The organism is Magnetospirillum sp. (assembly GCA_027532905.1).
In the GTDB taxonomy this organism is placed as follows: Bacteria; Pseudomonadota; Alphaproteobacteria; order CACIAM-22H2; family CACIAM-22H2; genus Tagaea.
Window position 1 is genome coordinate 1,078,690 of record JAPZUA010000002.1, and the last position, 55,067, is coordinate 1,133,756.

Below are 55,067 nucleotides of genomic sequence, written 5' to 3' on the forward strand. Positions count from 1 at the left end.
TCGCAGACCCGGCGACGCTTTGGACGACCGAGCCGACCTCGTCCTGAAAGTCGACTGCCAGTTTGCGATTGGCCGCGAGTTTTTCGCGCATCGAATCGTTCGCTTCGTTGACGATACGAGCGGCGCGCTTGAACGATCCCAGCATGCCCGTCTCGAGAACCTTGCGGTAGAACTTGCCCTGCCGCGCATGGTCCATCGACGCCGTTGCCTCCCGCACGAACGCATCGGTCGCGTCGATCAGCGTGTTGATCGAGTTCGAAAGCTCGCGCAGTTCGCCGGAATCGCGAATGCCGACGAGACGCGGCTCGAGATTCCCTTTGGCCGCCGCGCGCGCGACAGCACTGACGTCGATCACGCAACGCCGCGCGCGAAGCGAAAAATAGACGGCGATCAGCGTCGAAAAGACACTCGCAGGCGCCAAGATCGGTGCCAGCGGGAGACCGAGCAGACCTGCGACGATGCCTGCGAGCCCCACGAACGCGCCGAATGCGGCCGCAAAACATGCCTTAGACAGAGAAGATAAATTCGTCATAGCTGACCCCCTTCGACGCAAGCATAGAGCCGAGATACTCGAAGGATTGCTCCATCCCGATCTTCCTGTCGGACGCGCGCTGTTCGATTTCCGAGAGGGTTCTGTACAGGCCGGTGGCCGCTTGCGACTGGTTTGCTTTCGGTTTGCGGCGATTGGAGTGGTAGCCGACGACACTGCCGTCGGACGCGAAGGTGGGCGTGATGTGCGCGAAGACCCAATAGTGGTCGCCGCCTTTCGCCATGTTGACGACATAGGCGAAAACCTCGTCGCCCGATTCGATTCTGTCCCACAGCAGTTTGAACACGCAACGCGGCATCCAGGGATGCCGCAAGATGCTGTGCGGCGCGCCAACAATCTCCGACTCCGGATAGCCCGCGATACGAAGGAAGACTTCGTTGCCGTAGGTGATCCGACCCTTGAGGTCGGTCTTGCTGACGATAACCTCGTCCTCGCCGAAGGTTCGTTCGATGCCGGTTGGCTTGAAGGCGTATTTTGCCATGTTTCGACCCCCTATTACTGCGCGATCAGGCGATTGTGGCCTTCTTGACCTGAAGCGAAGTGCGCTCGCCGCGTCCGAAACGTTCGAATCGAGCGCGCCTCGGCATGTCTGCAGATGCAAGGCTTTGCGTTGCGGGCGATCAGATGAGCCCGTTGCGTCGAGGCATCAACGATATCGTGCGGCCCATCGTGCGGCTCCTTCCCTTTTTGTTGTTTGAAGCCAGAATTGAATGGAAGTGCTTAAAAATTGGTGAATGTACGGACAGCGCGGTGCGGCGGCGCAGCCGCGCTCGGCGTTTCGCATGGTTGCCGTCGCTTAAGTCTTCCTTAAGTACGCCGACGATACGTTTCGGGTATCGCGTTTGGATTTCTGCGCGCCGAGTCGGTTTCCGACCCGAAGCCTTGCTAAAGAAGGAAGCGCGTCGTGGCAGCTGTCGATCTCTCGAAACGTCTGAAGCTTCTGAATATCACCGACATTACGATCGGGAACATGCGCACGTTCCATCCGATCGTGCAAAACAACATCGACAACCTGATCGCCGAATTCTATCGGTTCATCCACCACATGCCGGCGACGGCCGCGATTTTTTACGGCTACGACATCGAACGGCATTTGAAGCCGGCGCAAAAAAAGCATTGGGATTCGCTCTTTTCCGGCCGGTTCGACGACGACTACATCGATCAAGCGATCCGGATCGGCACGATTCACTACCGGCGGAAAGTCGCGCCGTATCTCTACATCGCCGGATACAACTACTTCCATTGCGAGATGATCCGCCTCGCGGCCCTCCACTACAGCGGCATGGATCTCGCCGAACTGTTGCAGGCCATTGCCAAGGCGGTCGCGCTCGACATGGACCTCGCGCTGACTTCATATACGCGTGCCGCATGGCTGCACGACGCTTGACCCATCTCAACGCATCGGGAATCGCACGGATGCAGACTGGCGGCGTTTCTGGATCCGATCGGAGACAATCCGCGTGACCGACAAACGACTGCCCCTCGACGCCGACCAAGCTCTTGCGGCTTGGAACAAAGCACGCGGGAGCGAACTTCTGCCGCCGGTCGCGTTCGCGGCCTCGGAAATTCCGCCGCATTTGTTGCCAATGAGCATGTGCTACCGGCGGATGCCGGACGGCAGCTATCTCTACAGCCTGGTCGGCGACGATATCGCCGCACTGCTTCTCGAAGATCCGCGCGGCACGACCGTGCTGCATTCGGCACCTGAGGCCGAGCGGCAGCAACGCTACGCGCAGATCGACAGGGCCATCGACGAAGGGCATCCGTTCTGGTTCGAAACGAAGTCGCAGCTTACCGACGGAACGGCGATCGACGTGGGGCGTTTGGCACTTCCCGCAACAAACGGCCCGCGCAAGGTTCTTTTGATGATCTATTTCGTCGCTGCCGGAGATTTGCGCCCGGACGTTCGCTTCGCCAGTTTCGCGCATTGGGACGAATCGTCGATACGCTGGCTAGCCTAGTGTCCCCGAAGCAGCGCTTTGGCTGCGCAGCACCTGCACCGCCGACAGAAGCGGGTGCTGCAGCCGGCAGGTCGCACCTCGATCAAACGCGCGAAATGCGCACGCCGATCCGCCACCGCATATCGGAGCCAGTTGGCGCTGCTGCGACAAGTTGACGCGCGTTTGGATTGGGGTGGTCGACTTCGTTCGCGGGGTCAGTTCGGCGCGAACATGCGCTGCGGCAGTTCGGTCGCGATCCACGGGAAATGGATCAGGATCGCCGTCATCAGCACCATTGCCGCCACGAACGGGATCGTGCCGGCGAACACGTCGCGGATATTGCCTTCGCGCCGAACGGCCTGGATGACGTAGAGCGTCATGCCGACCGGCGGCGACAGCAGCGACAATTCGCACATCAGCACCATGAACACGCCGAACCAGATCGGGTCGATGCCGGCCGCCACGATGATCGGGAACACGATCGGCACGGTGCCGACCATCATCGGCAGCGTCTCGAAAAAGACGCCGAGCACGACGTAGAAGACCGCAAGGATCCACATAAGCTCGGTCGGCGAGCGGCCGAGGCCGGCGATGAAAGCACTCAACGTCTGCGTCACGTTGAGACTGCCGAGCGCGAAGTTGAGGAAAAATGCGACTGCCAAAATGAGCATCGTGATTGCGGTGAGGTTCGCGGTGGCAACGAAGCTTTCGTGCAGCATGCGGATCGTGAGCGTACGATTGACGGCCGCGATCACAAGGGCCACCAGCACCGACAAAGCCGCCGATTCCGTGACGGTCGCCCAGCCCGTATAGATCGACCCCATGATGACGACGAACACGACGATCGGGCCGGTGAGGTCGGCGAGGCCGCGGATGCGCTCGGCGAGGCTCCGTTTGGGCTCCTTGGGCCCCATCAGGTTCGGACGCAGCAGTGCGATTGCCACGATCGTCGCCATGAAAAGAAATGTCATCAGCACACTCGGAATGATCGCACCCGCGTAGAGCTGGCCGACCGAGCTGTTCGTCAATGCGGCATAGACGATGAAGGCAATGCCCGGCGGAATGAGATTGCCGAGCGACGCGCCCGCGGCGATCGAGCCCAGCACAAACCGGTCGTCGTAGCCGCGCTGGCGGAACGACGGCAATGCCACGGTCGCGATGGTTGCGGCCGTCGAAACGGACGAGCCGGAAACGGCCGAGAACAGCGCCGATGCGCCGACATTCGTGTGCAGGAGCCCGCCCGGCAGGCGGCCGAGCCAAAGTGCCAAGGCACCGTACATCTTGTCGGTCGCCCCGCAGCGCACGAGAATTTCACCGAGCAGAATATAGAGCGGGATCGACAGGAGGATGTAGTCCTCCATGGCGCTCCAAAGCTGCGTGCCGTAGATCGCCATCAACGCGCCGCCGAAATAGATCTCGATCGCGACGGCAGCCGTCAAGAACAGCACGGTTGCGACGTGCAGCCCGAGGAACAGGAGCAGCAGCATGCCGAGGAAGCCGATCGCGACGGCGGCGATCCCGATCGTCACGATGCTTTTCCTTCGGCGGTCGGCGGCAACGTCCCTTGCGTTTCGACCTCGATCTGGCCTTCGACCGTGAGCGGACCGTAGAGCGCATCGAGGCGTTTGCGGTCGCGCACGAACAGGAGTGCGGCATGCACGGCACACGCCCCCGAAACGCCCGCAAACAGGGCAAGCCCGGCGAGCCACAGGCCCTGCGGGATCCACATCGGCGTCTGCAGCGGCGTGGCCGCACGGCTGTCGAACAGGAGGCTCTCGTCGAGCACGTGCCAGCCTTGCCAAACCGAAATCGCCGCAAGTGCGGCGAGCGACACGGCCGTCGCGAGGTTCAGGATCGAGACCGCCAGCGGCGACATATAGGGATAGAGGAAATCGACGCGCGAATGCGCCTTTTGCAGCAATGCGGAGGAAAACCCGAAGGCCGAGACGATGGCGAGCAGATAGGCGCCGAGCTCGTTCACGCCCTGCACGGAGTGGCCAAACAAGCGCCGCGCCACGATGTCGTAGAGGGTGGCAAAGCAAATCGCCATCAACGCCCAGCCGCACGCGATCTGAAACCAGCGAACGGCCGGCCCCAGAACGCGCGCGACGGGATTGTTGCTGTCGTAAGGGCCGGCGCCGGGCATTTAGGGGATCGTGATCCCGCGCGCCTTGCCGATGCTGCCGTTCCAGGCCTGCTTGCAGTTCGGATACGCGCGCGCGCAGCGCTCGGCCCATTCGGGCAGGACCTGCTCGGCCGAGATCTTGCGCACGCGCGCGAGATCGGCGGGTGCGACGTCGACGAGCGTCATCTTGTAGCTCACATGCGGCGGCGTGCACGGCTCCTTGCCGATGCTGCAGTTGGTCGCAATCTCGTTGGTGTTGCGCGCGAGGTTCCAAAGTTCGGCTTCCATGCGCCGCAGCTCGAGCGACAGCACGTCCTTCTGGGGTGCCGAGAGCTTGGCGTACCACGCCGCGTTGACGAGATGCGCCTGTACCGAGCCCGAAACGGAGAGCGGCAGCAGATGCGACGTCACCTCAGGCCAACGGCCGGTGTTGGCCGACGTGGGCGACGTGACGCCGCAATTGGCGACACCGCGCTGCAGAGAGGGATAGACTTCCGGGAACGCGATCGAGACGGGCGTCGAGCCCAGCTGCTCGAGCAGCTTCGACATCGACGGCGTGAACGAGCGCACGCGCTGGCCCTTGAGATCGTCGAGCGTCTTGATGGCCTGGTTGCAGAAAAAGACCTGCGGGCCGAACGGCCAGATCGCCAATGCGCGCGCGCCGAAGCGCTGCTCCAAGCGCTTGTCGAACAGCGGACGATAGGCCTTCACGGCCGATTCGAGATCGTCCATGTCGGTCGACACGCCAATGAGGTCGATGCCTTCAAGGAACGGATCGTCGCGCGAGGCGAGACCGATTTGCGTGGAGACGATGTCGTAAGTACCCCCGCGCACGAGGCGCAGCGCATCGGCAAGATTGAGGCCGAGCGCCATGAACTCTTGACGATCGACGCGCAGGCCAACGCCCGCCGAAGTGATGCGCGCCATCGCCGCCGATTCGATCGGAAACTGGGTTTGCACGCTCGGCGTTTGGCTCAGCCAACGAACTGGGGTCTGGGCAGACGCACCCGAGGCAACGACCCCGGAGCCGACAACAAGGGCCGCAACGACCCCGAAAACAAACGACCGCATGCGCAAAACTCCTGGTTCGATCGATACAACAAATCGCCCCAGGATGATGCAATTCATATGCCATTGAAGGCCTTAGGCCGAACGCGTTGCGCCTCGCCGCGTCGCACGGGGGCGGCCTCAAGGCGTCGATCGCGAGGCCGTGTATCTTGCCCAACGCCTCTTTGGCCGCGAGCATCGACGCGTGGAACGCGCGGCATGAATCTTCGCCGCAATCTAGTCCGTGCGTGCCTTGCACGCCTCGAGGGCGGCGACGCTTGCGGGCGGCAGCGGGCGCGATTTGCGGTCGCCCGTGTCGACATGCACGATCACGCTTTCGGCGGAAGCGACGTGGCGGCCGTCCTGGAACAAAGCTTGTTCGAGCCGTATCGACGAACGCCCGATCGCCGCGACGCGGCTGCCGATATCGACCCTGCCCGGCCAGCGGATTTCGTCGACGAAATCGATGGCCACGCGCGCGATCACAAATGCGCCGTCGGGCGCATGGAGCGGTGCGGCCGGGTCGTACAAAAATTCGACACGGCCGGTTTCGAAAAACGTCGCGAACACGGCGTTGTTAACGTGCCCTTGCCGGTCGGTGTCGGCATAGCGCAGCTTGTCGTAAGATTGGCGCGGATAGTCGGCGAGTTCCGGTTTTTCGCTCATGGGCAGTTGGTTCCCCGATCAGCTTGAGGGCGTACGAAGCTCAGCATAGTCGCCTGCACCGCGTCGAGAGCGGACTGGCATCCGAATTGCTTGCCGATACCCCCATGAAACTCTCGGAAATTCCGGCGCTGAAGCGCTTCTGGTATCCGCTCGTGCGCGTCGAAGATCTCGCGGCAGGGCCGGTCGCACAGCGCCTACTCGGCGTCGATCTCGTGCTGTGGCTGGACGAAAGCGGCGCACCCGCCGCCGCCATCGACCGCTGCTGCCATCGCACGGCCAAACTTTCGATCGGATACGTCGAAAACGGCGCCATCGTGTGCGGCTATCACGGCTGGACGTTCGATCGGTCGGGCAAATGCGTGCGCATCCCGCAGCGCGTCGATCCGGCCGCGACCGGCAACATCAAAATCGCCGCGTACCATGCCCAAGCGCGCTACGGCCATGTCTGGGTCGCGCTCGACACGCCGCAAGCCGACATTCCCGATTTTGCCGAAGACGGCGATCCAGCTTGGCGGCGCATCCCGGAATTTGCCGAGACATGGGGCTGCGGCGCCTTGCGCCTCATGGAAAACGAGTTCGACAATGCGCATATCGAGTTCGTACACCAGGCGACGTTCGGCAACACGCGCGATCCGATCCCGGCCGAAAACAGCATCGAGGAATTTGCCGACGGGTTCGTGACGCACACGGTCATTCGCGCCGCCAACCGCGCCATCGGTGCCGCCTATTCCGGCCTTGCAGGCGAGACCACGACGCGCACGACCGTGCATCGCTACTGGGTCCCGTTCCTGCGCAAGCTCGACCTTACCTATCCCAACGGCGTTGCCCACCGTATCGTGACCGCGACCGTACCCGTCGACGAGGGCCATACGCGGCTCGTGCAATGGGCCTATCGCAACGACAGCGAAGCGGAGGTTCCGGCCGCAAAGGCCGTGGCGTTCGATCGCGCGGTCACGCTCGAAGACAAAGCCGTGCTCGAGGCAACCGACCCTTACGTACCGTTGCGCGATTTTGCGACCGCCGAACGGCACATGCCGTCGGACAAGCCCGGCCTCATCATGCGCCGGATGCTGCTGGCCCTGGCCGATTCCGGCTGAGATTTGCGGCGAGTGCCCGTGCCGCCGCCATGCCGACCAGCATTGCGGCGGCAAACAGCAATGCCGGTGCAGCGCCCGTCCCGACCGCAACGAAGGCAGGGCCGGGGCAGAACCCGACAAGCCCCCAACCGACGCCGAAAATCGCCGCCCCGAATACGAGACGCGCATCGATAGACGTCGCCGTCGGCAGATGGAACGCGTCGGCGAAGACCGGCTGCCGGCGCTGCAGCACCAAGCGATAGCCGAGTGCGGCAACCCCGACGGCGCCGAACAGCACAAACGCCAAGCGCGGATCCCAAGCCCCTGCGCCGATCGCCGCAAAATCGAGAAATCCAAGCACCGTCGCCGGGTTCGACATGCCCGAGACGACAAGCCCGAGCCCGAACAGCAAACCGATCGCAAATTGAACGAAGATCGCCACCGCAAACCTCACAGATATTGCCGCCATAGAATGGCCGTCGCGATCGCCGTCGCCATGAAGATCGCGACGGCCGCAAAAGAGCGTTTGGACAGGCGCGACAATCCGCACACGCCGTGGCCCGACGTACAGCCGCTGCCCCACACCGCCCCGAAGCCGACCAGTAGGCCCGCCACGACGAGCGTGGCAGGCCCCGCTTCGACGACGAGTTCTGGCATGGCGCCCGTGCCGAGCCGCCACGCAAGCGGTGCGGCCACGAGCCCGACCACAAAAGCGGCCCGCCCAAGAAATTCGCGCCCCGTGAAGTCGCCAGCGGCGTAAGGCGGCAGCAGGCGCGACGCAATGCCGCTCACGCCCGCGATGCGCCCCTCGAACAGCATCAGAAGCATGGCCGCCGCACCGATCAGCGCACCGCCCGCCAATGCGGCAGCAAACGAAAAGTCGGTCATCGCGGCGTCACGGCGACGGGATGCGGCATGTCGAAATGCCGATGAGCCGATAGGCCGGGCAGAAGCGGAAGGCTGCCGTCGCCATCAAGATCGCACCCACCGCGACGAATACAAATTTCCAGAGGCCGAGGGCCGCGAAGAATTCGGCGAAGGGCGGCAAGAACGGAGCCGCGAGCAGCACCGCGCCGCCGGCAAAACGCAGCAGGCGATCGGTCGATCCAACATTGGCCATGGAAAGCTCCTTCGTTTTTCCGAGCGTGAAACTATTTGTTAAGTATATTCGAAAATACTAAAATAATGAAGATGGAAACGAAACGACGGAAAATCGCGGCCAACGCGTTGGAATCGAAAGCCGAACAGGCGGCCGCTCTGCTCGGCGCGATGGCCAACGGCAAACGGCTGATGGTGCTGTGCAGCCTCTTGGAGGGCGAAAAATCGGCCGGCACGCTCGCCGAGATCGTCGCGTTGAGCCCGGCAGCGCTTTCGCAGCATCTTGCGAAACTGCGCGCACTCGGCCTCGTCGCCGCCCGCCGCGACGGCCAGACGATCCGCTACAGCCTTGCCGACGCCGCCGTCACGCGCGTGCTCGAAACGCTTTACCGGATATATTGCGCGCCGAAGCCCAAAGCGCTGCGGCGTGTATCCAAACCCGCTGCACGCGGTCGCGCCGCTCAGACGTCCGAGCCGTCGAAGCGGTAATAGACCGAGACGCCGAGCAGGATGTCGGGATGTTCGCCGTCGTCGGCAAACGGCACCATCAGGCTCTCGACCTCCGACCAAATGTCGCCATGGTGCAGGATCGGCGGCGTACGGGCCCAAGTCGCCAAGCCGTCGATCGCGGTCAGGCGCAGGCGCACCGCGTCGAGCGGGCGCTGCGGATCGGACAAAGGGCGGTCCTGGAGATACTGGCCGGTAATGTCGACGCCGACCGACGCGGCGATCCGGGTGCCGAACAGGCGGCAGCGCAACCGAAATGGCTCGCGCTCGATGTCGTGCATCCAGATCCAGCCAAGGGCGGCGGGTACGGCAAACGCATCGAAGGCGGCGCGGACCGGAAGGCGTCCATGCGGGCGCGGTAGGCCCTGCCAATGCGCATAGACGCTGCGCGTGCGCGGATGCCAGAGTTCGGTATCGAAGGGCTCGACGGTGAAGTCACGCATTGGTGCAATCGTGCCGATCTCGTTTGCGATCGATCGGCGAAGCGACAGACCCTGCGTGCCGTCGCCGTGTCAAAAGGCGATGCGGCGACGTCTCGGTGCTGCAGCTTGCCCGATCAGCTATCGAGCCAATTGAACAGGATGAAGATAATGGCAAGGAGCGCCATCACGGGCGCGACCGGTCCCGAACTCGGAAAAAGAACCAGCAGCACGAAAACCGGCAGCAGGTACATCAACGAGCGGTAGGTGCGCATGATCTTCTTCGACATGTGGGGCTCCGATGGGTCGCGGGCGTTCATTTGAGGATAAAGGCGGGGAATTCAGGCGGCAAGCTGGATGTCGATGCCTTTGTCGGAAGGATGGCCGTCACGATACCGCGGCCCCGGTCGGCGGATTGACATGTGCGAGCCCCGTCGTGCGCCGCAGCAGCGGCAGCATCGCCAGCAGGGCCGCAAACAAGAGCCCGATCTCGATCGCATATACGACATTGTAGCCGGTCGCGGGATCGAGCCCGCGCGCGGCGGCAAACCAGGCGACGGCCTCGTAAACGATGCCGCCCGTCGCCACCGCAAGGCCGGCTGCCGAAGCCTGCACGGCCCCCCAAGCGCCAAGGGCGAGACCCGTCTGGTTTTTGGGCGCCAAGTTCATCGTCGCGGTCAAGGTGCCGTGGCCGAACAGCCCAGCCCCGAACCCGACTGCCGCGGTACCAAGGCCGAACAGCACGGGGGCTTCGAACGGGGCCGATGCGATCAGCGCCAAGTAAGCGGGAATGCCGACCAAAGCGCCGTAGCTTGCCATGCGGAACGGGTCGGCACCGCGGCCCAGCACGCGCGAGGCCAGGCCAAAGCCGAACAGCCCGCCGAGCGCGAGCGTGGCCGTGAGCGCCGTCGTGGTGCCGACCTCCATATGCAGTATCTGCCCGCCATAGGGCTCGAGCAGCACGTCGGACATGCTGAACGCCATCGTGCCGAAACCGGTCGCAATCAAGCGGCGAATGGCACGGTCGCCGGCGACAAAATGGGCCCAGGCTTCCGCAAACGAGTGCTGCTTTTTTGCGGGCGCGGCGGCGGCCGCACCGTAGAGCGGCTTGCGCGGCTCCTGTTTCCACAACGCCACCACATTGAGCACGATCGTCGCGAGGGCCGCACCTTGGATGACCTGCACGAGGCGCAGCGGCGAGAAATCCGCGAGCAGCCAGCCGAACAACAGGGCCGAGAAGATCATGCCCGCAAGCAGCATCACATACATGAGCCCGACGACTTTGGGCTGGGATTCGACGGGTGCGAGATCCGTCGCCAACGCGAGGCCCACGGTCTGCGTCATGTGGAGCCCCGCCCCCACCAGCAGAAACGCGAGGCCCGCACCAAGCTGGCCAATCCAGGCCGGCGCATCGGCGGACTCGCCGCCACCGGCGAGAACAAGCAACGCGAACGGCATCAGCGCAAGGCCGCCGAACTGGATCATCGTGCCGCGCCAGATGAAGGGCACGCGCCGCCAGCCCAGGGCCGAGCTGTGCGTGTCCGAACGGAAACCGATCAGCGCGCGGAAGGGCGCGAATATCAGCGGCAGCGAAATCATCACGCCGACCAAGGCGGCCGAGACGCCGAGTTCGACGATCATCACGCGGTTCAGCGTGCCGACCAGCAGCACCAGCGCCATTCCGACCGAAACCTGAAACAGCGACAGCCGCAGCAGACGGCCGAGCGGCAGATCCGGCGTCGCCGCATCCGCAAACGGCAAAAAGCGCGGGCCTGCCTGCAGCAGGAACAGCACGGCTTTCTGGCGCATTCCACTCATCGCACGATCCTCTTTGCGGCCCTCTGTGCGGCCTTGCAAACGAAACGAGGCAAAAGCATCAGATCAAACGAAACAGGCCGGGATCCCGACTAGGACCCCGGCCCGTTGACGTCGTCTGCCGTGCAGCCCCGTTACTTCGGGAGTTCCAGGGACGCAAACGCTTGCGCGCCCGGCGGTTGTCCTGTGGGAACGACCAGTTCCGAAACGATGCGCGGCTTGGCGCTGCCGTTCAGAAAGGCCGGGAACCACGTCGTGTTCGTGAGGATGCACGCGTGAATGAACAGCGAGACCCCAAAGATGCCGACGGCGCCCATGGGGATGCCGACCGACGGTTTCACGACCAGCCACATTCTTCCGTAAAACATGGTGCGTTCTCCTATTTCAGCCAGGGCGTGAACATGTACGCCATCAGATGTGCGGCCAACGAAACCAGCGCGAAGATGCGCGTTCCGTCGATGATGTGACGGTGGATCTCCTCCGCCTCCGGCAGCGTCAGGCCCGTCGGCCAGACTTTGGTGGGATCGTCGGACATGTCGTTCCTCCTAGGGGTTCTTTGGGACTCAAGAGCGTGCAGATCCCGCACGCAGGGTTTTACAACTTGAGAACATGTCATCGACCCAAACGGAGGAATCGATGAACGGACAAACTTATCAAGCGAGCACGACCACGCCAAGCGGAAATTTAACGGTTTATGTTTGTTTATGAATGGTTTTTGCGAATATCTCGCAATTCTACAGCACTAAACGGTACTCCAATATGTAAATCTAACCTGTCATAAATTTTTGTCGACATAAAGTTACAAATGACATGGCCCGAGTCGGCACCCCGATTGCGTGCTAGCGTCGCGCGCGAAATTCAGTCCAAAGGGAGAGCCAAGCCATGACCTTGCGCATCAACGCCGTTGCGCCGGACTTCACCGCCACCACGACCCAAGGCACGATCCATTTCCACGAATGGATCGGCGACAGTTGGGCGGTGCTGTTTTCGCATCCCAAGGATTTCACGCCCGTCTGCACGACCGAGCTCGGCTACGTGGCGCGCCTCAAGCCCGAATTCGTCAAGCGCAACACGAAAGTGATCGGCCTCAGCGTCGATCCGGTCGAAAACCACGCGCGCTGGGCGGCCGACATCGAGGAAACGCAAGGCTCGAAGGTCGATTTCCCGATGATCGGCGACCCTACGCTTGCAGTTGCAAAACTCTACGATATGCTGCCCGAGGCGGCAGGCAGCACGGCCGACGGCCGCACAGCGGCCGACAATGCGACCGTGCGCACGGTCTTCATCATCGGCCCCGACAAGAAGATCAAAGCCATGCTGATCTATCCGATGACGTCGGGGCGCAATTTCGACGAAGTGCTGCGCCTGCTGGATTCCATCCAGCTCACCGCCAAGCACCAGGTCGCAACCCCGGTGAACTGGAAAAACGGCGAGGACGTGATCATCGCAGGTTCGGTCACCGACGACCAAGCCAAGGCCAAATATCCGGGCGGCTGGAAGGCGCCCAAGCCCTACTTGCGCATCGTGCCCCAGCCGAAATAGGCGACTTGACCTGAATCAATGCAACCATTCGCGCCGGTTGCCAATCTGCCGTCATCCTCGCAACACAAAGGAGATGGCGATGGCAACCGGCGAAATGATCTATCTGGGTTTCGTGCTCGTCTTGTTTGCGACGTTTGCAGGCGTCGTTTTGTGGGTCTCGGCCGACGATGTGCGCAACCGCGCCAATCGGCGCACGAACCAGAACGCCGCCAACGACAGCAGCGTTTCCTTGCCGCAGCAGCGCGCGGCTTAAGCAACGCCGTTTAGACGACCGGGCCGAACGCGTCCGCCGGGCACGGGCGGATCGGAAAGCGTGCGCGCGGCGGGCCGGCTGCCGGATCGCTCATTCCCGCCGCGCACACGCGGCCTTGGCAAAAACCCATGCCGAGGCGCGTGGCCATTTTGAGTGCGGCGGGTGCGTCGAGATCGAGCGCACGTGCCGCATCGAGATCGCGGCGCGTCACCGCTTCGCAGCGGCACACGATCGTTTCGGGTGCTGCCGATTGCGCGGGGATACGCAACCAGCGCCCAAGTGCGCGCGCGGCCGCTTCGAAGCTTTTGCGCCTGATACGCGCGCGCCGCACGGCCTCGACCATCTCCTGCGACGGCGTGCGGCCGAGCCGGGCCACGATCGCGGCGGCCGTCTCGGGCGCGTCGCACAAGGCGGCTTCCACGCCGCGCACGCCGCGCGTTTCGCCGATCGCATAGAGATCGGCAATGCTGGTTTCGCCGACGCCGTCCACGCGCGCATGCCAGCCGCCGAGTGCCGCATCGAAAGCGGTGTCGGCACCGGCGACCTGCACGAGATCGATATTCGCCATCAAGCCGTAGCCCGCACCGACGACCGCAACGTCGAAGCGGCGCGTGCGGCTGGGATCGTCCAATCTCGCGACCGTCGCCGACGCGACGGATTTGTCGCCATCCACGCGCACAAGCGCATGCTTGCGCAAAATCGGCACGCGCGCGCGCATCAAGCGCAGCACGAAACCGGCGGCCCGGCCGAGCAGGCCCGGCGCCCCCAGCAACGCGCGCAAGACGCTTGGCGACGGCAAGCCCGACGCATCGACGACCGCGACGAGTTCCACGCCGGCCGCGCGCATCTCGTCCGCGACGAGATAAAGCAGCGGCCCGCTGCCTGCGAGCAAGGTCGGCCCCCGCGGCACAATGCCCTGCCCCTTCGCCAGCGCCTGCAGGGCGCCGAGATTGAACACGCCCGGCAGTTCCCAGCCCGGTACGGCAACGTTGCGCTCGATGGCACCGGTCGCCAGCACCACGGCTTTGGCGTTCAAGATATGGCCGCGCCCGGCCGCATCAAGCGCCCACACTTCATGGCCGGCGCGAATGTCCAGGACCTCGATGCCCGCACGATGGGAAAGATGCTTGGCCGCTCCAACGCGACTGCGCAGCCATGCCCCGCTGCCTTGGTCGCGCCCGCGCGGCTTGCGCCACACATTGCCGCCGGGGGCCGCATCGGCATCGAGCAGCAGGGTCTCGACCCCTTCGGCCGCAAGGGCAAGCGCGCAAGCCGAGCCCGCCGGCCCGGCACCGATCACGACGGCTTCGCACGCCGGCAATGGCTGAGATGCAGACTCGCTGGGCTGCGCGCGGCAGGTGCGTTTGCCCTCGGCGTCCAGACATTGAAAGCAATGACCGATCGCGCACAGGGCCGGATGCGGGCCGCGCAAGAGAGCTTGCGCAAGGCGGCTGTGCGGCGGCGCGGATGTTTCGGCTTCGGGATCGGCTGCGGAATCGAGAGGGCGGAACAAAGCTTCGGTCCGTTTGAAATTGATCCCGAACCGTGTCACGAAAGACCGCAAGGAGCAACCGCCGCCTATGCGCCGCATCGACACTGAGATCGCCGTTTTCGGCGCCGGAATCATGGGGGCTGCGTGCGCCGAAGCGCTCGCCGCCGCGGGCCATCGCGTCGTCTTGATCGATAGCGCATTGCCGAACGCGGGCAGCTCCGGGGCGTGCGACGGCTACGTGTCGGTCTCGACCAAAACGCCGGGCCCGGCTTTGGAAATGGCGGCGGCAAGCCAGCGCCTCTATCCCGCTTTGGCCAAGCGGCTGGGGCCTTCGCGAATCGAGTACAAGCGCTGCGGCGGGCTCATGCTGATCGAAGCGGCCGACGAGATCGCCAAGATGGACGCGCATTGCGCGCTGCTGCAAGCGGCCGGAGTCGATGCGCGCATGGTCGATCGGGCGGGCATGCTGGCGATCGAGCCCAACCTGTCGCCGGACTTGCACGGTGCGCTCGACGTGCCAGACGAGGCGCAAGTGACCCCCTATCTCGTCGTACTCGCCCTTGTCGCGGCCGCGCGGACACGCGGCGTGGAAACGCTGTGGCACACCTCCGTCAAAGAATTCGACGTGGCGGGCGACCGCATCGCCAGGGCGCATCTCGAACGCGGCGACGGCGAACGCATCGACTTGGCGGCCGAACAATTTGTGTTCTGTGCCGGCATTTGGAGCCGCGAACTAGGTGCCCTTGCTGGGCTCGAATTGCCGGTCGTCCCCCGCCGCGGCGAGCTTTTGGTCACCGCACGCGCCAAGCCGCTCGCCACGCGCTTTCTCGTATCGGCGCGCTACCTCACCGCCAAGCTCGATCCGGACGCCGCCAAATCCTCGCCCGACCCGCTCGTGCGCATGGGCTACGGCTTCACGCTCGAGGCCACGCCGCACGGCCAGCATATCGTCGGCAATACGCGCGTATTTGCGGGCTTCGACCGGCGCGTGTCGGGCGACGGCTACCGCACCATTCTGGCCGAGGGCGCCAAGCGCGTCCCAGCACTTGCCAAAGCGACGATCCTGCGCGCCTTTGCGGGCCTGCGCCCGTTTGTGCCCGACAAGCGCCCCCTGCTCGGCCGCTCAGGCATACGGCGCAACGCGATCGTCGCCGCCGGGCACGAGGGCGACGGCATCACGCTCGCCCCGCTGACGGCGCAGATCGTCGCAGCACTCGCGGGCGGACACCCAAGCCCCTTCCCGCTTGCCGGCATGGAGCCCGACCGCTTCGCGAGCCCGCCCTTGCCCTAAGGTCCCAAGCACCGCACACTCGCAGCTCAAGAATCTTGTCGCCGGGAGCGAACGCAATGTCAGCCGTGGTCGACCAGGACGACTTCCATCGTCGCCGCAGCATGGACCAGCGCGAGTGCGATCTTGCGGTCCGCAAACACGAGCTGTTCGCAAACAACCGTCCGGGCGGCCAGCGCGCCAATTTCAGCTACCGCAACCTGACCGGCCTCAATCTCGCCTGCAAGAATCTGGCGGAGGCCGATTTCACCGGTGCCATCATGGTCGAGTGCGATCTGAGCGGCAGCGACCTGCAGCGCGCGATGCTGTTCTGCGTGAATCTGACCAAAGCCAAGCTCGTGCGCGCCAATCTCACGCGCGCGGACATGCGCGGTGCGGTCTTGAAAGGGGCCGACCTCACGGCTGCCGAAATGTTCAACGCCGATCTGCGCGAAGGGGCGATCTTCACCAAGCGCCTCGCCTCCGACCTCGAAAACGTCGCGACGTCGGCCGATCCCACGGATCTTTCGCGCGCGCGCATGGTCAACGCGAACCTCACGCAAGCCAACATGTCGGGCGCGGTCGCGGCGATGGCGGATTTCACCGACGCGATCCTCAAAGGGGCCAATCTCGCCAAGGCCAACCTCAAGAACGCGACGTTCGAAGGGGCCGATCTCGAAGGGGCCGACCTCTCGCGCGCCGACATGCGCGGGGCCGTGTTGCGCAACGCCAATCTCTACGGGACGACGATGGTGGCGGCCGACCGCACAGGCTGCGACGAGACCGGGGCTTTGACCGACCAGCCGCGCGGCAAGCCGATGTCGATGCTCAAGGAGTCGCTGCACATCCTCGTGCGCGACCATGGCGCCTGGATCGAAAGCGCCGGCGCCAAAGGCCGTCCGCTCGACATTTCCGGCTTCGATCTGCGCGATATCTCGTGGCCCGAACACGCGCTGCTCACCTCGCTGAAAGCGAAAGAGGCCTGCATCGCCAATGCGCGGTTCGACGGCACATGGCTTCAGGCAAGCCTGTTCGAGGGGGCCGATCTGCGCGGTGCGATCTTCAAAAGTGCCGATCTGCGCGGCGCCAATCTAAAGGGCGCCAATCTCGTGCGCGCCGTGTTCGAAGGCTGCAATTTGGCCCCGCTCGTCGTGGCCTCGGGCCGGTCGCTGATCGCGCGCTTCGATGCGGCAGTGCTTCGCCATGCGAAGTTCCAGCACTGCCAGCTTGCCAACGTGTCGTTCGCGAATGCCGATCTGCGCTGGGTTTCGATGGCCGAATGCGACACCGCCGGTGCCGATTTTGCCGGTGCCATCGGCGCACCCGCCGCACTCGCAGCACGCCCGCAGGGCTGAGTTTGGCTTCGCCAAAAGAAACGGCTTGACCAAGCTACCTACCAGAAGGTAGTTTCTCGTCATGCTCATGTCGAACACCCGCGACGACCTTTTGGATGCCGCCGAAGCGCTGATGCGCAGGAACGGCTATTCGAGCGTCAGCTACGCCGATCTTGCCGCGCGCGTCGGCATCCGCAAAGCGAGCATCCACCATCATTTTCCGGGCAAAGCCGATCTCGGTGCGGCCCTTGTCGAACGCTACATCGCCCAGTTCGACGAAAAGACCGCCGCGATCGAAGTGCAGTTCTCCGATCTGCGCAGGCGCATGCGGGCCTACGGCGAAATCTATCTCCGCAGTCTTCAGGAAAGGCAATTCTGCCTGTGCGGGATGCTCGCAACGGAAACAGAGCTCCTGCCCGATGCGGTCCGCCAGAACGTCGAGCGCTTCTTCGTTCGTCAGACCGAATGGCTCGCGCAGATCTACCTCGCGCAGCGCGCGTCGAAATCGGCGTCCGACCGCCAAGCGGCGCAGCGTGCCGCCGAGACGACGCTGTCGGCACTGCAAGGCGCCTTGTTGGTCGCCTGGGCGCGGCGCGATCCGCGCATCCTGGCGCGCGCCCTGGATGCAATCGAAGCAACGATCGACGGCTAAAAATTTTGACGGCAAAACTACCTACTGATAGAGAGGCTAATATGGAGTTCGCAAACACACAAACGCTGATCCTCGGCGGCTCGGGCGGCATGGCGTCGGCAACGGCGGCCGAAATTCTGCGCGCGGGCGGCAGCGTCGTGCTCGCCGCACGCGGCAAGGACAAACTGGATGCGGCCAAGCGCGACCTCGCGAAGCTCGGCACGGTCGAGACCGAGTTGCTCGACCTTGCCGACGCTTCCGCCGTTGCGGAATTCGCACAAAGACTGCCAAGCGCCTACCCCGCCCTCACCGGCCTGGTCAATGCGGCCGGCCGATTCATTCCGCGCTCTTTCGTCGAACACACGCCCGCCGACTACGACAGCTACCACGACATAAATCGCGGGACGTTTTTTGTGACCCAAGCCTTGGCGCGGTCGCTGATCGCGCGCAAGAGCGCGGGCGCCATCGTCAATATCGGGTCGATGTGGGCCAAACAGGCCGTTCAGGCGACGCCGTCGTCGGCCTATTCGATGGCGAAGGCAGGCCTCCATTCGCTGACGCAGCATCTGGCGATGGAACTCGGCGTCCACGGCATCCGGGTCAATGCCGTGTCGCCGGCGGTCGTCGAAACGCCGATCTATGAAGGCTTCATCCCGAAGGCAGACGTGCACGCCGCCCTACAGGGGTTCAACGCCTTCCATCCGATCGGCCGGATCGGCACCGCGCAAGACGTCGCATCTGCCGTTGCGTTTCTGCTGTCCTCGAAGGCGGCCTGGGTCACCGGTGCGGTATGGGACGTCGATGGCGGCGTCATGGCGGGCCGCAATGCCTACAACTGAGCAAACTGCGGCGCGCATCGTCGTTGCGCCGGACTTCGGCGTTTGGCGCAATGCCGCAGACAGCGGCGTGCAGCGCAAGATCCTCACCGACGCCAACGGCCGAAGCGAAGACGCTGCCATGTTCGAACGTTTCGCGCCCGGCGCGCGACGTGCCGCACGCGACGATCCGCATGGCCGCGAAATCTTCGTGCTCGAAGGATCCTATGCGGACTCCTCCGGGCGATATCCGGCCGGCACGTATCTGCGCAATCCGCCGGGTTTCGAAAACACAGGGTCAAGCGACGAAGGCTGCCTGCTTTTCGTGCGGCGTGGCGACTGCGCCGCTGCGGACATTGCGCGGGTTGTCGTCGATACGGCTTCGTCGCCCTGGCATCCAGGTCTGGTCGAGGGCCTAAAGGTAATGCCGCTGCACGCGCACGGCACCGAACACGTGGCCCTTGTCGATTGGCAGCCCGGCACGTTCTTCCAGCCGCATTCGCATTTCGGCGGCGAAGAAATTCTGGTCTTGGCGGGCGAGTTCGCCGACGAACACGGCAAATATCCGGCGGGCACCTGGATTTCCAGCCCCCATCTCAGTCGCCACACGCCGTTCAGCACAAAAGGTTGCCGCATCCTCGTCAAGACCGGCCATCTCGCAACGACGGCTGCAACGCGCGTCGGCTAGAGAAACCGCATCTCGACGCGCGCTTTGGCGTTGGGCGTGTCGTCGACGAGCGCGCGGCATTCGAACACGCGCGAGGCCGCGACCTTGCCGCCGTCGACAAGACGCGCTTTGGCGGCCGCCGAACGCGCCGCGGCAAGCGCTTCGAGGTCGGCAGGCTCGGCCTTGTCGATCTCGCCCGCATGCGCGAAGCCGCACAGCTCAACCTGCGCGGCCGGGCGCTTCTCGAGCAAGGTTACGAGTGCGGACAGCTGTTCGGCAGCGGCGACTTCGATGTCGCTTTTGCCGGCGGCGAAGGCGATCGGCGGCAGCACGATCGCGGTCCCCCGCCGCTCGCTGTCGACCGCGCTCGAGATGAGCGCGCCGAACGGAAACAGCACCGAGAAGGTCGTCGACAATGCGCCCTCGAGTGCGCCGCCCACGGCCTGACGCACCGCATCGGCCGTGTCGAATTGCGGATCGCGCAGCGGCCCCGCAACCGGGATATCGAGCTCGATCGTGCCGTCGGGATCGGCGAGCAAGCCAAGCACCGTCGCCACGGGCAGCTTCGGCTCGGGATCGTCAGGTGCTCGCGCGCGTTCGTCGATCTGCAGATTCTCGAAGCGCCATTTCGTGGTGCCGGAAAGCTGCTCGTCGCGGGCACTCAAGGTGGCCGCCACGTCGCTCGTCCCGGTGCGCAGATCGATGCCCAAAGCCAGATCGACATAGGGCGACAGCGGCGGCAGATCGATCGCCTTGGCCGCAAGTTCGAGATCGAATGACAGCAAGGGGGCGAACGCGAACGCCGTTCCCTGCACGCTTGCCTGCCCAAAACCGCCCACGCGCGCCGACAGCGAAAACGCGATCGGCCGCTCGGGGCGCAAATTGTCGAGGTCGCTGATGCTTGCCTCAATGCGGTCGAGGGCAAGGCGCACCGGGGCGTGCGGCGTGCGATCTTCGAAGATCGCGCGCCCGCCGCCCATCGACAGGCGCCCCACCGCATAGCGCAATGGTGCCGGTGCCGCGATCGGCGTGGGCACGGAAGGTGTTTGCGCCGCGGCAGTTTCGGCGGGCACCGGCGCGCGCGCGGCATCGAGACTGAGCCAGCCTTCTTTGGTGCGCGTGAGGCGCAGCAGCGGGCGATCGATTTGGATCGTGTTGACGGCGACCGCGCGGGTGCCTTCGAGGCGCAGATCGCGCATGGCGGCGCGCGCGGCCTCGATCCGCCACGGAAAGGCGGGCTGCCCCGCGCCGGCGGCCACGCGGCGCAAGACGCGCAGATTTTCGATGTCGATGCGCGGTGCTTGCGTTCCGGCGGTATCTGCTGCGAGGTCGGCGGCGGTGAAGCGGCCGATGGCGGCGAGCGTGCGCCCGTCGGCGGCATCGAGCGTGAAGTCGCTCGCCGCCAGGCGGCCCGCGAGCGCCAAAACCGGCGCCACGCTTGCCCGCCCCTCGTGGCGCAGATCGGCGAACGCAACCGCGAGCCCCGCCTGTTTGGAAGCGGCCGATCCGCGCTCGAGGCCTAACGCACCGGTGCTGGAAATTGCATCGCCCTGCTGCACCAGCACGCCGCGATAGCGCAGCTGCGCCAGCGTCGCCTCGACGTCGTCGCCGGCGAACTTCGCAAGCGCCGTCTCGAGCGCGCCGTCGAACTGCAGCAAGCTCCCGTCGCGCGACAAGGTCGCGTCCGCCGATAGGCTTTGCGCCGCGAAACTCGTCGTCCCTTGCGCGAAGGCGACGTCGCGAACGACCGGATTGCCGCCGAATGCGATCTTGCCCGAAGATGCGACCGACAATTCGAGCCGCGCAAGATCGAGGCCGGCCGCGCGCAGTTTGGTACCGGCAGCGTCCAGCGCGAGCGATGTCGCATTGATGCCGCCGCGCACCGCCAATGTGCCGTCGCGCGCGCGCGTCGCCTGGATTTGCGTGGCCGCAAAGGTCTGCATGTCGACCGCCAGATCGGGCCCGCGCAAAGACGGCCGCACGAGGTTAAGATCGCCGCGCAGATCGAGCGCATCTTGGGCCCCAAGCGTCGCCGCCCCGCGGTAGGCAAGGCTTTCGCCAGCAAGCGTGCCGGCATCGGTGTCGCGCGAGAAATCCTGCGCCGTAAGCGTGCCGTCGAGCGCCAAGCCGCTTACCGACTGCCAGCGCACGCGGCCGTTCCATGAAGCGGCAGCCGCACGCGTGGCCGGAACGGCAAGGCTGCGAACGCTGGCTTCGCCGCTCAGCGACAAATTGGGGCCGGCAGCAAGCTGTGCCACGGCGACGTCGAGCTTGGCCTCGAGCGTGCCGCCAAGCTCGAGGCCGGCAATCTTCGCAAACGAGGCCAATGGAAGCCCGGCAATCTCGACCTGCCCCTCGAAAGACGGTGCCTGGAGATCGGCCGCCCCGCGCACCGTGAAAGGCGTGTCGCCGAGCGTGGCTGCCAGCGCAAAGCGCAGCTTGCGCGGCTGCTCGTCGAAGGCGAAGCGCTCGAGCTTGAGGCTGTCGATCTTCAGCACCAACGACGCGTCGCCGTCGCGATAGACAAGGGTCGAGCCGACGATTTCGGCAACGCCGATGCCGATCGGCCAGTCGAAGCCGAGCCCTTGCGTCTTGGACGGTGCGAGGCCCGGCCGCGCAGGTGCGCCACCGCCAAGTGCCACGCCCGAGACGGCAAAACCGCCATCTGGCTTGCGCACCAGCGCAAGGGCGAGCCCCTCCACATGCAGGCGCGGCAACTCCAAGCGGCCGGCCAGCAGCTTGCGCCAATCGAACCGCAGATCGAGGCTGCCCACGCGCAAGCCCGGCTCGGCACCTAGCACCGGCTGCATCTGCGCAAGCTCGACGCCGCCCAGCAGAATTTCGCCCGCGCGCAACGACACCGAAGCCTGGCCGAGCCCGACCAGCTGCAGCCCGGCCAAGGCCGCCCCCTGACGCACCGCATAACGCAGGGCAAAATCAGGCGCCCATACAACGGCCAGACCGCCCATAGCGGCAAACGCCAACGCAAAGGCGGCAATCCAACGCACGCGGGCTTGCCGCAGGCTCGCCATGATTTTGCGCGTCTCCATCAAGCGACTGAGAATAAGGCAAGAACGGCAGACGATAAAGTTTTCGCGACACAAGCTAGGCCCGGCGTGCTACAACAACGGTCGTTCAAGCGCCTTTATTTGGGAGAATCCCGATGTCGCTCACGATTTCTTCGGTCGCCGGCGAAAAAGCGATTGCCTCGCTGTCGAGCGCCAATTCCGACGTCAAGCAAGCCGCCGCCATCTCGGCTTTCAATGCAGCCAACGACGCGCAAGCAGCGCTGGTCGATCTCGTTTCGACGATCGCACCGCCCGCCGCCAGCGGGCGCGGCAAAACGCTGGACGTCGAAGCCTAAAGATTCAGTTCGGCAGCGTTCAGTTCGGCAGCGCTCAGTTCGGAAGCGGGCCGTCGGCCAAGCAATTGGCCAAGTCGGCCTGTGCGAACTGCGCGCCGTCGAGATTGGCCTCGCGCAGGTCGGCCGCGCGCAGCACCGCTTCTGAAAAATCGGCGTGCGAGAGCACGGCTTTGCGCAAGACCGCGCGCGACAGATCGGCACGCCAAAGGCGCGCGCGCTCGAAATTGGCGCCCATAATCTGGCCTGCGGCACCGCCCAAACGAACCGGCTGCAGATTGGTGTCCGCCATTTTGGCGTCGGCCAGATAGACGCGCTTGAACGTGGCTGCGCGCAGATCGGCGCCGGTGAAATCCGCATGCGAAAGATCGGCCGACGCGAAATCCGTCAGCACCAGGATGGCGCCGCGGAAACTCGCGCGCGAGGCAACCGAATTGCGCAGCACGGCCCCCGACAGATCCTTGCCGTCGAAGCCGTAGCCGGTGAGATCGACGCTCGACAGATCGAGCCGCTTGCCAGCCGCACCCTGGGTTGCGATCCAGCGCGCATGTTCGGCGAGCGCTTCGTCGATCGAACCGTCCATTTCGCGCAGCTTCGCACTGGCATTGCCCGCGCGCGCGAACGCCGCGCGCATGTCGGCGTCGAGGATGGCTCCCGTCGCGTCGGCTTCGCCCAGAACCACGCCCGCAAGGACGGTTTCCAGCATCAGCGATCCGCGCAAATTGGCGCCCGTCATGTTGCAGTTGCGCAAGTCGGCCTTGCGCAGATCGGCGCCGGTAAAGTTCGCGTTGCGGAAATCCACGCCGTCGAGCGAAGCGCCCACGAGTTTGGCGTCGCTGAGATCGACCTGCATGGCGATGGTCTGCGAAAGTCGCGCGCCCGAGAGATCCACCCCCCTCAGCGTCGCTGTCGCCGCATCGACGGCACCGCCGACCGTGCCATCGGTCTGGCCGCCATTGCCTTGGCGCGCGAGTTCCCCCTCGCGCATATCGGCGTCGCGCATGTTCGCATCGCTGAGATCGGACCCGCGCAGATTGGCGCCGCGCAGATCGGCGCGCGACAGGTCGGCGTTCTGCAGGCGCGCAAAACGCAGATCCGCGCAGAACAGCGTGGCGCCGACGAACCGCGTGCCGCGCGCCGAACAGCCTTTGAGGCGCGCACCCGTGAGATCGGCACCGGACAGATCGAGCCCGTCGAGTTCCATGCCCGAAAGATCGTAGAAGGCAAGCTTGGCGCGCCGCCCGGCGGGATCGCGGCGCATGAAGCGCACGTTCGACGCGGCAAGTTCGCGCAACGTCGCACGGTCGATGCGCACAAGCGTGCGGCCGCTCATCGCCAGGTCCACTTGGCGGCGGCCGCGCGGTCGGCCGCACCGCTGCGCCATTCGGGGAATATCGCGCGCACCGATGTCCCTTTGCCCGGAACGCTGTCGATTTCCAAGGTGCCGCCGTGCTGTTCGAGAAGGATCGCAACGATCGAGAGTCCAAGGCCGGTGCCAGCCTCGCCGCTTGAGCCGAGGCTCGAATGCGCGTAGGGAATTTTTACACGATCCAGGTCGGCCAATGCAATGCCGCACCCGCCGTCGGCGACGGTGAGAACGGCGCGGCCCGCCGCATCGCGATCGACGTCGAGCGCGACCGTCGCGTTCGGCGCCGAAAACTTCACTGCATTGGAAACCAGATTAACAATAATCTGGTGCAACGCCCGGCGGTCGGCCGACAACGCCACTTCAGCGCGATATTCGATCGCAAGCGCGATACCTTTGGCGACGGCAAGTCCGCCGATGGTGGCCGCACAGCCTTCGACGATTTCGCGCAAGTTCACCCGCTCGTCCTCGAGGCGGTACTGGCTCTCCTCGAACTTGGTCTGGTCGAGAAGTTGGGTGACGGTTTCCGCCAACTGCAAGGCAGAAACGCGGATATCGCGGGCATAGCCCGCATAACGCGGATCGCCGAGCGGGCCGAAACGACCGCCTTCCATGATCTCGGCAAAGCCTGCGATGGCGTTGAGCGGACTGCGAAAATCGTGCACCAGACGCGCGAGCAACTGGCGCTGTTCGGCCAAGCGCCGTTCGGCATCGCGGCGCCGCGCTTGCTCGGCGGCGAGAGCGGCTTCAATCGGCGATGATCCCTGCCTGTCCATAAGAACGATCATTAGTTCAAATTGGTGAAGGCTTGTTTAAGAGCGCTATGCGCCCGCAGCATCCTCGATATGAAACTGCACGCGCACGGCCCCGCGATACGCGTCGCGCTTGAGACGCCCGACAAGATGCAGCGGCGCGCCGTCGCCGCGCAGCAGCAGGCTCCCAAGTTCGCTGTCGAGGCTGCGGAACGCAATCGCTGCAAGCCTTGCGCCGCGCGCATCCTGCAGGAAGCAGCGCACATGGTTGGTGCCGACGACGTCGGCCTTGGCGATGCGCACGCCCGCGAGCACGAAGCGCGGCTCGGGGTTGCCCATGCCGAACGGGCCAACTTGTTCGAGCTCGTCGAGAAACGCGGGCGTTGCGGCCGAGAGCGGCACCACGTCGTCGTAGTCGAGCACGGTCGCGCGCGACGCGCGCTTCAGATGTTCGGCCAGATGCGCGTCGAGAAAGGCGCGCAGCGCCGGCAACGCATCGCGCGCGACGGTGAGGCCTGCGGCGTTGGCATGGCCGCCGCCGTTGATAAGCAGACCGGCGTGGCGCGCGGCGATGGTCGCAGCGCCGATGTCCCAGCCGAAGGCCGATCGCGCCGAGCCTTTTCCCACGTCGCCGTCGAGCGCCACAACGAAGGCCGGCCGATCGAAGCGGTCTTTGAGGCGGCTTGCGACGATGCCGATGACGCCCGGATGCCAGCCCTCGCCCGCCACGAGCGTGAGATCGTTTGGGTTCCCTTCGGCTTGCGCAAGTGCCGCAGCCAGCACCTCGGCTTCGATGCGTTGGCGGTCGCGATTGTAGCCGTCGAGGCGCTTGGCAAGATCGGTCGCCTCGATCGGATCGCGCGTGGTCAACAGGCGCACGCCCAGATCCGCCTCGCCCACGCGCCCGCCGGCATTGACGCGCGGGCCCAGCAGAAAGCCCAAATGAAAAGCCTGCGGCGTTTCGGCCAAGCCAGCGACGTCGGCCAAGGCCGCAATGCCGACGCGCGCCCGTGCCGCGATCGCCTTCAAGCCTTGCGCCACGAAGGCGCGGTTGAGGCCGGTCAGCGGTACCACGTCCGCGACGGTGCCGAGTGCGACCAGATCGAGCGCTTCAAGCAGATCGGGTGCGTCGCGCCCGCGCTTGCGCAAGGTGCGGTTCAGCGCCACGAGCAGCAGGAACGCGACACCCACGGCCGCGAGCTGGCCAAGCTCGCTCGTCTGGTCGATGCGGTTCGGATTGACGATCGCGAACGCCTGCGGCAGCGACACCTCCGCCGCATGGTGGTCGACGACGATGACGTCGAGCTTGGCTTCGGCCGCCGCCGCAAGCGGCGCATGCGCGGTGGTGCCGCAATCGACCGTCACCACCACGCGCACGCCTTCTTGCGCGAGCATCAGCAAGGCCGGCGCGTTGGGGCCGTAGCCTTCTTTCATGCGGTCGGGGATGTAGTGGCGAACTTTGGCGCCCAGCGCTTCGAGATGGCCGTGCAGCAAGGCTGCCGACGTCGCACCGTCGACGTCGTAGTCGCCGAAAATCGCGATCGGCTCGCCCGCATCGATCGCGGCGATGAGCCGGTCGACCGCCTTGTCCATGTCTTTGAGATGCGAGGGATCGGGCATCGCATCGCGGATTTTGGGGGCGAGAAACGAAGCCGCGTGCTCGGCATCCACACCGCGCCCCGCCAGAATGCGCGCGACCGTCTCGCTCAAGCCCGCACGCTGGGCAAGAGCCATCGCCGCGCGCGCATCGCCCAGGCGCGGCTGCCAGCGCCGCCCGAGGACCGAGCGCTCGAGCCCGGCGAAGCTCATCGCATTGCGCTCAAGGGCCGGGCTTCACCCGGTGATTGTGCGTGGCTTCGATCACGCGCACGGTACCTGTCTTCGAGCGCATCACGATCGAGTGCGTGGACGAGCCGCCCGGAAAGCGGCGAATGCCCTTCAGCATCGAGCCGTCGGTCACCCCCGTCGCCGCGAACATCACGTCGCCCTTGGCAAGTTCGAGGATCGTGTATTTCTTCGAAAGATCCTTGACGCCGAGACGGGCGGCACGGCCGCGCTCGTCGTCGTTGCGGAACAACAAGCGCCCCTGGATCTGGCCGCCGATGCAGCGCAACGCCGCCGCCGCCAGCACGCCTTCGGGTGCGCCGCCCGAGCCCATATAAAGATCGACGCCCGAGCCCGCACTCGACGTCGCGATCACGCCCGACACGTCGCCGTCCGAGATCAGCATGATGCGGGCACCCGCCTCGCGCACCTTGGCAATGAGCTCGGCATGGCGCGGCCGGTCGAGAATGCAGGTCACGAGATCGGCGATGTCCACGCCCTTGGCCTTGGCGAGATTCTTGAGATTGGTCTCAGGGCTGTTGTCGAGATCGACGACACCTTCGGGCAGGCCGCCGCCGACGGCGATCTTGTCCATGTAGACGTCGGGCGCGTTGAGGAACCCGCCCTGCTCGGCCATCGCGATCACGGCAAGCGCGTTGGGCCCGCCTTTGGCGGTGATGGTCGTCCCTTCGAGCGGATCGAGCGCAATGTCGACGCGCGGGCCGCCTTGGCCCACTTTCTCGCCGATATAGAGCATGGGCGCTTCGTCGCGCTCGCCTTCGCCGATAACGACCGTGCCGTCGATGGCGAGCGAGTTGAGCGCCTTGCGCATCGCGTCGACCGCCGCCTGGTCGGCCGCCTTCTCGTCGCCGCGCCCCATCAGGCGCGACGCGGCAAGGGCCGCCGCTTCAGTTACGCGCACGACTTCAAGCGCAAGGTTGCGGTCGAGATGCAAAGAGGCATTGGGCATCGTTGGGACTCCGTCGCGTTCAGTTCTGCTCAAAGACTTTCGATCCGTACCACGACCGGCGGCTCGAGCACGGCCCCGAGTGCGGAAATGCGCGCCAAGGCTTTGGCCATCGCGGCTTCCGAGGTTTCGTGCGTCACGAGTACCACGGGCACGCGCTCGTCGGGTGCGCGCCCGCGCTGCAGCATCGAGGCAAGGCTCACCGCCTCGTCGCGCAACGCGGCCGTCACGTCGGCGATCACGCCGGGCCGGTCGACAACGTCGAGGCGGATATAGTAGCTGCCGCGCCGTGCCGAAATGCCGAGGCGCGCTGGCTCCGCGAGTTTGCCGGCGGGCACTTGGAACGTCATCGGCCGGCGCCCGTGCGCGATATCGACGAGATCGGCGACGACCGCCGACGCCGTCGGCCCGGCCCCTGCCCCGCGCCCTTCGCACACCAGGCGGCCGACAAAATCGCCTTCGGCCACGACCGCGTTGTAGACGTCTTCCACATGCGCGATCGGCGTTTCGAGCGGCACCATGCACGGATGCACGCGCTGCATGAGGCCGTTCGGCCCGAGCTCGGCGATGCCGAGCAGCTTGATGCGGTAGCCAAGCTCGCGCGCGAACTGGATGTCTTCAGCACCCACGCGGCGAATGCCTTCGACATGCACGCCCGCAAAATCGATCTTGGTGCCGAACGCGACACCGGCGAGCACGGCAAGCTTGTGCGCTGCGTCCACGCCGTCCACGTCGAAGCTCGGATCGGCTTCGGCGTAGCCGAGCTTCTGCGCTTCTGCGAGCACGTCGCCGAAAGCGGCACCGGTCTTGCGCATCTGCGTGAGGATGTAGTTGCACGTCCCGTTCAGGATGCCGTAGACGCGCGAGATGCGGTTGGCGGCCAAGCCTTCGCGGATCGCCTTGATGATCGGGATGCCGCCCGCCACCGCCGCTTCGTAGGCGATCGTGAGGCCCTTGGCTTCGGCCGATGCCGCAAGCGAAGTCCCGTGATGGGCGAGCAGCGCCTTGTTGGCCGTCACGACGTGGCGTCCGGCGGCGATCGCGTTTTCGCACACGGCGCGCGCGACACCTTCCGAGCCGCCGATGAGTTCGACGACCACGTCGCACGGCGCTTGGCTCGCCATTGCGGCCGCATCGTCGAACCACGCGATCTTGCCAAGATCGAGCCCACGGCCCTTCTTGCGGTCGCGTGCACTGACCGCGACGATCTCGAGCGGCCGGCCGCCGCGTTCGGCAATCAAGGTGCCGTTCTTGGCCAGAAGCTGCACGACCCCGGCACCGACCGTGCCGAGACCTGCGATGGCGATACGAAGGGGAGCGGTCATACGGCGGCTTTTTTCTTCTGCGTCGGCGGTTCGGGCAGGCGCTCGGGTGCGCCCATGAACTGTTTGATCGCGCGCACAGCCTGGCGGATGCGCTGCACGTTTTCCACGAGGGCGAGGCGCACATGCGTGTCGCCGTATTCGCCGAACCCGATTCCGGGCGAGACCGCAACCTTGGCCTCGCGCATCAGGAGCTTCGAAAATTCGAGCGATCCCAGCGCCGCATATTGCGGCGGGATCGGCGCCCAGGCGAACATCGAAGCGGGCGGATTGGGCACGTCCCATCCCGCCTGCTGCAGACCCTGGATCAGCACGTCGCGGCGCTGCTTGTAGATCTCGCGCGCCTCGACGACGCAATCCTGCGGCCCGTTGAGGGCGGCGGCGGCCGCCACCTGCACGGGCGTGAACGCGCCGTAGTCGAGATAGCTTTTGATGCGCGCGAGCGCTTTGATCAGCGTCTTGTTGCCGGCGGCGAAGCCCACACGCCAGCCGGCCATCGAATAGGTCTTGCTCATCGAGGTGAATTCAATGGCGACGTCCTTGGCCCCCGGCACTTGCAGGATCGAGGGCGGCGGAACGTCGTCGAAATAGATCTCCGAATACGCAAGATCGGACAGGATCCAGATTTTGTGTTCGCGGCAGAACGAAACGCAGCGCTCGTAAAACGCAAGATCGACGACCTGCGCCGTCGGGTTCGACGGATAGTTTAAGATCAGCGCCAAGGGCTTGGGAACCGAGTGCTTGACCGCGCGCTCCATGGCCCCGAAAAACGCTTCCACGCCGGCCGGCGTGGACACGTCGGTCGGCAGATGGCGGATCGAAGCGCCCGCCATGATGAAGCCGTAGGGATGGATCGGATAGCTCGGGTTCGGCACCAGGATCACATCGCCGGGGCTCGTGATCGCTTGCGCCAAATTGGCGAGGCCTTCCTTCGAGCCGAGTGTGACGATCGTCTCGGTTTCCGGATCGAGCTCGACGCCGAAGCGGCGGCCGTAATAGGCCGCGTGCGCGCGGCGCAGGCCGGGAATGCCCTTCGACATCGAATAGCGGTGCGTGCGCGGATCCTGCACGGCCTCGGTCAGCTTCGCCACGATGTGCGCGGGCGTGGGCAGATCGGGATTGCCCATGCCAAGATCGATCACATCGTCGCCGACGGCGCGGGCCTTGGCCTTCTGCGCGTTCACTTCGGCGAACACGTAGGGCGGCAGGCGCTTGATGCGATAGAAATCGTCTTGCATGGCGGTACGAGGCCTTTTCCTCAACGACGGAGCAGCGGGGCAGAATCGAGCCAAAAAGCCCGGTTCGCGGGTCCTCTATCTACAGCGAACACCCTGCAAACGCATCCGGAAAAAAGGGGGTTTCGGCGCTGCGGCCTGCAAAAACCGGATAGAAGACATGCAAGCGGTTTGGTTGCTGCATGGCAGCTGCGATTCTAAAACGAAACCAACCGATTAAAAAGGACACGACGCGCCATCGCAAACCCGGTTCCCCCGCCCGTGGCCTATAGCTGGAACGGCATCAAGCGCGGCTTCTTCCGCGCCCAGCCGATGGCTGTGGGCGTGTTTGCGTACGGCGTTGCATTTGGCCTGCTCGCCCAAGAAGCGCGCCTGTCGCTGGCCGAAGCCATGACGATGAGCGCACTCATCTATTCGGGCACAGCGCAGCTTGCGACGGTGAGCGCACTTGGGGCGAGTGCGAGCACCGCCACGCTTGCGATCGCACTCGCGGTGCTGCTGCTCAATGCGCGCTATCTGCTCTACAGCGCCGCGTTCCGCCCCTGGCTCGGTACATTGCCCGCTTACCAGACCTATCCGATGCTGTTTTTCATGGGCGACGGCAGCTGGGTTCTGTCGATGCAGGCCTATGCCAAGGGCGAGCGCGACGGCGGCTTTCCGTTCGGGGCCAGCATCGCGATGTTCTTTCCGTGGCTGCTCGGCACGCTCGCCGGCGTGGTCGCCGCCGGCCTCGTCGCCAACCCGGCTTTGCTGGGGCTCGACTTCATGCTCGTCGCGTTTTCGGCCGCGATGGGCCTCAGCATGTTCAAATTGCAGCGCAGTTGGAGCGGTGTGATCGCGGCGGCCGCAACCGCGTTGCTCGTCGACCGCTTCGCACCCGGCGGCTGGACGATTGTGGCGGCGGGCTTGGTCGGTGGCCTCGTTGCCTATGTGCGCTTCAAGCCGCCCGCGCCAACGGCAACGGCGCCATGAATATCCGCCCCGACATCCTCACGGTGCTGCTGGTCGCCGGTGCGGTTGCGTTTTTCTGCCGCGCGGCGGGCTTTTTCCTGATGCGCTTCGTGCCGATCACGCCGCGCCTCGAAGCCGCATTGCGCGCAACGCCGCTTGCCGTGATGGTCGGCATCTGCGCGCCCGTCGTAGCACGCGGCAATCCCGCCGAACTCGCGGCCCTCGGCGTGGTCGCGATCGCAACGAAGCTCACCGGCAGCGACGTTCTAGGTGCTATGATCGGCGTGGTTGCGGTCGCAGGCTTGCGCGCGCTGTTCTGAAATCGCAGACACAAAAAAGGGGAGCGCTGCCGCCCCCCTTTTTTTGCCTTGCCGCCGATCAGGCCGCTTGGCCGTAGTCGGTAGAGCCCTTGGCCCCGCCGCCGCAGTACGTGTTGCGGTCGTAGGGGTCGAGCGGCAGCCCTGCCCGCTTTTGCCGCGCGCGTAGCCCAAGATCGTGTCGAAATAGGCTTCGAGCCGGGCCAGCGGCGGGCGCATGCGCTCGAAATACGCGTCGAAGATCTCGGATTTTTCGACAAACGGGCCATAGACATGAATATGACCGAACGGTCTTTTTGCCTGTCGGACGCGCCTTCAGGCGCCGATCGCACGCCGGCGCGCGAGGCTTTCGGCCGGCCAGTATTTCTCGCGGTCGTAGTATTCTTCCATCGCGGGCGTGTGCGGCGGCAGCACGACCCACGGCTGCTTGGAAGCGGTGAAGATATGGATATCGGGCGGCAGCCGATCCGGTTCGTCGAGCGTGCCGACGCGGATGAAGGCGATCTTCGTCCCCGCCCCCGCATAATGGCTCCACAGCGCCACGCGGCAGGTGGGGCAGCGCACGACGTGCTGGCCCTTGCCGCTGTTGGACGGCGTTGCGACCGTCTCGGGCTTTCCGCCAACAATCTCAAGCCGCTCGGTTTCGACCATCGCGTTTACGGCAAAAGCGCTGCCAGACTCGCGCTGGCACCAGCGGCAATGGCAGCAATTGACGAACATCGGGCGCACCGCAAAGCGGTAGCGCACCGCACGGCACGTGCACCCGCCCTCGAAAATCGCGGTCCTATCCCCGGCCATGCGAAGCCCTTTCAACTTCAATGCTACTCGCTGTCGCGCTGCGTTTCGCGCGGTGCGCCCACGCGCCCGATGCCGGGCAGTTTTATGGCGAGCCCCAGCGGATCGATGCCGAACGTGAGCCCCGCAATATTGACCTCGAGCCCCTCTTCGCGCGCGGCTGCAATCCCGAGCAAGCCCCACAGCGACACCTGCACGCCCGTCCCGCTCGGTGTGGATGCAGCGAACACGTCGCCGCCCAGATAGTCTTTGCCGATCGCGGTCGGCGGCAGATCGAGCCGCAATTCAGGTGCCGCACGCGCCACCATCGCCGTGAACGTGTTCGAATTCGGCCCCGGCCAGAGCGTGTAGCTGCGCCGATAGGGATACGCGTCGGCCGCCGCCACAATGCGCGCGATCGCGGCCTCGGCCGCAGCCCCCTCAATCTCGGCATAAAGCTCGGGCTCGGCACCGAACCAACGCCGGTCGGGCGGGCCGTTCGTGACAACAAGACCGTCGCCGCCGCGCAAGGCGCGCCAACCGATCAGTTCGAAGGTCGTCCATTCGTGCGCTTGGGCCGGCTTGATCGCGATCCAGGTATGCACCCCGAAAATGCCGCGCCAGCTCAAGGCGCGGGCACCGTAGACCTGCACCATCGCTTGCGGCGTTTCGTGCGCCAGTGGGGCCGTGCCCATGCTCGCCCGGCTTGCCGTGCGCCAATCCTGGCCGTGCGTGGTGCCGGAGACGAACACGGCAAACGGCCCCGCAAGCAGGAACGCGAGGGCGATGCCCACGCGCCGCATGGCGGATCGGGCCTTGTTGCCGCGCGACGAAGCCGTTGGCGTACCTCGCATTGACGTATCCCTCTTTCCATTCGCAGCGCGAAGCGCCACGTTCAAAATTGCATCCGTACGCGAGCCGGTCAATCGCCTGTGGTTGCGATGAACGCTCCGCGAACAAACATGCCTTATTCCCCTGGGGCCGGGCCCTGCGTTAAGCGTGCCTCGACAACGTGACGCAAACGAGGCAGGCCATGGCGCGCAAACGCAGTGCGATCGAACATCTGGAAAATGGGCGGGTCCCGCATATCGTGCATCAGATTCCGCCGGGTGCGCCCGGCTATCGCGAGGCCAAGGGCGGGGCGATGGTCGTCTCGAGCCCGGCCGAAATCGACGCGCTGATCAGGCGCATCGAGCCGGGCCACGTCGCAACGCTCGACGATCTGCGCCAGGCTCTCGCCAAGCGCCACAAGGTCGCCGTCGCCTGCCCGGTCTCGACTGCGATCTTCGCCAATATGTGCGCGCGCGCGGCCGAAGAGCGCCGGGCATCCGGCGTTGCCGTCGATGCCCTCACGCCCTGGTGGCGCGTGCTCAAAAGCGGCGGCTTCCTCAATCCCAAACTGCCCGGCGGCGTCGAGCGCCAGGCCGCCTTGCTGGCGGCCGAAGGTGTGCGCAGCTCGCCCTTGCGCAAGCAATTCGCCGTTTACGACTTCGCGGCCCGCAAGGCCGACCTCGACGATGTGTGAGGCCTTTTCGGCATCGTAATTATGATTTTGATACTAAATAGGCTGAATTACTGATAGGGTAATTCCGGTAACGCTGTTTGACATGGTGAAGACGATTTCTCGACCGCCCGGCGATGCGGGTGCTTATGCAGCTGTTTGTCGCGCACGGCAAAAAGAACCAAAAACGTCGCGTATTAGAAAACAGAAAGTTTTAAAAACAGTATATTAGAGATGAAACCTCAGAGAAATGTCGCGTCTATGTCGCGTGCATGTCGCGTCTTGGTCGCGCCAAAGACGCATCGATGTCGCGTCGTTGTCGCACCGCTCGATGGGCGTCAGAACTCGACGGCAACCCGCGCGTTTCGGAAGCCGCCGGCGTCGATGCGGATTTTATCCCGTGACAATCCCAGCGCCTCCAACTCGCCCGCCATTGCGGCCATGCGGCGCGGCGCCAACGCCCCGTCCTGCGGGCCCGCAAGGTTCCCGGCAATCGGCGTGATGCGGACCGCCCCGCCCTGTTCGTTGGCCGCCACCACCGCGGTGCGCAGCGTGCGGCGGGCCTCGGCGGTCAAAAGCGGCGAGCCCTCGGCGAACGCCACCTCGCCGACCAGCCATGCCGTGTTGGCGGTTGCACGCGGCGCAGATGCAGCCGCCGGTCGCGGAGCGGCTGGCGTGGGAACGGGGATGGCGGCCGGAATCGTGGCCGGTGCCAAAACCGGCGGCACAAACGGCGGCAAAGCGGCCGTTTGCGGTGCTGGAGCGGCGACCGCCGACGGCGTCGCGATCGCCGGGGCAGCAAGCGGCGCTGGCACGCGCGGCGCGGTCCCAGCGGGCGCCGATCCAACCGGCACCGCTTCGACGGGCGCAAGTGCGGCCGCAATCGCCGGCGGCTCGGGCGGGCGGCTGGTCGGGTTCAGCACCGGATCGATCGCGCGCAGCTGCGTATCGAAATTCTGCGAGGCCTGGCGTTGGCCGACGAGGGCGGCCTGTTCGGTCGCAAGCGTTTGCGCATCGGGCCGTGCCGGGCGGCGGGGGACCACGGCGAGGTTCGGATAGGGCGTGTCGCCGGGATCGGGCGCGTCGATGGCGGCCGGTTTGGGCGTGTCGGACGCGAACACGTTGCCGACCGCATTTGCAGCGTCTTTCGTGGCCTGCCAGACGGCGCGATCTGGCCCCTGCTCGGTGCATCCCCCGAGGGCCAGAAAAGAAAATCCGATCAAGGAGATGCGTAACTTCGACAAAAACGTCATCGAACTCGTTATAATCGAGTTCGAATTCGCCGCCAAGGAGAGAAGAAACTATGGCCGATAAGCCGGATCGCGACGTCAAACTGCCGGACCCGGTCGAAATGTCGCGCATGATGGCGCACATTGCCGAGCAGAGCCAACATCTGGTCGCCGAGTTTCTCCAGCGCCAGACGCCGATGCAGTTCGGCAATCCCGATCCGCTGAATTTGGGCCAGGCGTTTTTCGACATGACCGCGCGCATGATGGCCAACCCGGCCAAGCTCATGCAGGCGCAGTTCTCGCTGTGGCAGGACTACATGTCGCTGTGGCAGTCGACGACGCGCAAGATGCTCGGCGAAACCTCGCAGCCCGTCGTGCAGCCGACGACCGAAGACCGCCGCTTCAAGGACGCGCTGTGGGACGAAAACTACGTGTTCGACTTCATCAAGCAGTCGTATCTGCTGTCCGCACGCTGGCTGCAGGGCACGGTGCGCGAGGTCGAAGGGCTCGACGACAAGACGGCGCGCAAGGTCGATTTCTACACCCGTCAGTTCGTCGACGCGATGGCGCCGTCCAATTTCGCGATGACCAATCCCGAGGTGCTTCGCGAAACGCTCGAGACGGGCGGGGAAAATCTCGTCAAGGGGCTGTCGAACCTGCTGGGCGACCTCGAGCGCGGCAAGGGCAAGCTGCAGATCCGCATGACCGACATGGCGGCCTTCAAGGTTGGCGAGAACATCGCCGTCACGCCGGGTTCGGTCGTGTTCCAGAACGACCTCATGCAGCTCCTGCAGTACAAGCCCACGACCGAAGACGTCGTGAAGGCGCCGCTGCTGATCGTGCCGCCCTGGATCAACAAATTTTACATCCTCGATCTTCGCGAAAAGAACTCGTTCATCAAGTGGGCAGTTGCGCAAGGGCACACGGTGTTCGTGATCTCGTGGGTCAATCCGGACTCCGAACTCGCCGACGCCACCTTCGCCGACTACATGACCAAGGGCCCGCTTGCGGCCCTCGACGCGATCGAAGCGGCGACGGGCGAGCGGCTCGTGAACATCATCGGCTATTGCCTCGGCGGCACGCTGACCGCATCCACCCTCGCCTACATGGCCGTCAAGAACGACAAGCGCATCGCCTCGGCGACGTTCTTCACGACGATGGTCGATTTCGAAGAGGCCGGCGAATTGTCGGTCTTCATCGACGAGGAGCAGTTGGCGGCCCTCGAAGAGAAGATGCACGAGCGCGGCTATCTCGAAGGCGCGGACATGGCAACGACCTTCAACATGCTGCGCGCCAACGACCTCATCTGGTCGTTCGTGGTGAACAATTATCTAATGGGCAAGGAGCCGTTCCCGTTCGACCTGCTCTACTGGAACGCGGACTCGACGCGCATGCCGGCCGCGATGCATTCCTTCTATCTGCGGCAGATGTACCAGGAGAACCGGCTGTCGCGCGGCAAGGTCAAGCTGCTCGGCACCAAGATCGACCTCACCAAGATCGACATGCCGGTCTTCATTCTGTCGACGCGCGAAGACCATATCGCCCCGTGGAAATCGACCTACGCAGCAACCCAACTTTATGCCGGACCGACGACCTTCTGCCTTGCGGCCTCGGGGCACATTGCGGGCGTGGTCAATCCGCCGGCGGCCGGCAAGTACTGCCATTGGGTCAACGACAAGCTGCCGCGCAAACCCGAACAATGGCTCGAGACCGCAACCCAAAAACCAGGCTCATGGTGGCCGCTGTGGGACGAATGGGCCAAGGGCCATGGCGGCGGCATGGTGCCCGCACGAACGCCCGGCGACAGCAAGCTCGCCGTTATCGAAGCGGCCCCCGGAAGCTACGTGAAAGTGAAGGCACAGTAGTGTAGAATACAATCGTGTTTTCGGTCGTTGTCTTGCGTTCCGCCCCGCCTTAACCGGCGGGGTTTTCGTTGGAGGTTTCGGATGGCGAAATTTTGGGCAAAACTGTGCATCGTCGCCACACTCGCGGCGGTCGCGAGCCTGCCGGCGGCGGCCTTGCCGCTCGACGAAGCCCGCCATCTCCTGCAGCGCACCGGCTTCGGCGCTTCGCCCGCCGATATCGCAAAGCTTGCCCCGCTCGATCGCGCCGCCGCAATCGACCGCCTGCTCGCCGAAACGCGCAATTCGCCGACCCTGCCGCCGCCAGGCTTTCTCGCCGAACCCTGGCCGCGCTATCGCGACTTCCCCGACATGCGCGAAGAACAGCGCCAGCCCTTTATCCAAGCCCGTCGCGACGAAATGCAGACGCTGAAGGCCTGGTGGTACGCCGAAATGATCGCCACACCGTCGCCGCTCACCGAGCGCATGGCGCTGTTCTGGCACAACCACTTCGTCTCGAATTTCGAAGGCGTGGGTTTCAACGTGCACCGCATCTGGAACCAGCATGCGTTGTTCCGGCGCGAAGCGACAGGCAGCTTCGAGACCCTGCTGCGCGAGATCCTTCGCGATCCGATCATGCTGCGCTATCTCGACAACCACACCAACCGCAAAGGCCGGCCCAACGAGAATCTGGCCCGCGAACTGCTCGAGCTGTTCACGCTCGGCGAAGGCAACTATGCCGAGGCCGACATCAAGGAAACCGCCCGCGCGCTCACCGGCCGCACGATCGAGCGCACGAGCGATTTCGGCTATCGCTTCGTGCAAGGCATGCACGACGAAAGCAGCAAACGCATTTTCGGCGTGCGCGCCGACGACGGCGACGACGTCGCGCGCATTCTGCTGGCCCAGAAACGCACGGCCGAATTCGTCGCCGAAAAGCTGTGGCGCGAATTCGTATCGACCGAAACCCCGCCCGCCGCCGAGATCGCGGCGGTGGCCGACGCGATCCGCACCAGCGGCTACCAGATCAAGCCGGGCTTGCGGCGGCTGTTCCTGTCCGACGCGTTCTGGGCGCCGGCCAATCGCGGCACGTTGATCAAGTCGCCGGTTGCGATGATCGTCGGCGCCTATCGCGATTTGGGATTGCCGGTCGTCGATCTGCAGGCCCTGCCCGTGCACGGCCGGCGCCTCGGCCAGGACCTGTTCGAGCCGCCAAACGTCAAAGGCTGGCCCGGCGGCTCGCTGTGGATCACGCCCGCAAGCCTTGTGGCGCGCTACGACATTCTGGGCCGCCTGCTCGACACGCGCAGCCTCGTGCCCGCGCGCCCCGCCGAGGGCGTGCAAACGATCAGCCTGCGTGTGGCGGGCGATGCCTATCGCGGGGGCCCGCACATGGTCGTCAAGATCAACGGCGATCATGTCGTTGCGGCACGGGACATCGAGTTCGCGACCGACAGCGCCAAGTTCGGCACTTTGCCCGACCGCAACGACTGGGTCTGGCGCGTGCTGTCGTTTCCGGTCGACCGTCCCGTTGCCGCCGTCAGCATCGCCTTCGACAACGATGCTGCCGCACCGGTCGATGCCAACGGCGTCAAGCGCGGCGACCGCAATCTGTTCGTCGAATGGATCGAGGTCGAGGGCCGCGTCTATCCTGCCCGCGAAGGCCAGCAAGAGAGCTCGAACCCCAATTGCCGCAACCAGCGTCCCGGCGACCTCTACTGCAATTCGACGCTCACGCTGGACATCGCCGCCCTCAAAGCCGCCGGGAAAGGCCGCCCGGCCGGCATGGATGTCGAGGCGATGAACGGCAGCATGATGGCGCCGAATATGATGGCTGCAAATATGATGGCGCCGGGGATGATGGCGCCGAGCCGCCGTCCGGTCGATCCAACCGCCAGCATCGACCGAAAAGTCAATCTGTCGGCCGAGGCGTGGCTTGCGTCGCTGCCCGCCGATTGGCAAACGCCCGGCCGCACCTGGCATTCGCTGATGCCGCTGCCGCCGGTCGCACGACCGGCCGAGGGCGACGCGGAAAGCCGCCTGCGCAGTCTTCTGTTCGATCCCGCCTATCAGCTGATGTGAGAGCGCCCATGGATCGCCGCAAATTCCTCGTTGCCGCTTCAGGCAGTCTGCTTGCCGCCTGCACAGGCCCACAAAACGCCGCCGTTGCACCGCCGGTTACTGCACGCCCGAGCGTTCCGCGTTCGACCGGCGTTGCAGGGCCGGTGCGCAATCGCATCCTCGTATTGGTCGAGCTGCAAGGCGGCAATGACGGGCTCAACACGGTCATCCCGATCGCCGACGCCAATTACCGTCGCCTGCGCGGCGGGCTTGCGATCGACGCCCAGGAAGCGCTCGACGTGACGCAAGAGATCGCCTTCCATCCATCGCTAAAACCGCTGGTCGATCCGCTCGAGCGCGGCGAGCTTTCCGTCTTTCATTCGGTCGGCTATCCCAAGCCCAACCGTTCGCATTTCCGCTCGATCGAGATTTGGGAACAGGCCACCGGCAGCGACCGCTACGGCGACGAAGGGTGGGTCACGCAAGCTTTGCGCGGCCATTCGGAATTTTCGAAGCGCAATGCCGACGCCGACGCGATCGTTTTGGGCGTTGGCAATATCGGTCCGCTGGCCGGCCCCGACACGCGGCTTGTGACGATGCGCGAACCGCGCCAATTCCTCGCCCAAGCCGAAAGCATGCAGAGCCTCGCGGCCCGTCGCGATGTCACGCCCGCCTTGCGCCATCTCGTGCGAACGCAGAACGAGGCAGTGGCGGCGGCCGAGGCTGTGCGGCGCAAACTCTCGGGCCGCGAGCGTTTCAGCCGACGCTTTGCCGGCGACCCGTTGGCGCGCAGCCTTGCCATCGCTGCCGACCTCATTGCCGACGGTGTGGATATTCCGGTGTGGAAAGTCACGTTGAGCGGCTTCGACACGCACGCCGACCAGCGCCCGCGCCATGCCCGGCTGTTGACCAACCTTGCCAACGCACTCGCCGCCTTCCGCAGTTCGATGCAGGAATTGGGGCGCTGGAACGACACGCTGGTCGTGACCTACTCCGAGTTCGGCCGCCGTGTGGGCGAAAACCTGTCGCGCGGCACGGACCACGGCACGGCCGCGCCCTTGTTCGCGTTCGGCGGATCGGTCGATGGCGGCTTCAAGGGGGCGGTCCCCAACCTCGCCGATCTCGACGAGGGCGACCTCAAAGCCACGCTCGATTTCCGCCAGGTCTACGCGAGCGTCATCGCCGATTGGTGGGGCCAGCCCGACAATTTCCTAGTCCGCCAAGGGCACCAGCCGTTGCGGATGGTTCGCACGGCAAACGTCTAGCTCCCTCGCGGCGACCGTGCTTTAAGTCGGACATGACCGAGACAATCTTTCGTCGCGCCACCGGCGCCGATGTGCCCGCCATCGTAAAGCTGCTTGCAGACGACGTGCTGGGCCGGGCGCGCGAAGACGTTCGCGATCCGCCCAACCCCAAATACGTCGCCGCCTTTGCCGCGATCGACGCCGACGGCAATCAGCTCCTCGCCGTTGCCGAACGCGAGCGCGCGGTTGTCGGCTGTCTGCAGATTTCCTTTATCCCGGGGCTTTCGAAGATCGGCACGTGGCGCGGCCAGATCGAAAGCGTGCGCATTTCGGCCGACCATCGCGGCGGCGGCCTCGGGCGAAAAATGATCGAATGGGCAATCGCGGAATGCCGGCGTCGCGGGTGCGGCACCGTGCAATTGACGACCGACAAAAGCCGCCTCGACGCGCGGCGCTTCTACACGTCACTCGGGTTCGCGGCGAGCCATGAAGGCATGAAGCTCGAACTCAAATGACAGCCAGAGACTAAGGCGCTCGGTCTGGCATTCCGGCGCGAAATGCCCTATAAAAGCCGCCCGTTTTGTTTAAAGAGGAGCACAGGACTATGAGCGACGCACGCGGCCTTTCGGTCGCCATCGTCGGCGCCACCGGCGCTGTCGGCATCGAGATGGTGAAGGTTCTTCACAACCGGCGTTTCCCGGTTGCGACGTTGAAACTTCTTGCCTCGGCGCGCTCGGCCTCCAAAAAAGTCGCCACGCCATACGGCGAAAAAACGATCGAAGAATTCTCGCTCGATGCGGTCAAGGGCGTCGACTTCGTGCTGATGGCCGTCTCGGGCGAATTCGCCAAGGAATTTGCGCCGAAGATCGCGGCCCAAGGCTCGATCGTGATCGATAACTCGTCGGCCTTCCGCTACGACGAAGCGATCCCGCTCGTTGTGCCCGAGATCAACGCGGCCGCCGCCACGGGCCATCGCCTGATCGCCAATCCAAACTGCACGACCGCCGTGCTCGTGATGGCGCTCTACCCGTTGCACCAGGCCTTCGGTCTCAAGCGCGTGATCGTGTCGACCTACCAGGCCGCGTCGGGTGCCGGTGCCGAAGGCATGGGCGAACTCGAAGACGGTTTGCGCAGCTGGGCCGCCGGCACCAAGGCCGAGAACAAGGTGTTCGCGCACCCGCTGCCCTTCAACGTGATCCCGCATATCGACGTCTTCCAGCCCAACGGCTACACGAAGGAAGAAATGAAGGTCGTGTGGGAAAGCCGCAAGATCATGGGCCTGCCCGAGCTGCTCGTAAGCTGCACGGCCGTGCGCATCCCCACTTTGCGCGCGCACTCCGAAGCCGTGACGATCGAAACGCTGAAGCCAGTGACGCCTGCAACGGCGCGCGAAGTGCTGAAGCACGCCCCCGGCGTGAAGCTCGTCGACGATCCGGCCGCCAAGCTCTACCCGATGCCGCTGACCGCCACGGGCAGCGACGACGTGGAAGTTGGCCGCATTCGCGAAAGCCTCGTGTTCGGCGCGAACGGGCTCGACTTCTTCTGCGTCGGCGATCAGCTCCTCAAAGGGGCAGCCCTCAACGCCGTGCAGATCGCCGAAAGCGTTCTGCCGAGCCTGCGCAAAGCCGCATGAACCGCCTTGCCGCCTTGGCCGTTGTTGCATGCGTTGCGCATGCCGCAGCGGCCGGGGCGCAAGTCGCCCCGCTCGTGCAAGGCGATCTCGCCGACGCACTCGCCCGTCTCAAAAGCGATGTCGCGACGTCGCTTGTCGAAAAACAATTCGGCCCCGCCTATGCCGCGGATTGGTGGCGCGCCACCGACCAGGTGCTGACGGCGGCCGTGCAGTCGGCCCGCTATGTTTCCGAACAGGGCCCGCGATGCTTGGCCATCCGCACCCGCGAGGGCGACGCCTCGTCGGCTTGGGTCACCTGCTCGCTGGGCCTCGAAGACGAAACGATGCTATTGGGCCAATCGTTGGGCCAGCTCGCGCAGTCGCTGCCCGATTGGGAGCGCATGGCCCGCGAGGTCGACAGCGCCAATACGAGTGTGACCCCGCTCACCGACAAAGCGCTCGCCGCGATCAACGAAATCCTCAAACGCCTCGCCGAAGAGCGCTACTGAGCGGCTCTGTATTCGGCCGCCATCTCGGCATAGTGGCGCGCCGAAATGCCGAAAAAGGCGACTTCTTCGGGGCTCAAAAGCCGCATCAATTTGGCGGGGCTGCCCGACCAGAGCTCGCCCTTCTTCACGCGCTTGCCGGGGGTGACCAACGCGCCGGCGGCAACCATCGCTCCGCTTTCGACGACCGCCCCGTCCATCACGCAGGCCTTCATGCCGACAAACGCGTCGTCTTCGATCGTGCAGCCATGCAGCACGGCCATGTGCCCGACCGTCACGCGCGAACCCACGTAGGTGCCGAACTTGCCGCGCGTGCAATGGACGACTGTGCCGTCCTGGATATTTGTGTCGGCGCCGATGCGGATGTCGTGCACGTCGCCGCGCAGCACGACATTGTACCAAATGCCGCTGCCAGCACCGATCTCGACATTGCCGATCACGACGGCGTTTTCGGCGACGAAAGCCGAACCGTCGATCTTGGGCGTCCAATCGCGATAGCGCTTGATCATTCGAGGCCGAGCATCAGCTTGATGTTCTGCACGGCCGCACCCGACGCACCCTTGCCGAGATTGTCGAGCCGCGCCACGAGGACGGCTTGGCGATGCGTTTCGTTGGCGAACACCCGCAGCTCGAGCCGGTCGCTGTCGTTGAGCGCTTGCGGCTCGATCTTGCCGCTGGCTTCCGCCGGCTGCACCGACACAAGCTTGCTGCCGGCATAACGCTGTTCGAGGGCTGCCCGCAGATCGGCCGCCTTGGGCTTGCCCGGCAACACGTCGAGATGCAGCGGTACACTCACCAGCATGCCCTGGCGGAAATTGCCGACCGACGGCACGAAGATCGGCCGGGTCGCGAGCTTCGAGTATTTCTGCAATTCGGGCACGTGCTTGTGGGCAAGCCCGAGCCCGTAGAACTCGAAGTCGGGTGCGGTTTTGGCTTCGTAAGCCGCAATCATCGATTTGCCGCCGCCCGAATAGCCGCTGACGGCATTGACGCTGACGGCGAAGTCCGCGGGCAGCAGGCCGGCATCGACAAGCGGGCGCAAGAGCGCAATGCCGCCGGTCGGATAGCAGCCCGGATTGGACACGCGCGTTGCGTTGCGGATGGCGGCTTCGTGGCCCAGCGCCATTTCGGCAAAGCCGTAGGTCCAATTGGGATCGACGCGATAGGCCGTGCTCGCATCGACGATCTTCGGCGACTTGGCCCCCAGCGAGTCAGCCAGAGCGACGGATTCCTTGGCCGCATCGTCGGGCAGGCACAGCACAACGAGATCGACCGACGCCATCATGGCGCGGCGCGCTTCGGCGTCCTTGCGCTTTTCGGGCGCGATGCTCTTCACGGCGACGCCGCTGAGAGAAGCCAAACGCTGGGCGATGCCGAGGCCGGTGGTGCCGGCTTCGCCGTCGATAAAGATGGTCCGCGTCAATGTCGCACTGTCCATAAAACGCACTCCCTTGCCCGTCCACTCTAGCTCAAAGATCGATTCTGAAAAACCGCGTATCTGGCGTCATGCGCGGAAAGCTCGGCGGCAGTTGCGCCGCATCGACTTCCGCGAAGTCGTTTTTGGCGTAGAAACGATGAGCCGCCTTGAAAAACTCGGTCGTGCCGAGCCACACACTTGCGAGATTTGTGGCACGCGCATGTGACAGCAGCGTGTCGAGCAAGATCTGGGCAACGCCGTGCGCGCGCCCGCGATAATCGGCGTGCACGAACATTTTGCGCAGTGCCGCTTGGCCGGGCGCAAACACGGTAAGGCCGATCGTGCCGACGATATCGCCCCCGTCGGTCTTTGCCGTCCAAAAGCCGCCGCCGTCGCGGCAGAAGAATGCGATCGGGTCCTGCAGATCCGGCTGCTGTTCGTAGGTGATCGGCACGCCGAATTCGTCGCGTTGGATGGCGACGACAAGGGTTGCCACGGCATCGCGGTCGGCAGCATCGAACGGAACAATCGCAACCTTCAACATGTCGAACCCTCAAACCAAAAAGGGCGCCCGATGGGGCGCCCTTCTCGTCCTTCCGCCGCCGAAGCGGCGATGGGAAGTCTCGATTAGCGCTTCGAGAACTGGTGGCTGCGGCGCGCTTTGTGGCGGCCGTACTTCTTGCGCTCGACCACGCGGCTGTCGCGCGTGAGGAAGCCCGCATGCTTGAGAGCCGGACGCAGTTCCGGTTCGTAGTAGGTCATGGCCTTCGAGATGCCATGGCGCACCGCACCGGCCTGGCCCGACAGGCCGCCGCCGGCAACCGTGCACCAAATGTCGAACGAACCGACGCGTGCGGCAACCGAGAAGGGCTGGTTGATCATCATGCGCAGAGCCGGACGCGCGAAATACGCGTTGAGGTCCTTGCCGTTGACGATCATCTTGCCGGTGCCGGCCTTGATCCAGACGCGGGCCACGGCATTCTTGCGCTTGCCGGTGGCGTAGGAGCGGCCGAACTTGTCGCGCTCGGGGGCGGCGACGGTGGCCGACGTTTGCACGGCAGCCGAAGCAGCCGCCATCGACAGATCGGCCAGCGTGCGGCCGGCGGGCTTCGCCTTCGGCTTTTCGCTGCGTTCCGTACGGGGTTCAGCCATGCTTAGGCGCTCCTCTTGTTCTTCGGATTCATCGCCGCAAAATCGACCTTGGTCGGGTTCTGGGCTTCGTGCGGGTGCGTGGCACCGGCATAGATCTTGAGATGCGTCATCTGACGGCGCGCGAGCGGGCTGTCCTTCTTCATCATGCGCTCGACCGCACGCTCGAGCAGTCGCTCGGGATGCTTGCCGGCGAGCGTTGCCTTCGGCGTGATTTCCTTGACGCCGCCCGGATGTCCGGTGTGCCAATAGAAAACTTCGTTTTCCATCTTGCGACCCGTCATGCGGATCTTCTCGGCATTCACGACGACGACGAAATCGCCCGCATCCAGATGCGGCGAGAAGCTCGTCTTGTGTTTGCCCTTAAGGCGCATCGCGACAAACGACGCCAGACGACCCAGCACGACGCCTTCGGCATCGATCAGGATCCACTTCTTGCTGTCTTTTGCCTCTGCCACCGTCAAATTGGGGGTCGACATGGGTTGGCTCGTTTCTTTCGGGTTCGACTTCGTCTTTGGTCCACCGGACCGAAGGCGCGCGAATATCTGTTTTCGCGGCGACCAAGTCAACGTCTAAAACCCTATATAATTCAATAGCATTGACGTATGCGTACTATAATACCGCGTCCTAACCCGATGTTCTAGAGCATTATTCGTCGGTTCTTGGCGGAATCGAATAGGTCCCCGTTACGTGGGCGACCGGCTCCTCAGATCCCACCGACGTCAGCGTCACTTCAAGCACGGCCAAACGCTTGCCGAGTTTGAGGACGCGTCCATGTGCGAGCATGTCCTTTTGGGCGGGTTTGCGCAGGAAATTGATGTTGAGATTGGTCGTGACCGCAAGCTCGACCCGGCCCACAAGACTCATCACCACCACATACATCGTGAAATCGGCGAGCCCCATCATTGCCGGCCCCGAGATGGTGCCGCCCGGCCGGATGAAATCGGGCTTAAACGGCATGCGCACAAGGGCCTCGCCCGCTTTAAGTTTCTCGATTTCGGGTCCGAGCATTTCGGCAAAGGGCAACGCTTTGGCGACGATGTCGGCGATTTCGGCTTTGGTGATGCGGCTCATGGCGCGTCCTTGCTTGCGGCGGCGAACCAAAGCAAAGTGCCCGACGATGGACCCGACACGCAACCCTTCCCCGACACCTCCAACGCCGATCCTGCTGCGCGAAGATCGCGAACATGTCGCGACCCTGACGCTCAATCGCCCGGCCGCGCGCAACGCGCTGTCGCTTGGGCTCATGACCGAGCTTGAAGCCGCTTTGTCCGACATTCGCAGCGACGCGAATATCAAAGCCGTGATCCTCGCGGCGGCGGGGCCGGTCTTCTGTGCGGGCCACGATCTCAAGGAAATCCGCGCCAATCCGGGGCGGCAGAATTACGAAGCACTGTTCGCGCAATGCTCGCGGCTGATGACGGCGATCGTGCGCCTGCCCAAGCCCGTAATCGCGCGCGTGCACGGCGTTGCCACAGCCGCCGGCTGCCAGCTCGTGGCAAGCTGCGACCTCGCGGTAGCGGCCGCCGATGCACGCTTCGCAACACCGGGGGTCAATATCGGGCTCTTCTGCTCCACGCCGATGGTCGCTTTGTCGCGTGCCGTGAGTCGCAAGGCCGCGATGGAAATGCTGCTCACGGGCGACCTTGTCGATGCCGCAACGGCGAAGGCGCTGGGCCTCGTCAATCGCGTGGTCGCACCCGAAGATCTCGCAGCCGCGACGCAAGCGCTTGCAGCACAGATCGCGTCCAAGTCGCCCTACGTGCTCGCGATCGGCAAAGAGGCGTTCTACGCGCAGGCCGAAATGTCGCTCGATCAAGCCTACGCCTATGCAAGCGAAACCATGACGCGCAACATGCTTGCGCGCGACGCCGAAGAGGGCATCGACGCCTTCATCGAAAAACGCCAACCCGTGTGGCAGGGAAAGTGACCATGGAACCCCTCGACTACGACAACGGCTTCATTCGCCGCATTCTGCGCGAGACCAAGACGATCGCGATGGTCGGGGCCAGCACCAATTGGACGCGGCCGAGCTATTTCGCGATGAAATATCTGCAGCTCAAAGGCTATCGCGTGATCCCGGTCAATCCGGCCTCGGCGGGCCAAGAGCTGCTCGGCGAGACTGTGCGCGCGTCGCTCAAAGACATCGACGTGCCGGTCGATATGGTGGACGTGTTCCGCGCCTCCGAACATGTCGGCCCCATCGCCGACGAGGCGATCGCGATCGGCGCCAAGGTGCTGTGGCTGCAATTGGGCGTGCGCAACGATGCGGCCGCCGCCAAAGCCGAGGCGGCCGGCCTCAAAGTCGTGATGGATCGTTGCCCCAAAATCGAGTTCGGCCGCTTGAGCGGCGAACTCTCGTGGGGCGGCATCAATTCGGGCCTGATCTCGTCCAAGCGCGCCAAGATCGTCCGGCGCGCCTGATTTAGGCTTTCGCCGCGACCGCTGCCTTGATGGCGGCCAGGGCCGCATCGGCCTTGGCACCGTCGGGCCCGCCGCCTTGCGCCATGTCCGGGCGCCCGCCCCCGCCTTTGCCGCCGAGCTCGGCAACGCCGATGCGCACGAGATCGACCGCACTCACCTTGGCGACCGCATCTTCCGTGACGGCGACGACGAGCGAGGCTTTGCCGTCTTCGATCGACACGAGAGCGACGACGCCCGAGCCGATCTGCTTTTTGAGCTCGTCGGCCGTGGCTTTGAGTTCGCGCGCGGGCGTGTTGTCGAGTTTGCGTGCCGCGTATTTGAGGCTGCCGACCTGCTCGACCCCGCCGCCCGCCGAAGCGCCGCCACCGCCCACGGCCAATGCGCGGCGCGCATCGGCCAATTCGCGCTCGAGTTTCCGACGTTCCTCGAGCAAGGCCGCCAGACGTGCCGGCACATCGGCTGGCACGGTCTTGGCAATGCTCGCGGCATCGGCCAACAGGCGCGTCTGCTCGCCGAGATATGCACGCGCACCCTCGCCTGTGACCGCCTCGATGCGCCGCACGCCGGCGGCGACCGCACCTTCCGACACGATCTTGAACAAGCCGATATCGCCCGTCCGCCGCACATGCGTGCCGCCGCACAATTCGGTCGAGAAAGGCTTTTCCTCGGCATTGCCGCGCGCATAGCCCATCGAGACGACGCGCACTTCCTCGCCGTATTTCTCGCCGAACAAAGCAAGTGCACCCGCTTCGACCGCAGCATCCGGAGTCATCAGACGCGTGGCGACATCCTGGTTTTCGAGAATACGACGATTGACGTCGTCTTCGACCGCCGCAATGTCGTCGGCTGTCAGCGGCGTGGGCTGCGAGATATCGAAGCGCAGGCGGTCGGGCGAAACGAGCGAGCCCTTCTGCGTCACATGGTCGCCCAAGCGACGACGCAAGGCTTCGTGCAACAGGTGCGTCGCGGAATGGTTGGCGCGCGTGCGGTCGCGGCGCGCGCCGTCGACGCGCAGTTCGGCGAAGTCGCCGACCTTGACGCTGCCTTTGGCGACGCGACCGATATGCGCGAACACGTCGCCCGCCATTTTTTGCACATCTTCGATCGCGATCTCGGCCCCGGCGGCCGTGAAGACGGCACCGGCATCGCCCGTCTGGCCGCCGGATTCGCCGTAGAACGGCGTCTGGTTGGCGACCAGCCACACGGCGTCGCCCTGCTTGGCGGCGTCCGTTTCCTTGCCGTCCACAACGAGGGCCACGATCTTGCCTTCGGCGGCTTCGGTGTCGTAGCCGAGGAACTCGCTCGCACCGACCTTTTCGCGCAGCTCGAACCAGACGCGCTCGCCCGCGACTTCGCCCGACCCCGCCCAGCTTTTGCGCGCCTCGGCCTTTGCCGCTTCCATGGAGGCGGCAAAGCCGTCGGTATCCACGCCCACGCCGCGACCGCGCAGCACGTCCTGCGTGAGGTCGAGCGGGAAGCCGTAGGTGTCGTAGAGCTTGAAGGCGACTTCGCCCGCCAGGCGGTCGCCCTTGCCGAGCGACGAGGCGGACTCATCGAGCAGGCGCAGGCCGCGTTCGAGCATCTGCTTGAAGCGCGTTTCCTCGAGCTTCAGCGTTTCGCTTGCAAGGGCACTTGCGCGCACGAGCTCGGGGTAGGCCTGGCCCATCGCATCGACGAGGGTCGCCACAAGCCGGTGCATCAACGGCTCCTTGCAGCCGATGATGTGCGCATGGCGCATGGCGCGGCGCATGATCCGGCGCAGTACGTAGCCGCGACCTTCGTTGGACGGCAGCACGCCGTCCGCAATCAGGAAGCAGGCCGAGCGTAGATGGTCCGCGATCACGCGATGCGAGACCGCGTGCGGCCCGTCGGCGGCAACGCCCGAAGCGTCGGCCGAGGCGAGGATGATGCGGCGCATGAGGTCGATGTCGTAGTTGTCGTGCTTGCCCTGCAGCACGGCCGTGATGCGCTCGAGGCCCATGCCGGTGTCGATCGACGGCTTCGGCAAGGAGACGCGCTCGTTCGCCGAAATCTGCTCGAACTGCATGAAGACGAGATTCCATATCTCGATGAAGCGGTCGCCGTCGGCGTCGGGCGAGCCCGGCGGGCCGCCCGCGACCTTGGGACCGTGGTCGAAGAAGATTTCCGAGCACGGGCCGCAGGGCCCCGTATCGCCCATGGCCCAGAAATTGTCCGACGTCGCAATGCGGATGATGCGCTCTTCGGGCAGGCCTGCGATCTTCTTCCAGAATCCGGCCGCCGCGTCGTCGTCGTGGTAGACGGTGACGCTGAGCCGATCCTTGGGCAGGCCGTATTCCTTGGTGATCAGCGTCCAGGCATGTTCGATCGCCTGTTCCTTGAAATAGTCGCCGAACGAAAAATTGCCGAGCATCTCGAAAAAGGTGTGATGCCGGGCCGTATAGCCGACATTCTCGAGATCGTTGTGCTTGCCGCCCGCGCGCACGCATTTTTGCGACGTGGCCGCGCGCACATAGCTGCGCTTCTCCTGGCCGGTGAAGACATTCTTGAACTGCACCATCCCGGCATTGGTGAACATCAAGGTCGGGTCGTTGCGCGGCACCAGCGGCGACGACGCCACTACCTGGTGGCCGTTCTTGGCGAAATAGTCGAGGAAGGTCTTGCGGACGTCGCTTGCACTCGTCATCGGGACAGGCTCGCTCCAGGCTCTTCGAAAAGGGGCCTAGATGTAGCTTCGCGGCGGCGGGGTGTCTAGCGACGGGAAACGAAAGACGGGTCGGCGGTCGCGGCACTTCGGGCTTATGCGACAGCCGACCCGTTTTGGCCCGGGAAGGACCCGCCGACCGCCGATTAAGCGGTACGGGCGATCCGGGGCGGCAATTGCGTCGTCGGAAACGAAGTCTTCGGAAACAGGGTCACACACCAGACGGGTTCGGGGCCACTCTCCCCTTGCCCGTCCGGGCAGGCTTTAGAGGTTGGAACTCAGCTTTCCCCGCCGCCGGGTTCAGCGATCATGGCACTGGCGACGTTGCCGGCATTGCCGCGGATCGCAGCCTCGATGGCGGCGGCCGCCTCGGGATGTTCCTTGAGATAGGTGCGCGCGTTTTCGCGGCCCTGGCCGATGCGTGTACCGTCGTAGGAGAACCAAGCGCCCGACTTTTCGACCACGCCCGCCTTGACGCCGAGATCGATGAGCTCGCCCGTCTTGGACACGCCCTCGCCATACATAATGTCGAACTCGACGACCTTGAAAGGCGGGGCCATCTTGTTCTTGACCACTTTGACGCGCGTCTGGTTGCCGACGATCGTTTCGCGGTCCTTGATGGCACCGATACGGCGGATGTCGAGACGCACGGACGCGTAGAATTTGAGCGCGTTGCCGCCCGTCGTCGTTTCAGGGTTGCCGAACATCACGCCGATCTTCATGCGGATCTGGTTGATGAAGATCACGAGCGTGTTCGAGCGCGAAATCGAGCCCGTGAGCTTGCGCAGCGCCTGGCTCATCAGGCGCGCATGCAAGCCCATGTGGCTGTCGCCCATTTCGCCTTCGAGTTCGGCGCGAGGTACCAGGGCCGCAACCGAGTCGACGACGAGAACGTCGACCGCACCCGAACGTACCAGCGTATCGGCGATTTCGAGCGCTTGTTCGCCCGCGTCCGGCTGCGAGATCAGCAGATTGTCGACGTCGCAGCCGAGCTTGCGCGCATAGCCCGGATCGAGCGCATGTTCGGCATCGACGAACGCGCAGGTACCGCCGGCCTTCTGCGCTTCGGCGATCGCGTGCAGGGCGAGCGTCGTCTTACCCGAGCTTTCCGGCCCGTAGATCTCGACGATGCGGCCCTTGGGCAGGCCGCCGATGCCGAGTGCAATATCGAGCGACAGCGAACCCGTCGAAATGACTTCGGCCGCGACCGTCTGGTCGCGCGCGCCGAGCTTCATGATCGAGCCCTTGCCGAACGAACGTTCGATCTGGCTCAGGGCCGCTTCAAGTGCCTTGTTCTTGTCCATGCTGTCCTTCTCGTTCGACTCCTTCGGAGACGACCGCAACGCTGTAACTGAAGACATCCTCACACCCTCCATATCAGGGGCGGTTGCGTAAGGCCAACGCCCCATCGCAAACGCCGTTTGACCATTCGCCGAAATAACGCGCCGTAAAATTCGTCGATACCTTGAGTACTTTATTTGTTCCCAGAAGCATCCCGGTGCGAAACCGCCTTGGCCCCGCACCGTGAGCACAGAGTACCAACTTTGTTCTAGAACACAAGGGGAAAATCGTACCGTTTGACGATTTTTTTGAAGATCAGCCGGTCGCGGGCTTGGCGGGGCCGGCTAGACGCTGGCGATAGCCCGACATGAAAGATTCGAACGGCGCAAGCGAGGAAACGCGTGCGGCGATGGACGCGATGTCGGGGGTGGCCCCCGCCTTGTCGGCCGTGAGCACGCGGAATACCTCGGCATAGGGCGAACGGGCCATGGCGGGGCCGAATCGCTCGCGCAGGCGTGCTGTCCCTGCATCGTCGCCCGCGAGGGCCAGCGACACGGCCAGATGCAGCGTCTGGCGCGCGCGATTGTCTTCGAAGGGTTGGTTGGCGGCAGGCGGCGCGCCGACGAGGCGCTCGAGCGCTTGGGCGGCAGCGGGCCAAGCACGCGTGCGCAAAGCGATTTCGGCGCGCAGCAGATCGGCATCGCTGCCGGTATCGCCCTCGAGCCGCGCCAACGCGTCGGGTGCACGCCCCAGATCGGCCAAAGCGCGTGCCGCCAAACGCCCGCGCTCGCGCCGGACAGTGGCGGACTCGCCCACCCCGTCGGATGCGTCGAGCGCTTCGAGGGCGAGCTGCGGCTTGCGGTCGAGCAATCGGATCGCGGCAAGCCGTGCCCCCGCCTCCGCGCGCGGCTGGCCTTGCAGGCGGTTGCGCATCTGATGATCGAGCAATTCGCCGGCCCGATCGAGCAGATCAACCGCGACCAAGCGCTCGACGAGTTTGCGCACCATCTCGTCGCCCTCGGGGCCCATCGGCACGAGATCGCGATAGTCCTCGAACAGACCGATCGCGGCCACGGGCGACATGCCGTCGGCCCCGCCGCTCAAGAACAGCTTGCGGAACTCGGCGCGCACGTCGTTTTCAAGCTCGGGCCGGTCGCGCGCCTGCGGGAAGCGCTCGGCCGTTTCGCGCAATGTGCGCACCCCCTGGCGGAAATCGCCGGTTGCCAGCTGCGCCTTGCCCAGACGGCGCTGGATCTCGAATTCAAGCTCGTCGCCGCGCCATGCAAAGCGCAGCCGCTCGAGGGCCGCGACGGTTTCCTGCGGCGTGATCTCGCCCTTGCTGGATTGCAGCTCGACGCGCGCAAGCTCGGCCTGCACGCGCGCGCGCGTGACCGTGCCCAACGACAGCGTGCGCCACGCGGCAAGCGCCGCACGCTCGTCGCCGCGTTCGAGCGCGATGCGCCCACGCAGATAGTCGGCGCGCGCCTGGTCGCCGCGGCTCGGGTTCGACGCCAGAACCTGCTCGATGCGGCGCTGGGCCACGTCGAGTTCCTTGCCCTCGATGCGCGCCTCGGCGATCGCAAGCCCCAGGCGATTGGCGAACAGTCGGGGGAAGCGGCTCGAGACGTCGGTGGCGCGGTCGAACTGCAGCAACGCCGCTTGCGGATCGTTCTGCGCCATCGCGAGAGCACCACGCCACATGGCAGCTTCGCCCTCCTGGTCGAGGCTCGAATGGTTGAGCCAGCGCGCCGCCTCGTCGAGATTGCCGCTGTAGAGCTCGGCCACGCCGCGCATGGCGCGGTTCTGCGGCCCGTCGAGCAGTTGCGGGCGCTCCTCGCCGATCAGGCGCAGCATCGCATTGGTTTCAGCGAACAGCCCGTGCGAGAACATGAAGCGCGCATAATCGAGCCGTGCAAGGTTACGCGCATCGCCCGGACGGCTTGCCGCGATGGCGCGCTCAAGTGCGGGCTGGTCTTCGTTGAACTTCGCAGGCCCGCCCCGCTGCCACGCCGCAAGATCGAGCAATGCGCCCTGGCGCAAGGGCGGAGCACCCGGCGTGCCGATCGCGGTGGGCGCGGTCACGAACAGGGCGCGCGAGGACGAGATTTCGACGGCCGTGCCGAGCGGGCGCACGGCGATCGTGTCGTCGTCGGGTCGCACGACGGCGCCTTGCATGCTGCCGAGGATTTGGAATTGCGGATAGCGGCGCGTGTCGGCAAGCCCGATCCCTGCGACCGCCGTCGGCACGATCGCAAGCTCGTCGCCGATTTCCGGATCGCGCAGACGCAGCACGTTCTGCGCCCCTTCCATTTCGATCGACACGCGTGCATCGGCCGGCGTGTCGGGATTGCGGATCACGATCTGCAGCGGCTTCTCGGGCCGGCGCGGCAGGCGGCCAAGCTCGACGACCCAGGCCGCTCCGTCTCGCCGGACGAGCGCATAAGCGCCATTGCGCGGGCTCATGCGAACGACGGTGCCCTGGCTTTCGACGAGTTCGACCTCGCCCAGCATGTCGCGCATCTGCGGCCCGTCCTGCAGCACGGTAAGATCGAGATCGACCGGCTTGTCGAACGCGATCCACAAATATTGGCCGCGCCCGAACACGGCGAGCCCGATGGGCTCGCTGAAGCCGAAGCGAAGTGCGTCGAAATTCTCCTCGCGCGTGACCTCGACGGGCACGCGTCCGCCGAGCGCCACAAGATTGGCGGCGGCCGAGCGCGCTGCAGCCGCCGGAGCGGCAGGCTGGCTCAGCCCCAATGCCTGCGCTTGCTGGGCAAGCGCTTCGAAATCCGGCGTGCCCGGCCGACGGGCCGCTTGGTTTGCCGCCGCCGACGCCTGTGCAGCAGATGCGGGTTGGCGCGCCTGCGCTTGGTTTGTGGCCGCTTGGTTTTGCGCCGCTTGGGCGGCTTGGGCTTGTGCCGGCGTGGGCAATTGCACGAGTTGCGTCGTCGGCCGGTCGGTCGGGATCGAGCCGTCGCGCACCAGATCGAGCACGACGCGGGGACCTGCGCGGAAATGCCGCAAGCCGACATTGTCGTTGAGCGTCATTTCGAGCGTCGTGCGGTCGGCCGTGCGCGCCGCGCGCACTGCCGAGGTCGATGCCTGCAACCCGGCCGCGATCGCCGCTTGATTGAGCGCCACGGGGGCGCCGAATGTCATCGTTGCGGTGCGCCCGTTCTGCTCGATGCGATAGTCGATATCTTCGGGCCAATCGAACACCGCGCGATCGAATCCGGGATTGTTGCCGAAGCGTACGGCAACGCTCGCAACCGGTGGTGCGCCCGCCGGTGCTGCCGAAGGTGCAGCCGACGGCGGCCGCGCAGCGGGGGCGGCAGCCGCCGGTCCCGGCTCTGGGGGTGCAAACGGCGGCGGCGCACTCGCCGGTGCGGAGGCCCACGGCGGCGGTGCAATTGCTGCCCCCGGAGCGGGCGCCTGGGGGGCTGGCGCTTGCGGTGCAGGTGCTTGAAAATTCGACGGCGGCGGGAAGCTCGGTGCGGCGGGGCTCCCGGCTTCAGGCGATGCCGGAAAACTGCGCCAGGGTGCGGTCTGCGCAGCAAGCTCGGCAACGCCCAGGCACGTCAACGCCAGCAGAATTGCCGCAAAGCGGCCTGCCCGTGCGCGTGCGTGCCAATGGTTTCGCGTCGCCATCGCGTTGCGCGTACCTGTTTGCTGTCCTGCCTCGGCCGAAATGACCTGCCAGTCTACACCAGCCGCCGCCCGGCTCGAGCTAAGTGCCCGAATCGACAGACGATTCTAAGCGTTTGCTCAGGCCTTGTCGAACAGCGCGTCGATATCCGCTTGATTTGGCGCCCCGCCGGGCGCTTGCGGGCCATTCAGCAACGCTTCGTCGCCGGTTCGCTTTGGCTTCGACGCGGCCGCCGATACTTGCGACAGATCCACTTTGGGCAGGTTGAGCGTGGCCAACAATTCCGCCACGGTCGTATCGACTTCCTTGAGAACCGAGACGACCTTGGAAATGCGCTGGCCGGTAATGTCCTGGAAATTG

The 55,067-nt window shown here is 65.0% G+C and carries 58 protein-coding genes (2 of these 58 only partly in view); 23 read left to right on the forward strand and 35 right to left on the reverse strand.

Annotated features, from left to right (window positions below; genetic code table 11):
* Positions 1-532, reverse strand: partial view of a methyl-accepting chemotaxis protein gene (locus tag O9320_13110; GenBank protein ID MCZ8311783.1) — the start only. It extends 761 nt beyond the left edge of the window; only the first 532 of its 1,293 coding nucleotides appear in the window; its start codon is at positions 530-532; the stop codon falls past the left edge of the window.
* Positions 507-1,031: a PAS domain-containing protein gene (locus O9320_13115; protein ID MCZ8311784.1), complete on the reverse strand. Its 525-nt coding sequence runs from the start codon at positions 1,029-1,031 to the stop codon at positions 507-509. The genes O9320_13110 and O9320_13115 overlap by 26 nt, the downstream gene beginning before the upstream one ends.
* Before the next feature lie 423 nt (positions 1,032-1,454).
* Between O9320_13115 and O9320_13120 the strand changes: the two genes are divergently transcribed.
* Positions 1,455-1,937: a protoglobin domain-containing protein gene (locus O9320_13120; GenBank protein MCZ8311785.1), complete on the forward strand. Its 483-nt coding sequence runs from the start codon at positions 1,455-1,457 to the stop codon at positions 1,935-1,937.
* A 73-nt stretch (positions 1,938-2,010) separates the two neighbouring features.
* The gene (locus O9320_13125) at positions 2,011-2,511 is read left to right on the forward strand and encodes a hypothetical protein (protein ID MCZ8311786.1); all 501 of its coding nucleotides are present in this window, start codon (positions 2,011-2,013) and stop codon (positions 2,509-2,511) included.
* Positions 2,512-2,705: 194 nt separating this feature from the next.
* Here the strand turns inward: O9320_13125 and O9320_13130 are convergent, their stop codons facing one another.
* The 4 genes from O9320_13130 to O9320_13145 form a co-directional block, all read right to left on the reverse strand.
* Complete coding sequence (locus O9320_13130; GenBank protein ID MCZ8311787.1) at positions 2,706-4,019, reverse strand: TRAP transporter large permease; 1,314 nt, start codon at positions 4,017-4,019, stop codon at positions 2,706-2,708.
* On the reverse strand, positions 4,016-4,636 hold the full coding sequence (locus O9320_13135; protein ID MCZ8311788.1) for a TRAP transporter small permease: 621 nt from the start codon (positions 4,634-4,636) through the stop codon (positions 4,016-4,018). Before O9320_13135 ends, O9320_13130 begins: the two co-directional genes overlap by 4 nt.
* Positions 4,637-5,686, reverse strand: coding sequence for a TRAP transporter substrate-binding protein (locus O9320_13140; protein MCZ8311789.1), 1,050 nt, complete (start codon positions 5,684-5,686; stop codon positions 4,637-4,639).
* A gap of 213 nt (positions 5,687-5,899) precedes the next feature.
* The gene (locus tag O9320_13145) at positions 5,900-6,328 is read right to left on the reverse strand and encodes a thioesterase family protein (GenBank protein ID MCZ8311790.1); all 429 of its coding nucleotides are present in this window, start codon (positions 6,326-6,328) and stop codon (positions 5,900-5,902) included.
* Positions 6,329-6,432: 104 nt separating this feature from the next.
* On the opposite strand from O9320_13145, the gene O9320_13150 reads away from it, so the two are divergent.
* Positions 6,433-7,425, forward strand: coding sequence for a Rieske 2Fe-2S domain-containing protein (locus O9320_13150; GenBank protein ID MCZ8311791.1), 993 nt, complete (start codon positions 6,433-6,435; stop codon positions 7,423-7,425).
* On the opposite strand, the gene O9320_13155 is transcribed toward O9320_13150, so the two are convergent.
* From O9320_13155 to O9320_13165, 3 genes are read right to left on the reverse strand one after another with little or no spacing between them, the layout of a single operon-like run.
* The gene (locus O9320_13155) at positions 7,385-7,846 is read right to left on the reverse strand and encodes a YeeE/YedE family protein (protein ID MCZ8311792.1); all 462 of its coding nucleotides are present in this window, start codon (positions 7,844-7,846) and stop codon (positions 7,385-7,387) included. The genes O9320_13150 and O9320_13155 overlap by 41 nt on opposite strands.
* Before the next feature lie 8 nt (positions 7,847-7,854).
* A complete protein-coding gene (locus O9320_13160) occupies positions 7,855-8,292 on the reverse strand; it encodes a YeeE/YedE family protein (GenBank protein ID MCZ8311793.1) in 438 nt (145 codons plus the stop codon).
* A gap of 7 nt (positions 8,293-8,299) precedes the next feature.
* Positions 8,300-8,524, reverse strand: a complete 225-nt coding sequence (locus O9320_13165; GenBank protein MCZ8311794.1) for a DUF2892 domain-containing protein — start codon at positions 8,522-8,524, stop codon at positions 8,300-8,302.
* 71 nt (positions 8,525-8,595) lie between these two features.
* Between O9320_13165 and O9320_13170 the strand changes: the two genes are divergently transcribed.
* Positions 8,596-8,991: a metalloregulator ArsR/SmtB family transcription factor gene (locus tag O9320_13170; protein MCZ8311795.1), complete on the forward strand. Its 396-nt coding sequence runs from the start codon at positions 8,596-8,598 to the stop codon at positions 8,989-8,991.
* On the opposite strand, the gene O9320_13175 is transcribed toward O9320_13170, so the two are convergent.
* From O9320_13175 to O9320_13195, 5 genes are all read right to left on the reverse strand, one after another.
* A complete protein-coding gene (locus O9320_13175) occupies positions 8,964-9,452 on the reverse strand; it encodes a PAS domain-containing protein (protein ID MCZ8311796.1) in 489 nt (162 codons plus the stop codon). The two genes, O9320_13170 and O9320_13175, sit on opposite strands and share 28 nt — an antisense overlap.
* 113 nt (positions 9,453-9,565) lie before the next feature.
* Positions 9,566-9,718 (reverse strand): hypothetical protein, encoded by a 153-nt coding sequence (locus O9320_13180; GenBank protein MCZ8311797.1) that lies wholly within the window; start codon positions 9,716-9,718, stop codon positions 9,566-9,568.
* A gap of 97 nt (positions 9,719-9,815) precedes the next feature.
* Complete coding sequence (locus O9320_13185) at positions 9,816-11,246, reverse strand: PucC family protein (GenBank protein MCZ8311798.1); 1,431 nt, start codon at positions 11,244-11,246, stop codon at positions 9,816-9,818.
* A 131-nt stretch (positions 11,247-11,377) separates the two neighbouring features.
* Complete coding sequence (locus O9320_13190) at positions 11,378-11,611, reverse strand: light-harvesting protein (GenBank protein MCZ8311799.1); 234 nt, start codon at positions 11,609-11,611, stop codon at positions 11,378-11,380.
* Between the two features lie 11 nt (positions 11,612-11,622).
* Positions 11,623-11,778 (reverse strand): light-harvesting protein, encoded by a 156-nt coding sequence (locus tag O9320_13195; GenBank protein MCZ8311800.1) that lies wholly within the window; start codon positions 11,776-11,778, stop codon positions 11,623-11,625.
* Between the two features lie 347 nt (positions 11,779-12,125).
* On the opposite strand from O9320_13195, the gene O9320_13200 reads away from it, so the two are divergent.
* Complete coding sequence (locus O9320_13200; GenBank protein MCZ8311801.1) at positions 12,126-12,785, forward strand: peroxiredoxin; 660 nt, start codon at positions 12,126-12,128, stop codon at positions 12,783-12,785.
* A gap of 79 nt (positions 12,786-12,864) precedes the next feature.
* Complete coding sequence (locus O9320_13205) at positions 12,865-13,038, forward strand: hypothetical protein (protein MCZ8311802.1); 174 nt, start codon at positions 12,865-12,867, stop codon at positions 13,036-13,038.
* A 10-nt stretch (positions 13,039-13,048) separates the two neighbouring features.
* On the opposite strand, the gene O9320_13210 is transcribed toward O9320_13205, so the two are convergent.
* Entirely contained in the window at positions 13,049-14,551 is a 1,503-nt protein-coding gene (locus O9320_13210; GenBank protein ID MCZ8311803.1) for an FAD/NAD(P)-binding oxidoreductase, read from the reverse strand.
* 67 nt (positions 14,552-14,618) lie between these two features.
* Between O9320_13210 and O9320_13215 the strand changes: the two genes are divergently transcribed.
* The 5 genes from O9320_13215 to O9320_13235 all read left to right on the forward strand — a co-directional run bounded on the left by O9320_13215 (position 14,619) and on the right by O9320_13235 (position 19,265).
* Positions 14,619-15,821 carry an FAD-dependent oxidoreductase gene (locus O9320_13215; protein ID MCZ8311804.1) on the forward strand — a complete coding sequence of 401 codons (1,203 nt, stop codon included), beginning with the start codon at positions 14,619-14,621 and terminating at the stop codon, positions 15,819-15,821.
* A gap of 56 nt (positions 15,822-15,877) precedes the next feature.
* Positions 15,878-17,152, forward strand: a complete 1,275-nt coding sequence (locus O9320_13220) for a pentapeptide repeat-containing protein (GenBank protein ID MCZ8311805.1) — start codon at positions 15,878-15,880, stop codon at positions 17,150-17,152.
* A gap of 61 nt (positions 17,153-17,213) precedes the next feature.
* Positions 17,214-17,783, forward strand: a complete 570-nt coding sequence (locus O9320_13225) for a TetR/AcrR family transcriptional regulator (GenBank protein ID MCZ8311806.1) — start codon at positions 17,214-17,216, stop codon at positions 17,781-17,783.
* Between the two features lie 41 nt (positions 17,784-17,824).
* Positions 17,825-18,601, forward strand: coding sequence for an SDR family NAD(P)-dependent oxidoreductase (locus tag O9320_13230; protein MCZ8311807.1), 777 nt, complete (start codon positions 17,825-17,827; stop codon positions 18,599-18,601).
* Positions 18,588-19,265 (forward strand): cupin domain-containing protein, encoded by a 678-nt coding sequence (locus O9320_13235; GenBank protein MCZ8311808.1) that lies wholly within the window; start codon positions 18,588-18,590, stop codon positions 19,263-19,265. Before O9320_13230 ends, O9320_13235 begins: the two co-directional genes overlap by 14 nt.
* Here O9320_13235 and O9320_13240 read toward each other — a convergent pair.
* Entirely contained in the window at positions 19,262-22,294 is a 3,033-nt protein-coding gene (locus O9320_13240) for a DUF748 domain-containing protein (protein ID MCZ8311809.1), read from the reverse strand. The two genes, O9320_13235 and O9320_13240, sit on opposite strands and share 4 nt — an antisense overlap.
* A gap of 113 nt (positions 22,295-22,407) precedes the next feature.
* Between O9320_13240 and O9320_13245 the strand changes: the two genes are divergently transcribed.
* Complete coding sequence (locus O9320_13245) at positions 22,408-22,608, forward strand: hypothetical protein (GenBank protein ID MCZ8311810.1); 201 nt, start codon at positions 22,408-22,410, stop codon at positions 22,606-22,608.
* A 34-nt stretch (positions 22,609-22,642) separates the two neighbouring features.
* On the opposite strand, the gene O9320_13250 is transcribed toward O9320_13245, so the two are convergent.
* From O9320_13250 to O9320_13275, 6 genes are read right to left on the reverse strand one after another with little or no spacing between them, the layout of a single operon-like run.
* Positions 22,643-23,938: a pentapeptide repeat-containing protein gene (locus tag O9320_13250; GenBank protein ID MCZ8311811.1), complete on the reverse strand. Its 1,296-nt coding sequence runs from the start codon at positions 23,936-23,938 to the stop codon at positions 22,643-22,645.
* Positions 23,935-24,747, reverse strand: coding sequence for a HAMP domain-containing sensor histidine kinase (locus tag O9320_13255; protein MCZ8311812.1), 813 nt, complete (start codon positions 24,745-24,747; stop codon positions 23,935-23,937). Before O9320_13255 ends, O9320_13250 begins: the two co-directional genes overlap by 4 nt.
* 45 nt (positions 24,748-24,792) lie before the next feature.
* Positions 24,793-26,532: a single-stranded-DNA-specific exonuclease RecJ gene (recJ, locus tag O9320_13260; protein ID MCZ8311813.1), complete on the reverse strand. Its 1,740-nt coding sequence runs from the start codon at positions 26,530-26,532 to the stop codon at positions 24,793-24,795.
* Between the two features lie 10 nt (positions 26,533-26,542).
* On the reverse strand, positions 26,543-27,517 hold the full coding sequence (gene glpX / locus O9320_13265; GenBank protein MCZ8311814.1) for a class II fructose-bisphosphatase: 975 nt from the start codon (positions 27,515-27,517) through the stop codon (positions 26,543-26,545).
* Positions 27,518-27,546: 29 nt separating this feature from the next.
* Positions 27,547-28,839, reverse strand: a complete 1,293-nt coding sequence (locus tag O9320_13270; GenBank protein MCZ8311815.1) for a homoserine dehydrogenase — start codon at positions 28,837-28,839, stop codon at positions 27,547-27,549.
* Positions 28,836-30,074 (reverse strand): LL-diaminopimelate aminotransferase, encoded by a 1,239-nt coding sequence (locus O9320_13275; protein ID MCZ8311816.1) that lies wholly within the window; start codon positions 30,072-30,074, stop codon positions 28,836-28,838. Before O9320_13275 ends, O9320_13270 begins: the two co-directional genes overlap by 4 nt.
* A gap of 258 nt (positions 30,075-30,332) precedes the next feature.
* Between O9320_13275 and O9320_13280 the strand changes: the two genes are divergently transcribed.
* The gene (locus O9320_13280; protein MCZ8311817.1) at positions 30,333-31,043 is read left to right on the forward strand and encodes an AzlC family ABC transporter permease; all 711 of its coding nucleotides are present in this window, start codon (positions 30,333-30,335) and stop codon (positions 31,041-31,043) included.
* The gene (locus O9320_13285) at positions 31,040-31,342 is read left to right on the forward strand and encodes an AzlD domain-containing protein (protein ID MCZ8311818.1); all 303 of its coding nucleotides are present in this window, start codon (positions 31,040-31,042) and stop codon (positions 31,340-31,342) included. Before O9320_13280 ends, O9320_13285 begins: the two co-directional genes overlap by 4 nt.
* A gap of 312 nt (positions 31,343-31,654) precedes the next feature.
* Here the strand turns inward: O9320_13285 and O9320_13290 are convergent, their stop codons facing one another.
* Positions 31,655-32,137 (reverse strand): GFA family protein, encoded by a 483-nt coding sequence (locus tag O9320_13290; protein ID MCZ8311819.1) that lies wholly within the window; start codon positions 32,135-32,137, stop codon positions 31,655-31,657.
* Positions 32,138-32,160: 23 nt separating this feature from the next.
* Complete coding sequence (locus O9320_13295) at positions 32,161-32,967, reverse strand: DUF3750 domain-containing protein (protein ID MCZ8311820.1); 807 nt, start codon at positions 32,965-32,967, stop codon at positions 32,161-32,163.
* A 179-nt stretch (positions 32,968-33,146) separates the two neighbouring features.
* On the opposite strand from O9320_13295, the gene O9320_13300 reads away from it, so the two are divergent.
* Positions 33,147-33,638: an MGMT family protein gene (locus tag O9320_13300; protein ID MCZ8311821.1), complete on the forward strand. Its 492-nt coding sequence runs from the start codon at positions 33,147-33,149 to the stop codon at positions 33,636-33,638.
* A 314-nt stretch (positions 33,639-33,952) separates the two neighbouring features.
* Here the strand turns inward: O9320_13300 and O9320_13305 are convergent, their stop codons facing one another.
* Entirely contained in the window at positions 33,953-34,837 is an 885-nt protein-coding gene (locus tag O9320_13305; GenBank protein ID MCZ8311822.1) for a hypothetical protein, read from the reverse strand.
* A gap of 80 nt (positions 34,838-34,917) precedes the next feature.
* On the opposite strand from O9320_13305, the gene phaC reads away from it, so the two are divergent.
* The 6 genes from phaC (at position 34,918) to O9320_13335 (ending at position 42,110) form a co-directional block, all read left to right on the forward strand.
* On the forward strand, positions 34,918-36,708 hold the full coding sequence (gene phaC, locus O9320_13310) for a class I poly(R)-hydroxyalkanoic acid synthase (protein MCZ8311823.1): 1,791 nt from the start codon (positions 34,918-34,920) through the stop codon (positions 36,706-36,708).
* Between the two features lie 81 nt (positions 36,709-36,789).
* Complete coding sequence (locus O9320_13315; GenBank protein ID MCZ8311824.1) at positions 36,790-38,766, forward strand: DUF1800 family protein; 1,977 nt, start codon at positions 36,790-36,792, stop codon at positions 38,764-38,766.
* Between the two features lie 8 nt (positions 38,767-38,774).
* Positions 38,775-40,010 (forward strand): DUF1501 domain-containing protein, encoded by a 1,236-nt coding sequence (locus O9320_13320; protein MCZ8311825.1) that lies wholly within the window; start codon positions 38,775-38,777, stop codon positions 40,008-40,010.
* Between the two features lie 32 nt (positions 40,011-40,042).
* Complete coding sequence (locus tag O9320_13325; protein ID MCZ8311826.1) at positions 40,043-40,504, forward strand: GNAT family N-acetyltransferase; 462 nt, start codon at positions 40,043-40,045, stop codon at positions 40,502-40,504.
* Between the two features lie 89 nt (positions 40,505-40,593).
* Complete coding sequence (locus O9320_13330; protein ID MCZ8311827.1) at positions 40,594-41,622, forward strand: aspartate-semialdehyde dehydrogenase; 1,029 nt, start codon at positions 40,594-40,596, stop codon at positions 41,620-41,622.
* Positions 41,619-42,110 (forward strand): hypothetical protein, encoded by a 492-nt coding sequence (locus tag O9320_13335; GenBank protein MCZ8311828.1) that lies wholly within the window; start codon positions 41,619-41,621, stop codon positions 42,108-42,110. Before O9320_13330 ends, O9320_13335 begins: the two co-directional genes overlap by 4 nt.
* Here the strand turns inward: O9320_13335 and O9320_13340 are convergent.
* From O9320_13340 to O9320_13365, 6 genes are all read right to left on the reverse strand, one after another.
* Positions 42,104-42,616 (reverse strand): gamma carbonic anhydrase family protein, encoded by a 513-nt coding sequence (locus O9320_13340; protein MCZ8311829.1) that lies wholly within the window; start codon positions 42,614-42,616, stop codon positions 42,104-42,106. The two genes, O9320_13335 and O9320_13340, sit on opposite strands and share 7 nt — an antisense overlap.
* A complete protein-coding gene (gene argC, locus O9320_13345) occupies positions 42,613-43,545 on the reverse strand; it encodes an N-acetyl-gamma-glutamyl-phosphate reductase (protein MCZ8311830.1) in 933 nt (310 codons plus the stop codon). Before argC ends, O9320_13340 begins: the two co-directional genes overlap by 4 nt.
* Before the next feature lie 31 nt (positions 43,546-43,576).
* Positions 43,577-44,068, reverse strand: coding sequence for a GNAT family N-acetyltransferase (locus O9320_13350; GenBank protein MCZ8311831.1), 492 nt, complete (start codon positions 44,066-44,068; stop codon positions 43,577-43,579).
* 83 nt (positions 44,069-44,151) lie between these two features.
* Entirely contained in the window at positions 44,152-44,601 is a 450-nt protein-coding gene (rpsI, locus tag O9320_13355) for a 30S ribosomal protein S9 (protein MCZ8311832.1), read from the reverse strand.
* A 77-nt stretch (positions 44,602-44,678) separates the two neighbouring features.
* The gene (gene rplM / locus O9320_13360; protein MCZ8311833.1) at positions 44,679-45,152 is read right to left on the reverse strand and encodes a 50S ribosomal protein L13; all 474 of its coding nucleotides are present in this window, start codon (positions 45,150-45,152) and stop codon (positions 44,679-44,681) included.
* Between the two features lie 169 nt (positions 45,153-45,321).
* A complete protein-coding gene (locus O9320_13365) occupies positions 45,322-45,747 on the reverse strand; it encodes a PaaI family thioesterase (GenBank protein ID MCZ8311834.1) in 426 nt (141 codons plus the stop codon).
* Between the two features lie 46 nt (positions 45,748-45,793).
* Between O9320_13365 and O9320_13370 the strand changes: the two genes are divergently transcribed.
* Together O9320_13370 and O9320_13375 are read left to right on the forward strand one after the other, a co-directional pair.
* On the forward strand, positions 45,794-46,603 hold the full coding sequence (locus tag O9320_13370; protein MCZ8311835.1) for an enoyl-CoA hydratase: 810 nt from the start codon (positions 45,794-45,796) through the stop codon (positions 46,601-46,603).
* 2 nt (positions 46,604-46,605) lie between these two features.
* A complete protein-coding gene (locus O9320_13375) occupies positions 46,606-47,097 on the forward strand; it encodes a CoA-binding protein (GenBank protein ID MCZ8311836.1) in 492 nt (163 codons plus the stop codon).
* 1 nt (position 47,098) lies between these two features.
* Here the strand turns inward: O9320_13375 and alaS are convergent, their stop codons facing one another.
* The 4 genes from alaS to O9320_13395 form a co-directional block, all read right to left on the reverse strand.
* Positions 47,099-49,762, reverse strand: a complete 2,664-nt coding sequence (gene alaS / locus O9320_13380) for an alanine--tRNA ligase (protein ID MCZ8311837.1) — start codon at positions 49,760-49,762, stop codon at positions 47,099-47,101.
* Positions 49,763-50,058: 296 nt separating this feature from the next.
* Positions 50,059-51,084 (reverse strand): recombinase RecA, encoded by a 1,026-nt coding sequence (gene recA / locus O9320_13385; GenBank protein ID MCZ8311838.1) that lies wholly within the window; start codon positions 51,082-51,084, stop codon positions 50,059-50,061.
* Positions 51,085-51,376: 292 nt separating this feature from the next.
* Positions 51,377-54,709, reverse strand: coding sequence for a hypothetical protein (locus O9320_13390; GenBank protein MCZ8311839.1), 3,333 nt, complete (start codon positions 54,707-54,709; stop codon positions 51,377-51,379).
* 117 nt (positions 54,710-54,826) lie between these two features.
* Positions 54,827-55,067: the 3' portion of a protein phosphatase CheZ gene (locus tag O9320_13395; GenBank protein ID MCZ8311840.1), read on the reverse strand. Its footprint extends 401 nt past the window's final position; 241 of the gene's 642 nt are visible here — the last part of the coding sequence; the start codon falls outside the window, past its right edge; the stop codon is at positions 54,827-54,829.

Excerpts from the sequence above, each read along its gene's own strand:
- O9320_13175 (MCZ8311796.1), bottom strand. The coding sequence starts at position 9,452 with ATGCGTGACTTCACCGTCGAGCCCTTCGATACCGAACTCTGGCATCCG.
- O9320_13300 (MCZ8311821.1), top strand. The coding sequence starts at position 33,147 with ATGGCGCGCAAACGCAGTGCGATCGAACATCTGGAAAATGGGCGGGTC.
- O9320_13320 (MCZ8311825.1), top strand. The coding sequence starts at position 38,775 with ATGGATCGCCGCAAATTCCTCGTTGCCGCTTCAGGCAGTCTGCTTGCC.
- O9320_13200 (MCZ8311801.1), top strand. The coding sequence starts at position 12,126 with ATGACCTTGCGCATCAACGCCGTTGCGCCGGACTTCACCGCCACCACG.
- O9320_13225 (MCZ8311806.1), top strand. The coding sequence starts at position 17,214 with ATGCTCATGTCGAACACCCGCGACGACCTTTTGGATGCCGCCGAAGCG.
- O9320_13285 (MCZ8311818.1), top strand. The coding sequence starts at position 31,040 with ATGAATATCCGCCCCGACATCCTCACGGTGCTGCTGGTCGCCGGTGCG.
- phaC (MCZ8311823.1), top strand. The coding sequence starts at position 34,918 with ATGGCCGATAAGCCGGATCGCGACGTCAAACTGCCGGACCCGGTCGAA.
- O9320_13295 (MCZ8311820.1), bottom strand. The coding sequence starts at position 32,967 with ATGCGAGGTACGCCAACGGCTTCGTCGCGCGGCAACAAGGCCCGATCC.
- O9320_13370 (MCZ8311835.1), top strand. The coding sequence starts at position 45,794 with ATGGACCCGACACGCAACCCTTCCCCGACACCTCCAACGCCGATCCTG.
- recA (MCZ8311838.1), bottom strand. The coding sequence starts at position 51,084 with ATGGACAAGAACAAGGCACTTGAAGCGGCCCTGAGCCAGATCGAACGT.
- O9320_13255 (MCZ8311812.1), bottom strand. The coding sequence starts at position 24,747 with ATGGACAGGCAGGGATCATCGCCGATTGAAGCCGCTCTCGCCGCCGAG.
- O9320_13180 (MCZ8311797.1), bottom strand. The coding sequence starts at position 9,718 with ATGTCGAAGAAGATCATGCGCACCTACCGCTCGTTGATGTACCTGCTG.
- O9320_13135 (MCZ8311788.1), bottom strand. The coding sequence starts at position 4,636 with ATGCCCGGCGCCGGCCCTTACGACAGCAACAATCCCGTCGCGCGCGTT.
- recJ (MCZ8311813.1), bottom strand. The coding sequence starts at position 26,532 with ATGAGCTTCGCCGGGCTCGAGCGCTCGGTCCTCGGGCGGCGCTGGCAG.
- O9320_13330 (MCZ8311827.1), top strand. The coding sequence starts at position 40,594 with ATGAGCGACGCACGCGGCCTTTCGGTCGCCATCGTCGGCGCCACCGGC.
- O9320_13170 (MCZ8311795.1), top strand. The coding sequence starts at position 8,596 with ATGGAAACGAAACGACGGAAAATCGCGGCCAACGCGTTGGAATCGAAA.
- argC (MCZ8311830.1), bottom strand. The coding sequence starts at position 43,545 with ATGGACAGTGCGACATTGACGCGGACCATCTTTATCGACGGCGAAGCC.
- O9320_13165 (MCZ8311794.1), bottom strand. The coding sequence starts at position 8,524 with ATGGCCAATGTTGGATCGACCGATCGCCTGCTGCGTTTTGCCGGCGGC.
- rpsI (MCZ8311832.1), bottom strand. The coding sequence starts at position 44,601 with ATGGCGGCTGCTTCGGCTGCCGTGCAAACGTCGGCCACCGTCGCCGCC.
- O9320_13230 (MCZ8311807.1), top strand. The coding sequence starts at position 17,825 with ATGGAGTTCGCAAACACACAAACGCTGATCCTCGGCGGCTCGGGCGGC.
- O9320_13205 (MCZ8311802.1), top strand. The coding sequence starts at position 12,865 with ATGGCAACCGGCGAAATGATCTATCTGGGTTTCGTGCTCGTCTTGTTT.
- O9320_13375 (MCZ8311836.1), top strand. The coding sequence starts at position 46,606 with ATGGAACCCCTCGACTACGACAACGGCTTCATTCGCCGCATTCTGCGC.
- O9320_13315 (MCZ8311824.1), top strand. The coding sequence starts at position 36,790 with ATGGCGAAATTTTGGGCAAAACTGTGCATCGTCGCCACACTCGCGGCG.
- O9320_13365 (MCZ8311834.1), bottom strand. The coding sequence starts at position 45,747 with ATGAGCCGCATCACCAAAGCCGAAATCGCCGACATCGTCGCCAAAGCG.
- O9320_13325 (MCZ8311826.1), top strand. The coding sequence starts at position 40,043 with ATGACCGAGACAATCTTTCGTCGCGCCACCGGCGCCGATGTGCCCGCC.
- O9320_13190 (MCZ8311799.1), bottom strand. The coding sequence starts at position 11,611 with ATGTTTTACGGAAGAATGTGGCTGGTCGTGAAACCGTCGGTCGGCATC.
- O9320_13115 (MCZ8311784.1), bottom strand. The coding sequence starts at position 1,031 with ATGGCAAAATACGCCTTCAAGCCAACCGGCATCGAACGAACCTTCGGC.
- O9320_13350 (MCZ8311831.1), bottom strand. The coding sequence starts at position 44,068 with ATGTTGAAGGTTGCGATTGTTCCGTTCGATGCTGCCGACCGCGATGCC.
- O9320_13220 (MCZ8311805.1), top strand. The coding sequence starts at position 15,878 with ATGTCAGCCGTGGTCGACCAGGACGACTTCCATCGTCGCCGCAGCATG.
- glpX (MCZ8311814.1), bottom strand. The coding sequence starts at position 27,517 with ATGCCCAATGCCTCTTTGCATCTCGACCGCAACCTTGCGCTTGAAGTC.
- O9320_13290 (MCZ8311819.1), bottom strand. The coding sequence starts at position 32,137 with ATGGCCGGGGATAGGACCGCGATTTTCGAGGGCGGGTGCACGTGCCGT.
- O9320_13195 (MCZ8311800.1), bottom strand. The coding sequence starts at position 11,778 with ATGTCCGACGATCCCACCAAAGTCTGGCCGACGGGCCTGACGCTGCCG.
- O9320_13390 (MCZ8311839.1), bottom strand. The coding sequence starts at position 54,709 with ATGGCGACGCGAAACCATTGGCACGCACGCGCACGGGCAGGCCGCTTT.
- alaS (MCZ8311837.1), bottom strand. The coding sequence starts at position 49,762 with ATGACGAGTGCAAGCGACGTCCGCAAGACCTTCCTCGACTATTTCGCC.
- O9320_13270 (MCZ8311815.1), bottom strand. The coding sequence starts at position 28,839 with ATGACCGCTCCCCTTCGTATCGCCATCGCAGGTCTCGGCACGGTCGGT.
- O9320_13235 (MCZ8311808.1), top strand. The coding sequence starts at position 18,588 with ATGCCTACAACTGAGCAAACTGCGGCGCGCATCGTCGTTGCGCCGGAC.
- O9320_13340 (MCZ8311829.1), bottom strand. The coding sequence starts at position 42,616 with ATGATCAAGCGCTATCGCGATTGGACGCCCAAGATCGACGGTTCGGCT.
- rplM (MCZ8311833.1), bottom strand. The coding sequence starts at position 45,152 with ATGTCGACCCCCAATTTGACGGTGGCAGAGGCAAAAGACAGCAAGAAG.
- O9320_13250 (MCZ8311811.1), bottom strand. The coding sequence starts at position 23,938 with ATGAGCGGCCGCACGCTTGTGCGCATCGACCGTGCGACGTTGCGCGAA.
- O9320_13140 (MCZ8311789.1), bottom strand. The coding sequence starts at position 5,686 with ATGCGGTCGTTTGTTTTCGGGGTCGTTGCGGCCCTTGTTGTCGGCTCC.
- O9320_13245 (MCZ8311810.1), top strand. The coding sequence starts at position 22,408 with ATGTCGCTCACGATTTCTTCGGTCGCCGGCGAAAAAGCGATTGCCTCG.
- O9320_13215 (MCZ8311804.1), top strand. The coding sequence starts at position 14,619 with ATGCGCCGCATCGACACTGAGATCGCCGTTTTCGGCGCCGGAATCATG.
- O9320_13150 (MCZ8311791.1), top strand. The coding sequence starts at position 6,433 with ATGAAACTCTCGGAAATTCCGGCGCTGAAGCGCTTCTGGTATCCGCTC.
- O9320_13275 (MCZ8311816.1), bottom strand. The coding sequence starts at position 30,074 with ATGCAAGACGATTTCTATCGCATCAAGCGCCTGCCGCCCTACGTGTTC.
- O9320_13185 (MCZ8311798.1), bottom strand. The coding sequence starts at position 11,246 with ATGAGTGGAATGCGCCAGAAAGCCGTGCTGTTCCTGCTGCAGGCAGGC.
- O9320_13335 (MCZ8311828.1), top strand. The coding sequence starts at position 41,619 with ATGAACCGCCTTGCCGCCTTGGCCGTTGTTGCATGCGTTGCGCATGCC.
- O9320_13160 (MCZ8311793.1), bottom strand. The coding sequence starts at position 8,292 with ATGACCGACTTTTCGTTTGCTGCCGCATTGGCGGGCGGTGCGCTGATC.
- O9320_13240 (MCZ8311809.1), bottom strand. The coding sequence starts at position 22,294 with ATGGAGACGCGCAAAATCATGGCGAGCCTGCGGCAAGCCCGCGTGCGT.
- O9320_13145 (MCZ8311790.1), bottom strand. The coding sequence starts at position 6,328 with ATGAGCGAAAAACCGGAACTCGCCGACTATCCGCGCCAATCTTACGAC.